Raw genomic sequence first — 56,110 nt, 5'->3', positions numbered from 1 at the left:
ACCTCAGCCGCTACAATCCGGCAGAATGGTGCGGGGCCTGTACACCTTCGATCGCAGACGAGCCGCTGGATATGCCGGCGCACTTCTGGTGGAGCGAGCACATGCTCGCTGCGCTTTCCAGCTGGCACATGGGCAGGGTCATCTACGCATATCGCACCCACCCGATCCATGGAGGACAACCGATCTCGCAGAAACGGGTGGCGTATTGGCTCGATCTCACCCAGGCGCAATTGTCTCGAATCGAAACAGGTCCCGCTCCCGAACTGCTGACCAAGCTGATCCGCTGGGCACAGGTGCTTCGTATCCCCGCTGAGCTGTTGTGGTTCAAAATGCCCGCCGGGTCTACGCTCGACGAAGTGAACCGCAACGATTTCCTGCGGGCCGCGGCAGCCGTGACGGCGACAGCTGCGGCATCGCCTCACAGCCTCCTCCAGATGCTCAACGACACCCGACTCACCGAAATACCTACCCGTGTAGGGACAGCCGAGATCGAGCAGTTGCGCGCCGCCTCCGATCTGTTCGCCGGCTGGGACGCCCTCTACGGCGGCGGGCTCGTACGCGAAGTAGTCGCCGCCCAGCTCCGCGTCGCCGTGTCCTACCTGCGGGCCGGTTGCGCTCCGAAGCATCGCAACGACCTGTATTCCGCGGTCGGCGCCCTCAGCCACACAGCAGGGTTCATGGCTTTCGACGCCTGCGCACACAGCGACGCCGCCGACATGTTCGACCTGGCGCTGAAATGCGCCGAAGAAGCCGACGCGTGGCAGCTGCGCGCGAAGATCCTCTCCTCGATGGCCCGCCACCGCATCTGGACCGGCAAACCGAAGGACGGACTACGCCTGACCCAGAAGGCATTCCTGTACTCCGACCGCCTCACCGCCACCGAGCGCGCGATGCTCTACACCACGCAGGCCCGTGCCTACGGCAAACTCGGAGACGTGCAAGCCGTCACCACCGCAGTAGGACGTGCCGACGACCAGTTCAGCCACTCGCGGCCGGCCGAGGACCCGACCTGGATGAACTACTACGACACCGCGCAACACGCAGGTGACACCGGACATGCACTGTTCGATATCGCCGTGCAGGGAAAATTCGGCAGCGAAGCCCGCCGCCGGCTCGGAACCGCCGTAGCCGACCACACCGCAGACGCCGAACGCTCCCGCACAATCTCGATGATCAAACTCGCCTCCCTCACAATGTCCACGGGCGACCCCGACGAAGCAGCCGAGATCGGATCCGTCGCGATCGCCCGCGCCGCGGGCCTGAAATCCATGCGCGCAGCCGAGGACGTCCACGAGCTGCGCGCATACGCTCGGCACGCGGGACTGGCCTTCGACCAGGTTCCCGCCGAGTGAACGGTCACCCCCTCGACGAGATCGCCCGCGCCGCCTGCGAGGCCGTAGAGCTGGATGCAACCGGACTCACCCCGATCAAAGTGGCGGAAAACGGCATCTACCGACTGCCGGCACACCAGATCGTCGCCCGCATCGCCAAGCCCGGTCAGCGATCACCCGCAGAACGCGAGCTGCGGATCGCCGAATGGCTGCGCGCCAGCAATGTGCCGGCAGTCGAACCAGCCGACATACCCACCACTTTCGTCATGGTCGACGACCATCCGGTGACCTTCTGGGCAGAACTACCCGAACACCGCGGCGGCACCGCGACGGAAATCGCCGGCGCCCTGCGCGCACTCCACAAACTCGAGGCACCACCAATCCTGGGGCAAGTGGACCCGTTCGTCCGACTCGACCAGCGTATCGATGCCGCGCACACCTTAAGCGCCGACGACCGTGAATGGATGCGTCACCACCTCACCGAACTCCGCGACCGCTGGGACCAACGCCCAGAAGGACTGGCGTGGACCCCGATCCACGGGGACGCCTGGGAAGGCAATGTCGTCACGACGAATGCCGGAACCACCCTGTTCATCGACCTGGAACGCGTATCCATCGGACCACCCGAATGGGACCTGACCTCAACCGCGATCAAGCACAGCTCATTCGGCTGGATCGACCGCGACCTGAACGATGAGTTCGCCCGGGCCTATGGTTACGACATCACCACCTGGGTGGGATTTACGCTGCTGCGAGACATTCGAGAGATGCGTATGACCTGTATGGCTGCCCAAGCTGCCGGTCAACAACCCGAACTCACCGAGCAGGCGCAACTCAGGCTGGATTGCCTCCGCGGACATCGTGGATCGCGGCCGTGGACAGGATGGGAAGCTATCCCGTAATGGCGTCGGCTATTCGCGTGTGCGTGGTAGTCCGGGAGTCCCGGTGACGGGAAGCCGTACCCCAGAAGAGCCGAATTTGTCCCGGTGTTCGTCGAGGTAGTCGACGATCACCGCAGTCGGCGGTCGACCTCCGCCGCCGCGAAAAACGCGCTCGCGGTCCGCAAAACTCGTTCGCCCTGCGTAATTCGACGACCTCACGCCGCAGCGCTTGGAGTTCGTCGGACTCGGTCGCAGCCGCTGCGGCCGGGCCGGTATCGCCTTGTTCGGCGCGGGTAACCCAGTTCCGCAGGGTCGCGGGGTTGATATCCAGCAGTGCTCCGACATGCCGGCGCGCGCTGGCCATCGAGTCCCCGTGCTCGCGGATCCGGTCCTGATACATCCGCACCGCCCGAGCACGGGTCTCCTCGTCGAACTTCCGTGGTGCCGCCATGACTGACAGTCTCCCTTGCTATATCGGGAGTCTCCAGCCAGTCCAGGACGGTTCAGCCTGCCGACAGCGCCGCAAGAACCTGCGCTTCACCGATGCTCAGCACTGCCCGCCTCGGTATCGACCACCGACAACGGAGCGATGTCCACTACCCGCGCCGAGCTGCCCCTGCGGCGGCCAGTCATCGCTGCGGGTACCGACCTCCATCAACCAGCCGTCCGGGCCGAGGACAGCCCAGCCCCCGTCACCGAACTCGACGTACCCGGCCGGCTCGTCACCAGTCACGACCTCACCACCCGCAACGCAGCCTGATACGGCCGGCAGGCGCCACCGTGCCCGGAATGCACCCCCAGCAGGAACCGGGCGTGGCGCGGGCCGGTGATGTGCTCATCGGCCGCGCAGTCACAGGCGCGCAGGTCCCACAGGTCGGCTTCCCGCCGCATCGCGGCCGCTGTCACCGGGCACCACCGGCAGCGATCATCTGCAACTGCGTGAACGCCGGCCCGCTACGGCCGCCGGCGTAGACAGGGTGGAACATGCCGTCGGCACCCCGATCCCACCGGATCGGATCCTCCCCGGCAGTCGTGTGGTCATCGGGCATGTCCCGCAGCGCGGCAGCCAGACGGGTCAAGTCGTGGATGCGGGCCTTGAGGTCATCGGCGACCCGACAGCCATCGAGCTGGGGCGAGTCGGCGGAATCCACTGCCCACTGGCCGCCGGGGTCGGTGATCGCCGCCCGCGTGATGCGGGCGTCGGGGCGGATCACCCCGGCGGCGACGAGTGTCCGGTAGGCGTGGCGCTTGCGGCGGCATGTCCCGGCCCCGCACGAGAGGTGCTGCTGCATCACATAATGCGCGGCCTCGGGCGAGGTCGGGGTGTCCGGTGCTTCGTGTGGCGATATGGTTTCGGGTGCAGGCATAGGTAACCCCCAGCAGTAAGAGGAGTTTTGATTACACCGACGCCGGAGATATCGGGCTCATCCGGCGTCGGCGTTGCTCTAAAGGCTTGCTGCTGGGGGTGTTTTGCGCACTGACAGTTTCGGACCGTGTTGGCCCGATCTAGTAGTTCCCGCTACAGCTCAAGGACTACCAAGTCGGCGAGTGCTCGCATTTCTTCTGTCAACGTGCGGCGACGCTCGACCATAGTGCCCACGATGTCGCGGGCGTAGCGTTGCTGTACGAGCCATTCCGGCGCAGTTGTTGAGAGTTTGCGCAGTTCGGTCATGGCGTCGCCCCAATTACCCATCTGGCTGTGCGCGTTGGCCAGATCGAGCCGGTGACGCAACCTCCCGGCGGCCGTTGGCAGCAAAGCGGCGGGCGGGGTGCGTTCGGCGAACGCCAGCGCGAGGCCGGGCTGCTCTGATATCGCCGCGGTTTCGATAGCGAGGTGTTCCACGGTGGTCGGCCCGAATGTCCTTGTTGTCGCGGTCTCGGCCAGCACCTCGGATCCGATGCGCGCGGCAGCGGCACGGGCGAGGCTGAGCGCGTCGTCGTGCTCGTGCATCCTGTTGTCGCGCATCGCGATCGTGGCTATATACATCCACAATCGGCCCCATACTGCGAGTTGCGTGACAGTCGCCCGCGAGAACCGCGGCTCGATCCGGTCTGTCCACTCCAGCGCGAGGGTGCGAGCCTCGCCGAGGTGGCCCTGCCTGATCTCCGACCAAACCCGGGTGTTGATCGCGCCTGCGGCAAGTACCTCGTCATCGGCGGCAGCAACCGCGTCGTCGAGTACGAGGCGCGCATCCTCCCACTGCCGATTCTGGACGAGCAACCATCCGACCATCCCGAGTGCGGCAGACCGCAGGCTGCGGTCATCGACGGCTGCCGAGTCACGCAGCAGTCCGGGCATGGCGGCGGCCATCTGGGTGTATCGGTGTGCGGCCATCTCGCCCTGTAAACGGCGCAGTTCGCCACGCACCTCACCAGCGGTGGGCGTGTCACCCTCATCGAGCGTCGGCGGCGCAGCGAGCGCGTGCCGTACCGGCTCCCACAGGTCAAGGGTGGCCTGATCCGCATCCTCGGCGTCGCTATGGCCGTTGCCTTGCAACACGCTGGTGGGGACGCCGAGCGCCCCGGCCAGCTTGCGCAGGGTCGCCACACGTGGCGCGCAGTTCTCGCGTTGCTCGATCTTGCAAACCGTCGAGAGTGAGACGCCGGACGCCTCGGCGAGTTCGGGCTGTGTCAAGCTTCGCCGTTTGCGAATTGAGGCGAGGCGCTCGCCAAGGTCACGACCGGTATGATCGAGCATCGATTCCTCCCCGTCAGGAGTCCGAACCCCCGGACGGGGTTGCAGCCGTCGCGGGGTCTATTTCTGCTCAGGGTACGCCCCGACGTGCCTGCGGGCGGTGTGGACGCGGTCCACAAATGGGGCTACTGTGGCCCCGACAGATCCCGATGATTCCCGGTGAACCCCAGCGTATCCCGTGGTTGGCGGTGTTGTCGCAGGTGGTACAGCAGTTCAAGTCCCCTCCGGACACCGTAAAACGGCAGGTCAGGGGCGTAGTCGCGAGATTGTGCCCCGTTCCCGTCCACACCGGCAAGATCGGCGAAGCGCTTCCGGGCCTGGTCGACCAACTGCTCATCGCGGGACGCGAGCACGGCGAACCCGCCTACGCACTGCTCACCGACGCCTACCGGGCCGCGAACCCGCTGGCGCACAAGTTCGGGTATTCCGATCTCAGCATGACCGCGACCGAACGAATGTTCTGGGCAGCAACAAAATCCGGTGATCCCCTCCGAGTGGCGTCGGTGCACTACCTGAAGGCGGCGACCCTCGCTCGGATCGGCGCCGGACGCCAGGCGATGAAACTCATCGACCGGACAGTCGCCGACCTCGGCCCGCTCGCCGAGGCGGATCAGACCGCCGCCGCAGTCCTGTCAACGCTCCATATGCGTGCCGGCACGATATCCGCCACACTCGGCCGATCCGATGTTTCCCGCGATCACCTGGCCGAGGCCGGACGGATCGCGGCGAACATCCCGGACATGGTGGTACTCGACACCGTGGTCGGACCGGCAAACGTGAAGCTGCACCGAATCGCCGCCGAAGTCGAACTCGGCGAGACAGGCACCGCGCTGGAAATCTCCCGGAACACTCAGCCTCCCGCTGATCTCGCGGCCGAACGTCTCACCTACTTCTGGGTGGATACCGCACGCGCGCACCTCCTGGCCGGAGACCCGGACTCGGCCATCGAGGCACTACTGGAATCACGGCAGGCCGCTCCGCAGCACTTCCGGGCGTCGGGCACGGTCAAGGCAACCGTACGTGCCACAGCCGACCAGCAGCGCCGAGCGTCGCAGTCACTGCGATCCCTGGCCAACTCCGCAGGCGTCACCGACTGATCGCGACCATGCATCAATGCCACTCAGCCGAACCCGCCGCGCAGACGGCTTGCGGAAGGACTGGCTCGGCGCTCTCGGCGCGCTGCGCACAGGTGCTCGCTCGAGACGATCCGCGCGATCCCGAAGATAATGACTGCTCCTATAGGCGTTTTCGCACGTAGATCCTGGTCGCCTACCTAGAGCCCCACATGGAGGCCACCGACGACAGCGGCAATGGCAACCGATGTCCGCTCGATAGCTCGATTGCGCCGACATGCCGGTTGCGGGATCGGGGGGCTGTTCCTATTCCAGCCACAGGCGATTGTCGAACCTGCCACGCGCGACAGCTTTATCCTCGGCCGCCCGCTGTACGTCGTCGAGGGTGAATCCATAGAGTTCGCCCATGGCGATGAGCACTTCGAGTACGTCTGCCGCCTCCTCCATCCGACTGTCGCGATCAGCGGCGGCGTGGAGTTCGGCGGCTTCTTCCAGAAGCTTGTCGTGCAGCGCCTGTTCGTAGGCAACGGCATCGAGCACAGCGGTCTTCGGTGTGCGTCCGGCGGCACGAATGATCTCGGGGATCTTGTCCCTGACGAGCTTGCCCATATGTCTGCTCCTCTCGGCATACTCCGATCATGCAGTTCTACCTGGACGAACCAACAGCGCGAACATCATGGCGCCTGGCGATCCTCACTGGCGTCAACACGCGAACCTACAAGTTCGCCTTAGGCTCAGCACTTCTTGAAGTCGGACAGACTGGTCGCGAAGTTGTTCCCCTGCGTGAACTTGCGAGCCGATATGCGGCGCATCTGGTGAACCGTGCGGAGCCCACGCATCAGGCACCTCCCGGAACAGTCGGCGAAAGGGACTTTCTCGCTATCCTCGGGCAGGAGCGCAACGCCTCGATCGCGTCGGGTGAGCCCACCGACCGCCTCGTCGATGCCGCTGTGCGATCGATCCCTACCATGGTCATGCAGAAGTTCCACAACCTACGCGTCACCGGGGCGGTCGCGCATACGTTTTACGCACTCTCAGGAGACGGTACCAATAGGTCCGTGCGGCTCAGTCCCGAATTGCGGAACATCGCGACCGATCCGGGAGTCCTGGCCGATGAACTCGCCGCGCGCTGGGCGATCGTCGAGGCCTCGTTCGCCGCCAGCATCGGGCGCGGACTCGTTCAAGGCGGGGTCGACATCGACGGGGAACTTTCGACCCTCGTAACACCGGTGCGCCGGGTGGCGGTGACCTCGATTCGGGGGGCAATTGCGGGCTTCCAGCATGGTCGGTGCTTCTACTGCGGGCAACCGATGGAAGATCTCTCCACCGAAGTGCAGGTCGACCACGTCTTTCCCTTCATCTGGATGAACACCGGCAGCTGGCGTGGACCGAACCTGAATCACGTGTGGAACCTTGTCCTCGCCTGCGCCCCATGTAATCTGGCCAAGAGTGACAGGCGGCCGACTACCGCCGAAGTCGAACGACTGGTCCGCCGCAACGACGTCATCGCCTCATCGCCACACCCGCTGCGCCGGACAATCGAGATAACGATGGACGCTACCGGCGCCCGTGCAGCACAACACCGACGTCGGTTCATGCTGGATGTCGTCAACCATGTCTCCGACCGTCGGTGAAGGTGGAGAGGCTCAGCCGGGACTATTTCTCCAAGTGAATCTCTGTGGATAGCCGCTGTATCCCCTGCGGTCCACACACAGGGAGTCTGAGGGGATTCGGCCTGACGCAAAGACCCGAGCCAGGGTGACAACCGTCGCCCAGTTCGCTTCAGCGCCCGCGTTGGCTGGGTGCAACCAGAACCGGCCTGCTCCGGTAGTCTACGATCCAGAGTCGTAGACGACGGTCACGAGGGGGACTCATGCCGGTCGACACCACATTGGCGCAGTACAGCGACTACGCCTTCGCGTCGGGCTTTGCGATCTATGTACTTGCGCTGGTTCTTTCGGTCGTCGACTTCGCGACCGCGTCCGTCCGCAACACTGTCGCTGCAGACCCCAGGACCCGGGCGGTGGTCACTGTCGGAGCATCGACGCAGGATATACCCGGCAGGATCGAGGACCGGGGCAGCACCCGATCGCTCGGCGAACGAGCGGGACGGGCCGCCATTGCGGTCACCATCGTGGCACTGGCACTGAATGTGACCGCGATCGTACTGCGCGGACTGGCTACCGATCGCTGGCCGCTGGGCAACCTGTACGAGTACGCGCTGTTCTTGTGCGCGGCTACCGTAGCGTGTTGGTTGATCGCCGTGCGGCAGTACCCGATCCGGAAGCTGACGGTATTCGTGTTGGCTCCGGTCGTTGTCCTGTTGTTCATCGCCGCCGCGGTGATGTACAACGACGCGGCGCCGGTCGTGCCCGCGCTGCGGTCCTACTGGATCGCCATCCACGTCACGATCATTGTCACTGCCTCGGGAATCCTCACTTTCGCCAGCACCGCAAGCCTGCTCCACGTCATCGCCGTCAAGGCACGCCACAATACCCGCGGCCCGCTGGCGTGGATCGCCGGCCGACTACCGTCCGCGGAACTGCTCGATCGGGTCGCATACCGCACGACCATCATCGGTTTCCCGCTCTACACGATCGGCATCATCTGCGGCGCGATCTGGGCGGAGGCCGCGTGGGGACGGTTCTGGGGATGGGACCCCAAGGAAACGGTCTCCTTCATCGCCTGGGTCCTCTACGCTGCCTACCTGCACGCCCGAGCCACCAACGGCTGGAAGGACCTTCGTACATCCTGGATCAACGTCGCTGCTCTCACCACAACACTCTTCAACATGTTCGCCGTCAACTTCGTCGTCTCGGGCCTACATTCCTACGCCGGCCTGAACTAGCACGACAGTTGTATTTCGTTGTGTTACAAAGAATGTCTTCGATGTCGGAGTTGTCGGGCGTAGTTCTGGTGGCGGCGGCGCCATCGGCAGCTGGCCAGGGCGTGGGTGAGGGTGCGGGCGGGGTGGAGGACTATCGCCAGGAGACGGCGGATGTCGGTGTTCACGACGCTGTTCAGGAATGCCTGCCTCGGTGCAGCGGTCCGCGTCACCGGTCCACGATTCCGGCAGGTACAGCTCTCGGTCGATCAATGCGCGCCCTGCACCGGCAGCGTAGGCGAGGAACACTCCGAGCTGGGGAGTTCTCCACACGGCCGGCGGTGCCGGAGTATTGCCGCTGCACACCGGCGGACTTGACACCCTTCTTCAGGAACCCGGTCTCGTCGACCACCAGCACACCATCCGGGCAAGCCAGCGCGGTCGCCACATAGGAGCGCAGCCTGTCCCGCAGTTCATCGGACTTCCACCGCGACCGGTTCAGGAAATGCTGCAGCCCGCCGGCGCAGCGGGTGTGGCGATGAGGCGATGACGGCCACTCTTGGCCAGATTACATGGGGCGCAGGCGAGGACAAGGTTCCACACGTGATTCAGGTTCGGTCCACGCCAGCTGCCGGTGTTCATCCAGATGAAGGGAAAGACGTGGTCGACCTGCACTCGTACGTCTGCCGCCTCCTCCATCCGACTGTCGCGGTCAGTGGTATCGGTTTCGCATCCGAGCGGTGACGATGTCGAAAGTGTTGTTGGGGAATGATGTTCGTGCCGCATCGGCGTGAACCGCCTCCACGCCGTGATCGGTCACCGAGAACGGCAGGTAGTGGCAGTAACCGGCCACTACCGCATCCGACCCGGCCTCCAGCAGCGCGGCCCGCACCGCGGGCGCGGTCTCGGTATGGTTGACCACCAACACATCCGGGCGCGCTCGCCGCACCATCGCAACCAGCTTGTCGAGCTCCGGGCCGAACCGGGTCCGATACTTCGTGACCGGCGGCGTGGTGCGTTCGAAGAACACCCGCTCGTCGGTGACCCGGGCCGGCGCGGCGAAGGTGATCTCGACACCGCGATCGGCCAGGGCGGGCAGTAGTAGTTCGGCGACGGTGAAACCGGAATCGGCCGACAGGCGGCCGGGGTTGGAGATATTGAGCAGATACAGCAGCCGCATCATGTCCTCCGATGGTGTTGACCTGGCCAATTCAGGAAGACGCTGGTCGCGGCCGTGAAGGAATGATGAACTGGACTCATTCGCGGTTCACTCAACTCACGGTCCACATCTGGCGCGGGGGAACACCTTTGAACACACCACCACAGACCGACGGCATCACCACCGCTGCCGAAGCGTTCGCCGCCGAGATCACCTGCTGGCGCGACGTCGCCGGCCTCGCCAAACGCGCGCTGGCTCAGAAGATGGGGTTCGACAACACCGGCGCCGACCCGATCACCCGCTACCTGGCCCGTATCAGCGTCGACCGCTACCCCGGCGAACCCGAACAATCCAGAGCCCACTACCGCGAAAACCCGTTGACCTGGGACGAACTCGGGCTCACCGCCACCTGCAAGGGCGAGACGATGGCGTGGGAGGTCAAGCACGACCACGACGCCTTCAAAGAGCTCTGGCTGCTGTTCGACAACGACCACGGCCGCTTCCCGCTCTGCCCCGGCAAATCGGTGTGGATCGAATACAGTTACACCGTCGGCGAAGACAAATGGGGCCGCTGGTTCCAACGCGCCGTCCGGCTACCCACCGCCCGCCTGGAAGTGCAGCTCAGTTTCCCTGCCGGGCTGGATCCGGTCGTGTGGGGCATCGAAACCTTACCCACCGCCGACGCCCGCCCGATCGGCACCCCACCAGCACGCCACCACACGGCCGGCACCACGATGTTCACCTGGAACACCGTCAACCCACCGCTGCACACCCGCTACCGCATGGAATGGCGGTTCCGCTCCCAGACCGTGCCGGGTCAACGGCACCCCGATGTTCTTGAAATCACAACCTGGGCAACGGCATCGGCTCAGGTCCGGATACATCGCGTGCTCGACTTGGGTCTTCCAGTGTGAATGTGCTGCCGGTCGCGGCGGCGTCCAAGGAGCGCTGTCTCCGGTGGCCGCAACCATGAGTTCTTGATATATTGACCACATTTTCCGCAATTCGCTGTATGAGAGGGGATGGCAGTGGCAGTGGCTCGATTGGCTGCAATTACGCTCGACAGTGACGACACCGTGCAACTCGGCCGTTTCTATCGGGAGCTGCTCGACCTCACGGTGATTCACGAATCAGAAGAACTGGTAATCCTGCGTGCCGACGGCGTGATGGTCATTGTCGAGCGGGTACTGAATCATCAGTCTCCGGACTGGCCCGGCGATTCCATTCCGAAGCAGATGCACCTCGATTTGTTCGTCGACGATCTGGACGACGCGGAAGCGGCGGCCCTGGCGATCGGGGCCCGAAAACCCGATACTCAACCAGCACCAGAGAAGTGGCGCGTGCTGCTCGATCCTGCGGGGCATCCCTTCTGCGTCACCCTTCCACCGACCGGAATATGACAGCGGTCGACGTTCGACAGGTAGGAGTTCCGAAGACATGACGATCGCCGAAGCTGATGACGAATACGTTCTCTCTGCGGAAGATATTCGCCGCGCTCGGCGGCGTCGGCGCGCAGGCGCCGCATGATCCGGCGCAGGTCGGCGCGGAGCATCGCATGGGTGTAGTGGTTCGGACGTGCGTGGGGCACCCCTCCCAGAAGGCGACTTCCGCGCCTGGAAAGTCTTCCTGCACCCCACCCAGGAAAGCACCGTCCACCGCCACGACAACGGTCCCGCCCGGGTCTCCGGCGGTCCCGGCACGGGCAAAACCATCGTTGCCCTGCATCGCGTCAAGCACCTCGCTGAACAGCTGCCATCCGGCGATGACAAGCCGATCCTGCTGACCACATTCACCAAGAACCTGACCACCGACCTGCGTAACCGGCTGGCCTCCCTCCTCGAACCACGCTGGCTGAGCCGGGTCGATATCGTGCATATCGACCCGGCTCGCCGCCCGCGTCATCGGCGAGAACACCGCATCCAGCCACGGCAAACAACGCGTCTTCGACACCATCGCTCGCACCGAACTACGCCAGCTGCTGACCGAACTCGACGACCACCGCTTCACACCCGAATTCGTCTTCGACGAGTGGGGGCAGATCATCCTCGGCCAGTCCATCCCCACCCGCAGCCAGTACTTCCAGGCCCGCCGCGGACAGGCACTCACCCGCCCTGAACGCGCCCATATCTGGAAACTGGTCGAGCAGTTCACCACACGCCTGGACAAACTCGGTATCGAAACCTGGGGCCAGGCTGCCGAACGCGAGGCTCGCTTCGAGATCGAACGCGCCGCGAAAATAGCCGAACGCCGCGACCGGGACAACGATCCGGGCAGCCTGGACAGCAGCTCGGGTATGCGCTACCGCAACTACCGCTACCGGCACATCGTGGTCGACGAGGCCCAAGACCTCCGACCGGCACACTGGAAAATGCTGCGCGCCATGACCGACCCGGACAACCCAACGACATGTTCATCGCCGGCGACACCCACCAGCGCATCTACGACCACCAGATCGCTCTCGGCGCACTCGGCATCAACATCCGCGGTCGCGCCGCACGACTGACCCTCAGCTACCGCACCACCAAAGAAATCCTCGCCCATGCTCTCCGCATCGTCGACCCCGTGAACCCGAACGAACCGATCATCTATGACGACCTCGACGACGGCACGGCCACCCTCGCCGGCTACCGGTCCGTCCTCCACGGCTGCCCACCTGATTTCATTGGATACGACACCTGGAACGACGAACTCTCTGCCCTGACCGAGATAGTGAAACGATGGCGGGCGGACGAATCGCGGTCTGCGTCGCTGACCGCGAACTGGTCGGCCGCACCGCCCATCACCGGCATCACCTGCGCCGAACTCACCAAAGACGGCCTTGACGGCGATGGTGAGGTCCATATCGGCACCATGCACCGATTCAAAGGTCTGGAATATCAACGTCTTGCCATTGTCGGCGCCGACGACGGCAGCATTCCGCGCAGCACCATCGAACGGTACCGGACCGGCGACCCACCGCGCTATGCTCGCGAACACCGTAAAGCTCGGTCACTGCTATTCGTCGCCGCGACTCGGGCCAGGGATGTTCTGCGGGTGAGTTGGCACGGCAAACCCAGTCCCTATCTACCCGATGGGAGCCGCGCCTGATCCGCTATCGCACCGCTCGCCGAGTATCACACATCCCCGTGCCGCATCCGCGACAGCGAACCGGGTTCGTAGCGCAACTGGTAAGCATGGACGCCCGCACCGTTCATGCGGTACAGCGTGATATCTGACAGGAACTGCTTCTTGAACTTCACTGCACGGAAAACTTCCTCGTCGGCGACTTCGCCGATCCAGTTCTCGATATGCTCGGGAAGTTTGAACGTCAGCTCATAGGCATCCGGTGCCTCGGCAGGCGACAACTTCCATTCAGCTCGGCACCCCGAACCGTGACGCCGGATCCGCACCGTGTGGCTCGGCTGCACTGCCCCGAAGTCGACGAATTCCTCGAAGTTCTCGGTGGCCAACGGCAGGATGAAAGGTGCAGCCGGAAATCCCAGAAGTGTCGTGATCGGCTTTTTCGCCTCGAACCGAGACGGTTGCGGGCGACTTGCTGGGAACCCTGGGTCTGGGGCTGCGGTGCATGGCGGCGGGGCTGTGTTGTGTGTGCCGTGGCCGTAGCGGATGACAGCCGTCCAGCACGAGTGCATTCTGCCGAAAGGTCGTACATCTCGGGTGTTCCCTGTGATGTTGACGTGCAGAGTGTTTGTTTTGAATGCTTCTTCTGCGTGGCGTGGATCGGGTGGGTGCCACCGGTATCCATCGGGGCTGATGCGGCATATTGTTGGAGATCGTGCCGCAATCACTGTGCGCCGGCCGATTCGTTCCCTTCCGGAGGTAGGTGTCGCAGTCAGGTCGGAGGAGACATGGGCGAGCGGGGCCGGGCCGCGGAATAGCGGCAGAGATGCGGTCGTGACGATCGCGGATGCGGTGGGGAGGAATCCATATGGAGACGAGCAGCATTTCGAGCTGGTGGCGTAGTGTCGTGCCCGGCGATTGGGCGGCGTTCGCGACGTCCGTTGACATTCATCGTGAGCGGTATTCGGCGCTGCTCGCGGCGCTCGAGGAATTGAGCACTCGCGGTCCGCAGTCGACCTTCGCCGAGATCACCCAGTGGTTGCGGGTCGTCGGCTTTCATGATCCGATCACCGACACCGAGTTGCGGGAGTTGCTGGATAGGCTGTCCCATTGGGGTCTGGCTGAGCCGTTCCGTGACTTCGCGGCTCCGGTACGCAACTATCAGGGTGTTCTGGGCCGGCAGGAGACATGGGCGCTGACCCGTCGCGGGCGAGCTGTCGTCGCCGCGGTGAGGTCCGCCGTGACGTCGGCAGACCGGGCGCTACAGTTGCCCGCACGTCTGCTCGACAGCGTCGAGCAGACGGTGCGGACCCTCGCGGAGCATGTCCGTGATCGGTCCGCTCATGGATTGCTCGACGCCGACCTGGGTAATGTCGGGACGCGGATCACCGAACTCCAGAGAGTCACCGCCGACTTCTATGAGGCGCTCGGCCAATTGGTGCAATCCGACGTCACCAAAGACGAAGTCTTCGACGGCAGCCGGGACCGGGTGGTCGAAGCGCTGCGTCAATTCGCGCGTGAATACGACCGGGGGCTCATGCGGGTAGAGGCGGCATTGAGCGATCTGCGGCTGATCGGTCACCAGCATGTCGTGGAATGTGCTGTCGTGCATGCGGGATTGCTGGAGCCGCACGCTCAGCAGCGCTGGGTGACGGATCGGGTTTCGCTGCTGTCGGCGCTGGAGGCCTGGTTCGCGCCGGCGGGCAGTGTGCCCAGGCTGATCGAGTCCGCATACGGTGCGGTGAACACCTTGCTCAACGCTGTCGACCGCCGGTACAACGCACGGCTGCGTGGCTCGGATCTGGCGCTCGATTTCCGGACCATCGCCCGATCACTGCACCAGCAGGCTGACGACGACAGCGCCCAGCGGGTATATGCCGCCGCGTTCGGGGACTGGCCCGCCTGGCATGTCGTGGCGGGCTGGGGACAGGAGGATGTCGACCACGCCACGACCGCAGCGGCGGGGGCCGCACCGTTCACGGTGGAGCTGACGCTGCGGGAGCACGAGCGGCACGGTCCGGTGGGTGGCCGGCCGAGGAAGGTCGCCGACGCCACCGCGCACCGGGCGCGAGCGCTCGCCGGGGCGAAGGCGCAGGCCCGCCACCGGCAGCGTTGCGCCGAAGCATTGGTGACCCCGGGTGAGGTGGGTGTCGGCTACTTCGCAGGACTGGAGGGGGAAGCTGCCGCAGTCCTGTTCGACGCGATTCAATTGGCGCTGGACATGATCGATCCCTCGACCGGAACCGGGCAATGCGAAGCCTACGAAGCCGGTGTGCTGATCGCTGTGCGGATGGTGGATCGTCATCGGAAAGTACTGGTGAAGCTGGAAGAAGGGGATCTGATCGCCCCGGACATCCGGGTCACCGTCGTTCCCGCCGGAGCGACGCTGCCGCCGCCCGCGGTGGTGCCGACCGTGATTTCCGGTGTCGCATGAGGCAGGACAGCCTGCTCGATCCCGATCTTGCCGAAGCCGCGCGCCGGTTGATCGGGCAAGCCCGGTTGCTGGCCGAACGCGAACCCGAGTTCCACAGGGCCGCTGTCCGCGGGCGGACCGAACTGGCCCGGTTCTTCGCCACCGAACTCGGGTGGACGCTCGATGTGCTGGAACCGGGCGACATGGTCCGGTTGCACAAGCGCAGGCACGATATGCCCGGCGAACGCGCACCACGATTGCGCCGGTCGGGACGGGAACGGACGGTGGCTCCCCGCATGGTCCTGATCATGACGGCCTTGGTCTGCGAACAACTGTGGCGCCGGCCACGGATGACGCTCAACGACCTGCTGCAAGCCGTGGCGCAAGTGTGTGCGGCCGACAGCGAGCAGGGCCTGCTGCCGCGGTTCGCAGTGGTACCGGGCGAGGGCATCACCAAGAGAGAGGCACACGCGAATCGGCAGGGTCTCGTCGACGCCTTGCGGTTGCTGCGAGCCGACGGCACGATCGCCGTGGAAGGAGACCTGGACCAGGCCGCCGAGGGTGCCGGCGACGGAATCGTCGCGGCATCGAGGGATCGTCTCACAGCGAAGTTCTCCTCGCTTTCGCCTTCGTTGCTGAAGCTGGCGCAGCTACCGCCACACCGGCATGCCGAGGCGCTGACGGCCGATCTTCTGGCCGGTGACATCGAGACGGCGGACCCGGGCACCGATGATGGTGCCGGCCCCGGTTTCCCGCCCGGAACGCAGGCACAGGCGGCACCGGACCGCCGAGGCGATCGGGCTGCCACAACCCGCCGGCGTCAGCAGGCGATCCGCCGGCTGGTCGACGACCCCGGAACCGATCCACGCTCGGACGATTACCTGCAGACGTCCACCGGACGCAATCGCGCGCTCGATGTGCTGCACGCACTGGGCCTGGTGGCCACGGTCCGCCGGGACTGGTGGCAGGTCACCGACCCCTCCGGGCTCGGTAGCGCGCTCGGCTTCCCGCAAGGCCGGCGCAGCGAACGACAGGCGGCGCTGGCTCTGCTCGAGCATCTGGCGAAACGCCCGCCGACCGGTGACGGCCGTGAACGACCCGTGGCGCTCGAGGAGATGACGCAGTTGCTGGAACAGGTGCGCGCTCGATTGCCACGCTGGGCCGCGGCGTACGACCAGCGGCTGCCGATGCTGGCCGAGGCTGCTGCCGGTGAACTGGCCGAAGCGGGCTTCCTAATCGGAATCGCGCCGGACCACGAGGCATGCGACGCCGGCGCCCGCCGGTGGCTACCCACCCCGGCGGTCCGGATGTGGCGGATCACAGTGACGACCCGCGCTACCGGCACGAACGCCGGAGAAGACTCGCTGTCACTGTTCGATGGCCCCGAAGGAGAACTCTGAATGTCCACGGATACCTCTCGCGCCCAGGGCATTCCCGGTGTCATCGGCCGCTGGCAGCCCACCCGCGCCGGAGTACTCAACAGCTGGAAGTGGACCGATGAGGAGTTCCTGTTCGCCGATGGCTGGCTCGCGTTCGTCGGCCGCAACGGCTCCGGTAAGTCCTTGACGGCATCCCAGCTGGTCACCGTGCTGCTGGATGGTGACACATCGCAAACGGCCCTCAGCGTCTCGGGCCGCGCGGGGGGAACACTGATGAGCCGGCACACCGACAACCGCGACAAGGACGACAGGACCGGTGTGTGGTGGCTGGAGTACGGCCGCACCGATTCCGTCACCGGCGCGACCGAGTATGTGACCACCGGTTTGTGGCTGCGATCGTCCACTCGATCGCTGCTGCGCGCGTTCTTCGTGCTCCCGGGCAGAGTCGGCGCGCATCTCACGCTGCGAACCGACCGCAATGCGGTGAGTATCGAGAGCCTCGCCCAACAGCTCGCCGCCCGCGATGGGGAGCTGTTCACCGACGCGCAACGTCTCGAGTCGAAGGCCGCCGCCCATCTGAGGTCGATCGGCCCCGAATCCGGTTACCGCACGGCTGTGCGCACCAGGCTCTTCGCGCCGCTCGACGAACTCCAGTACGACGCCCTGCTCAGTGTCCTGCGGACATTGCGCAGCGTCCGGACGGCGGAGAAGATCTCGGCCCGGGACATGCTCGAGGTACTCACCAGCGCGATGCCCGCGCTCGATCAGGCGAAACTGAACGAAATCGCCGGCGCGATGCAGCGCATCGCGACCCTGGAGCGTGAGCTCGCGAACACGAAGGAGCAATCCAGGAAGCTCGCTGCCACCGACCGCGGGTACGAGCTCTACCGCAAGGCGGTGGCGATGAGCACCGCGGCGGCACTGCGGTCGGCGAACACCGATTTCGACAACCTCACTCGCTCCCAGCGAGCCGCGGAAAAAGACTTCGGCGACGCCGAGTCGAGCGCTGCAAAACACCGGGAAGCGTGGCGGAATGCAGGCTTGGAGGTTTCCCGGCTCGATGGGGAAGTTCGCGCCGCCGAGACGGCACTACGTGACCACGCAGGTGCCGAGCTTCCCCATCACGAAGATCGCGCCGAGGCCCTCGAGGCGACGGCGAAGTCGGCCGAAGAACGCGCCGAGGAAAGTCGGAACGACGCAGCGAGGGCACACGCGGCCGCCACCCAAGCCGGCCAGGACGCGCGCGCGGCGCAGCAGAGCCTGACTGCGGCGGTGCAGGACCTCTCCCGCACAGGCAACAGGGTGGATGCCGGGGGCGCGCTCACCACACTGATATCCGCCACCGCAGAGCTGACCCGGCCCGATCGCCTCGACCCCGATGCGCCACCGGCAGACATCGCAGTCGATGAGCTCGCCGCTACTCCGCGGGCATGGGTCGACATGCGCCGAGCCGGCCTCGATCGGGTCACCGCCGCTCTGGGCGAAATGAACGCCGCCGATCGGTCGGCCAGGGAAGCCACGGACCAGCACCGTGCCGCCGAGGACGAAGCCGGCCGCCGCAACGCCACGCTCACCGCATGCGCGAACGCCCGTGGCGTGGCCGGACAGCGGCTCGAGGCCGCGATCATCGCCTGGCAGCAGTCCGCCGAATTCTTCCCGCCGGTACCCGGCGCGATTCTGCAACCGGATGCGGTCCAGGGCCGGATCGAGCCGGCCCGGATCACACAGTGGGTCGGCCGGCAGGCCGATGCGATCCGGGTCCAGCTCGATGTACCCGGTCATCGCATCCGGAAAGAGGCCGCCGACCGATCGAAGGACCAGGCCGGGGTATTCGCCGCAGATCGGCGGGCAGCCGCTGCCGAAGCGGACGCCGTCGTCGCGGAGGTGCAGGTCCGGCACGATGAGCACCGCCGGCGGAGCCTGGCCGCGGTGGAGACCGAAGCGGATGCCGAACGCGCCGCCGAGACCGAACACCATCGCCTCGTCGACGCCGCGGGAGAGCACCTGCACATCGCCCTCCTCGCCCAGCTCGACCGCACCGGGGACCTCCTCCGGACGCTCATCGGATGGCACGACGAGGTCCGGAAGTGGCGATCGGGCCTGCGGCATCTGCACAGCGACGGGCTCGTTCCGCCCGCATTGCCCGCCGGCACGGCACAACAGCTGCATTCCGAGCTGGCGGCTGCCAGAGCGGAAGCGGGCGACAGACTCGATCGTGCGGTACCGGCGGTAGGTGTCGCGGAACGATCGCTGGACACACTCACCGGCTACGATGACTGGCCCCTGCGCACGGCGCTGACCGAGGCGGCCCAGCTCACCTTCGCCCGTTTGAACCGCCGGATCGCCGAAGCCGGCGCCGTCGTAGCCCGATGCCGGGAACGCGCCGAGGAGACGACCGCGGATCTCATCGAGGCCAGGAAAGCGCCGTCGCCGCCGCCGGCCCCGAGCTGGCGGACCCGCTCGGAGGGCAGTCCGCTGTGGTCCCTGCTCGATTTCCGGGACGACCTCCCGGCCGGCACCCGCAATCAGTGTGAAGGGGCTCTTCTGGTCTCCGGGATTCTGGACGCTGTGGTCACAGCCGACGGCCGGGCACGGGCCGGCGACACCGTGTTGACCGGTGAGCTGCCGGCTCAGGGACCGAATCTCGCCGACCTGCTCACCGTCGAACCGGACAGCCCGATCGACGCCACGCGGACATTGTCACTGTTGCGCAGCATCTCCGTCGAGGATTCCGCGTCGGGCACCACCATCCGCACCGGTGTGCTGGCCGCGACCTCCCCGGCGAACTACATCTGCAGCTATATCGGCACCACCGCACGAGAACGAGCGCGCGCGGAGCGGGTCGCGGCGCTGGAATCCCGGCTCCGGCAATGCGACGCCGACCTGAAATCGGCCGAACTCGAACGGCGGCTCCGTCAGGAAGCGCTGGACGAAGCGAAATCAGAGGTGGAGGCACTGCCCTCATCGGCCGCCTGGCAGGCTGCCCGCAGAAAGGCGCACGCGGCGCAGCTGGCCGCACGCGAAGCCGATCACGAGGCTGCGCGGCGCCGGTCGCGAGCGGAGGCCGACCTGCGGTCGGTCCGCGAAACCCTGGCCGGGGCCCGGCGCGACCGCGCTGCGGCACTCGCGACCATCAACAGTGACCTCGACAAGGCGGGCGCACTGGCACAGCAGGCCGCCGCGGCAGCCTCCGATGCCGCGGAGAAGGCCGAACAGGCAGCGGGAGAGGCGATCCTGGCCGGTGAGCGGCTCGACACCGCGATAGCAGGGCAATCCCGCGCCGACGACGAGCGGCAGAGGTTCCCGTCGGTGGAAGCGCTGTTGTCGGCCATAGCAGATGAGGACGATGCGACCCGGCAATCGATCACCGCGGAAACGGAGATGGTGAAGGCCACCGAACGGATGCGCAAGGCGCAGAAGCGATCGAGACAAGCCTCCCTGGCGGTCGACCGAGCTGTGGATGTGGGTAGCGGCAGGCCGCTGCCCGCGGATGCCACCGCCTTGCGGGGCTTCGCGGGCGCGCTCACCCAGTTTGCCGAGCAAGTGCACACGTGGCAGCGGAGCGTGGACCGGACGCTGAGCCTGTGCGCCGGCGCCCGGGCCGAGACGGCCGCCTCGATCGCGCTGCGCGAACGCGCGGAGCGGCAGGCGCGGGAGGCAACCGGTGCCCGGACCGCGGCCGTATCCGCTGCGGCGCAAGTCCGCAAGCTGCGCGCGCTCCACGGCGCCGAATACGAGTCGCTGCGTGAGGCACACGAACAGTCGAGGAAAGCCCGCGACATGGCGAAAGACGAAGCCGAGCGAGCGCGCGACGAGATCGGGAAAGCGCAAGTGGCGGCGGCCGGTGCCCGCAGCACGCTCGACAACATCACCCCACAGCGTGAAACCGCCGAGCGGGTGCGTGAACGGTGGCTGCAACAGATGAATCGTCTCGCCGACGAGTCGATCGCGACGGTCGGGGACGGCATTCCCGTCGACGGGGCCGGCCGGCCGGCCAATCTCACGGCTGCTCTCGCGTGGGGGTCGCGCATGCTCACGGCCGAGGGGCGGAACTACTCCCGCGACGATATCGCCAAGCTGCTCGAGGCGCGGCGCCTCCGCCTGGAAGCCGAGGCGAAGAGGACCAGCGCGGAATTGGTTCGATTCGACCGCCAGATCACGTTGCACACGATCCCGGGAACAGACTGGCGGCGGGCGATTGTCGCCACTGCGGACTCCGCCGTGGGGGAAGACCTGCACGAGACGGTACTGGCATTGCGGCAGACCGCGGAGCAGCTCGAAGCCGACCTCCGTGATGATGTGAAGGACACACTCAAAACGAGCATGTTCACCGCGCTGCGCCGGGAAATCGCCACCCGGCGAGCCGCCGCGCAGGAACTCGTCCGGCAGATCCGCGTGACGCTCGGCGGCGTGCGAACCGGTGTGGCCCGCGTCGGTGTCGAGGTGGACTGGAAGGTCAAGCGTGACCCGGATGCGCAGAAGATGATCGAACTGGTCGGCGCGTTGCCCTCGGACGAGACGTTCCAGCAGATGTACGAAGTGCTGCACCAGCGGCTCGAAGACGCAACCGGGGACAGCTGGGAGGCCCGGGTGGCGCATACCTTCGACTACCGTGCCTGGCACGAGTGGGATATCAGGATCACCCATGCCTCATTCGGCGACGGTACGACCGAAGTGTTCCGGCCGTTGACGGCCCGGTCGAACCCGCTCGCCTCCTTCAGCACCGGCGAAATGCGGCTGGCGACGATGCTGCCGTTGCTGGCAGCGGCGTGGTCGATGTACGAGACGCCCGGCTATCACGGTCCGCGTCTGTTGTTCGTCGACGAGATGAACGCCGCGTTCGACCCGCAGAACGTCCGTAAACTGCTGGCCCTGCTGCGCACATGGGACTTCGACGTGCTGTCCACCGCACCGGAGATGAGCGCGCTTCTCCGGGCCGAGGCAGAACAGGTCATGATCGTCCAGGTCACACATGCCGGTGAAGTGGGGGTCGCAGTGCCATGGCTGTGGACCGGATCGGGTCAGCCGATGCTCGTCGGGAACGCGGAGACCGCATCGTGACGGAATCCTCCGTGCCGGACATTGTCCGGGCGCTCGCCACGGACCCCGATCTGCTCCCACTGTGGGAAGCTGTACACGAAAGACTTTGTGCGGGAGCGGAACCAGCGCGGCTCGCGACCGTCACGGTCGCCGGCATGCCGCCTGGTGGCGTCGCCGTGCTGCGCACCTGGCTCGACACCAGCACCCGTCGCCGTCGGGGCAACTCGGCGATTGCGAGTACGGGCAGCCGGACGCGGGTACCGCTGCGGGAGCTGCTCGTGCACCTCGGGCTCGCCTCAGAGCAGTTGCCGGTGATCGCGGCGCTGGCCGTTGGCCGGCCACTGGTGAACCGGGCGCTGGCGCGTATGGAGAGTACGGCTGTGCGAGGGGAGCTTTGGAGTCGGATCGAGACCGATCTAGCTGTCGTTCCCCGGCTGGCTCGCCGGATCCGCGCGAGCGGAGTTTCCGGAAACGACATCGAGGCGATCGCCCGCCAATCCCGGCAGCTCAGATCCGCACTCGACGAGATCCGGACCGTGTGCCACGCCGAAGCGGCGCCATTGACCTTGGCGAAGCTGGCACACGACTGCGCGGGTGATCCGCACGCATTCGACCTGAACACCCTCACCGGACGCCGCCTCGTAGAAGCAGTCGCGGAACTGTACGGCGAGCCGCATCCGGTCCGGCCCGACACGGTGCGTGCCCTGCTGGCGAAAGCCGGCATCCTGGCCGACAGGCTGTCCACGGCAGTACTCGTACTCAATGTGCAGGCAACCGGGACCGGCATTGTGGACCAGCGCCTTCGGCTCGGCGGAGGTCCGATGTCACTGACGCTCTACGACCTCACGGTCCATCCCCCGAATTTCCAGCCCTCTCCCCTGCTCGTCGTGGAAAACCCCTCGGTTCTCGAAGCCGCGATCGCCGGCGGATTCAGCAACCCGATGGCCTGCACCAGCGGGCACCTGCGAGCTGTCGATCACGCTTTCCTGCAACGTGCCGTCGACTGCGGAGTTCCCTTGCGTTATGCGGGTGATCTCGACCGGGACGGGCTGATCATCGCCGAACAGGTTCGGGACCTGTATGGGGCTCGGCTCGCCGCGATGACCACAGCGGTCGTCCAGCGGGCCGGGGACCGCCCGTCGGCGGTGCCGCTGGGCGAGCTACCGGGCACCCTCCCACCGGGGCTGGCGGCCGCGTTGGCCCAAACCGGCCGGGTTGTCTTCCAGGAGAACGATGTGGTTCTGGATACCCTGCTCGCCACCTGAAGAGGCGCCCTGTCCAGGTAGGTGATCAGACCAGGAGGCGCAACGCCAGCGTGTTAGTGGCGAGGCCGCACAGTTAGCGGTTTGGGGTGTTTGTCAACTGTGATGGGGTGGTGAACGGGGACAGCGGAACTGCTGGTAGAGAGGTGTTGTCAGCTTCGGTCCTCGCAGCGGGCGCGGCGGCGGTGCCGTAGCTCCAGATCCGGCAGTTGGCCGCGGCGGGTGTTGGTGACGAACGCGGTCAACCGCAGGCCGTCGACGTCGGTGAACCGTAGCTGCGCTCCGGGGTGCGGACGTTCTTTCCGCACGATGAGCCGCATCCGTCCGGCCAGCCCGACAACTCGGCCAGATCGGCGACCCACGCGCCCTCGCGCACCTGGCCCTCGGCGTCGTAGGCGGGGGTCCACACCTTCTTCGGAACCAGGTTCACGGCATCGACGAGCGCGTCGGTGAGGGTGAAACCCAGCGAGTACCCCACCCTCCGGTTCGTGCAATAGGTGAGGAATTCGTGGGTGCCGCCGCCGGTATCGTTGCGTACCAGCACTTTTCGGCCGACCCGGTACCCAGGCCGGAACGGCAACTGCTCGAGCGCGGCGGCGAGGACTTCCTTGTGGTCGGCAGCGGTATTGCCTGCGGCGTTGCCGGGCCGCAACAGCATCGCCGCCGGCTCGCCGGTGCCGCCGGAGCCGTGGTCGATGAACGCCAGCAGCGGGCGGAACCCGAATCCCTTCGTCCAGGTCGGGGCCGCGTGTTCCTTGTCCGAATGCGCATCGACCAGACTCGCGTCCACGTCGATGATCAGCGGATTCTCCGCATCGATGCCGTGATCGGGAGCGTGCTCACCGGCAGCGGCCCACGCCGCCGACCGCGCTACCACGCGAGCAGAAGCGATCACCGCCAACGCCTTCGGCGCGTCAGCGGCCAACGCCGCGATCGTCCGCGATACCGTCGGATCCCAGGCCACCGACCCGAACACCGCCGGCTCGCACCGCAGCAGGGCAAGAATCGTCATCGGTGTGGGGTGTGTTCGCGGCTCTGAGGGGATTCGGCCTGACGCGGGGACCCGTGCCCCAAGGCGACCACTCCCCGCGTACGCGTGCGCAAAGACGGCTCGACCTACTCGCAGGTGCGCTACCGCATCGCCCGCGCCGGCAAGTCCGTGGAATCCGTGTGCTGAGACCAAGCTGCCCAAGCGGATTGCTCGCGAGGTTGACCACCTCAACGAAGATGAGTTCGAGCCCGTCGACGAGCTGCTCGCGCCGCGCTGGCGCGCATGGTGGGAGTTCGGTGTGATGTCGATGGCGAGGCCCGGTGAACAAGCGCGCTCACTGTCGGCGATATCGATCGTCGCCATTTACGACGGCGAGATGCGGCCGCAAGGCTGGCTCAACGCGGCTTGCCTAGGCGATTTCGAGTCCAGCGGGACGAGAAACGCGTCGTCGTGATCGTTGTCGAGTGCCGAAACGGTGCCCCGTACGTCTTCGTTCATCGCGTCACCGTTGGCGCGATGAACCCTGAGCGGATCGCGAATTCGGGGTGTGGATCGAGGCTGAGCCGATACATGACCCGGTCTCCAGTAAAAGCGGTCCGACCGTGCAGCCACCGGTGATTGTGCAGAACGTAACCGTCACCTGGTTCGAGAGTGAACCGGATGGCGTGCCGGTCGATTGCCTCGGCGAGTTGGGGCAACCAGTGCTTCACCTCGGGCGAGAACTGGGCGAGGCCATCACGTCGATATCGGACTGGGACCCGACCGCCCTGGGTGTGCTCGAACACCGACCCGAGATACCCGGCGGCGCCACCGAACAAGGCTGTGCGTGGCCGCGACAGCGCCAACCGTCTGCGGGTCGCAGGCCGCGAGATCGGAATAGACGCGTTGGCCGTCGATTGCAATGCACTCCCCACCCGACACAGCGCGGCGTCCGCACACGACCAGCAGGAGCGCGGGCGGGTCAATAACTCCGGAGCGGTCGGTGTGCGGCGCCAACGCGCCGGCACCGAACCCACCGAAGCCCATGCGACGGGCGACGCTGCCGCGGTTCTGCAACATGGTTATCCCGTCACCGTCGCTGTCACGATGTGGGACGACAGTGCCGAGAGACGAGCTGAGCGTGACGAACTGAACCCGGGAACGGATGCGGTCGAATCTGGCGATTCCGTCGGACGCGACCCCGGCCGCCACACCCGCCGCCCAATCCTGCTGCAAGTCAACCAACATGCGATAACAGTCCCCTGACCGCTGGTCAGCGGTCCACTGACAAATTGTCACCGGCAATCATCCGGCCGTACGCGGCCAGCGCTGCTAGCGTTCGGGCATGACCGGCTACATTCCGCACATGTACTCGATCTCGATCAAGGGCGTGGTTGTTCGCGACGGCCGAGTACTGCTCTTGAAGAACGAACGCAAGGAATGGGAGCTGCCCGGCGGCCGAATCGAACCCGACGAGACTCCCGAGGAGTGCGTCGCCCGCGAGATCACCGAGGAAACACAATGGCCTGTCACCACGGGTCCGATCCTCGACTCGTGGATCTACTACATCAACGCCGCGGAACGGCACGTGTTCATCGTGACCTATGGCTGCTACCCGGATACTGACGCCGAACCGGTGCTCTCCCATGAACACAAGGAAGTCGGGCTGTTCGCCGAGAACGAGATAGCCGGCCTGACCATGCCCGAGAACTACAAACGGTCGATCATGACCTGGTTCGCACAGTTGAGGGCAGCCGAGAGCGTGTAAGGAGATCGTCGTGGACGGGCTCAGATGCCAGGCATGCGGCGTCACGATCAGCCGGCTCGCCGCCGACGCCGTATGCCCGACCTGCGCCGCCAACACGACCCCAGCGCAACCCGCAGTGCGCGCCGCTCCGATCGTCACCGCAGTGTGGCTGTGGGCCAGCTCGGAGGCTGCCACGGCGATAGCTACCCGGGACCTGCCGACCATCCTGCGCGCGTATCGGCGCCTCAACGGGCTGAACCAGATCGCCCTCGCCGAGCACCTGGGCTACGACAAGTCGTATGTTTCGATGATCGAAACTGGCCGGCGCGCGATATCCGATGTCACCTCCCGTCGACATATTGCGTCCCGGCTCGGGCTCCCCGCACACGTCCTCGGTGTTACGGGAACCGACGACGCCGAGTTTCGGGCGATGCTCCAGTTCGGCGACAGCACGGTGCGGCTCGCCGAAATTGCGCCAGGCAGGGCATGCAGTCGAAGCAGTCAACGAACTATGGCCATGGGTGGCACGGCTCGAGGCCCGCGCCGCCGAAGGCCATATGGAACGTGACAGCCTGATCCTGCTGGCGCAGGCCAGAGCAGCACTCGGAGTCTCTCTCGGCACTGTGCTCCCCGAGGAGCGACTCGCCTCCGCCGCCCGGTGGACCGGGCAAGCCGTCGAAATCGCCGAGCACCTCGGCGACGACGCGTTCCACGCCCATACTCTCCGCATGCAGGGCAATGAGCTGCGCAAGGCTGGCCACCTCGCCACCGCGGTCGAGCAGTTGCAACGGTCACTCGACTTATCTCGCGATCCAGCCGACCAGGGCGGAACACTCGCGTTCCTGTGCCGGGCGCTCGGCGAACTCGGCGACGCTCAACGATTCGACGACACACTCGACACCTACCGGCGGCTACTCGACATCCGGGAAGCGGCTTACTGTTCCAGCCTTTCACGTTGCGCGAGATCCGGCTGCGTGGACTCCTCGGTACTGGCCGCGCCGTCGAGGCAAGCCGTCACCTTCAGGACACAGCAGGCGCCCCGGCCGCGCCTCAATGGCACATCATCGAGCGTGTCACAACGGGTGAAGTGCTGATCGCCATCGGCGACGCCGATACCGCCGTCTCTGCGTTTGCCGAGGCGATTGCCGCAGCTGAGCGCCACCGCCTGCCAACACCAGATACAACGCACCATCCGGGCGGCGGCGCGGAGCGGCATGCATGATCTTGCGACGGAAGGAAACGCATCCTGTCCACCACGTCCCCGGGGGCCTTGGCCAGAAACCCTTCGTTGCCGAGTTTCTGTGCCGCCGTGTCGAGTTCCTTCTGTGCTGCGGCGAGGGCTTTCTGTAGTCGTCGGCGTTCGGCGCCCACGTCGATCGCTTTTGAGAGGTCGAGGCGGATCCGCGCGTCACCGATGGGCAGTGTGGCGGTGGCGGTGATGCCTTCGGCCGGGGTTTCGAGCCGGAGCAGTTGCCGGATCGCCGGCTCGTGTGGCTGCAATACAGGTGTGAGTTCGAGTTCGGCCGGCATTCGCTGAGTGGTGCGCACGCCCTGCTCGGACCGGAACCGCCGGACTTCGGTGATGAACCTCGGCATACAAGCCTTCACTGCATCCGACGATCGGCCGATCCGGTCGGTGTGGCAGCGCGGACACGAGCTCGGAGCCGATCTGAAGCTTGTGCCGTCCCAGGCATCGAAAACCTACCTGGACTTTCTCTAGGAATGGTCACGGGCGGCCAAACCGCTCACCGCACCCGAGGATCCGGTGCCAGCGCGACAACCGCATGATCACGCCAGCAGTACCTTCCCTCTTCCGGCCACAGTTCGACGAGTTTCACACATCCCACGCTCACGGTCACCGGAGGCAGGGCGCGGAGTTCCCGGACCCGGTCGATGACCGTGGAGGCGGGGCGGTCGGTATTGCAGTATCCGATTCCCAGATGGGGCCGAAAGTCGATAGTCGGTCGCAATGCCCGGTCAGCAGTGACTTCTCGAGCGCTGTCCCGCAGGATTCGATGCAGGGCGATCAACCGATCCCACGGCGTTACCGAGAACCGGATCGCGCTGCGTGACCCCCCCAGCGGCCCGATCACGATCTCGAACGCCCCGAAATCACGCAACGCGGCACGCGAACGCTCCACGATCTCCTCCACATGTACCGTGGGTAGTCGGTCGGTGTCACCTATGCCGAGCATCGTGAGGTGCAGCCCATCGAGCGGGACCGGATCCAGCCCTTCGGCACCGAGATGGTCCTGGCAGTGCTTCACTGAGGTAGCCAGGTCCGCGTCGTCGAAGGTCAGATACCAGTAGAACCCGGAACGACGACCCGGTGGCCATGCCTCGAGCGTCCAATGGTTCATGAGCTGGGACAACTCCCGAAATGCTGCCCAGTCGTTGGCGCGGATACTCGCGGCATCGGTCTCGGACATCGGGGGTTGCGGGGGAAACACGGTCCGTCGAGAACTACCCATACTGGTGGATCATTCCTTATCGGAGCGGATCGGTGCCGTTGAGCGACAAATACAGAGCCGTTCACCGGGCCACCGCGCTCGCAACGACTTCGGCAGCGAAACGACTTCGGCAGCGAGAGGAACTCCTGCCCCACATCACGGGGACTTGTCGGGCTCACTGCCCGCTGTTGCGCCGCCTCTCGGCTGCGGTCAGAAACGCGGTGAGCACACCGTTGAACACGGGCGCCCGTTGCACCGCATGGCCGGCTCCAGGTAGACACGCTCGTCCGCCGCACAGTCGATGGGCGACGGCATCGCACACCACCTCCATCGCCGGGTTGTGGTCGCCCGATACCACCAAAACCGGTATGCCCGCCTCGACGATCCGATCGAACCGCGGGTTCGCCTCCCACGGCGACCGGAATTTGCGGGCCAGCGCCATCGCCTGATGGATCTCCGCGTCTGTCGAGCCGAGAATTGTGCTATCGATGCCGGCCATGGTGTAGAACTCCTGCTCGGTTCGCGCGTCGTGCACCCCCCTGGCGAAATGTTCGGCCACTGCCGCCAGTTGCTGCACCGATTCGTCGCCGCCCGACGCGGTCCACAGCGGTACCTCGATCAGCGTCAGTGACCGCACCTGGGGCGGAAGCCGGGTGGCCGCGATGCACATTCCCAAGCCGCCGTAGGAAAATCCGACGAGGTGAGCGCCACCGGACACCTGCGCCAGCAACTCCTCCAGGTCGTCGGCATCGACGAGTAGATCCTGGCTCGGCGCAACGGGACTGGGGAAGAACCCACGCCGGCTCGGGATCATCAGCTGCCAGTCGGTTTCGAGTTCCAGCTGGTGTGCCCAGGTCCACCGGGGCGGTAGTCCACCGTGGACGAGCATCAGCGGCGGCCCCGTCCCCAACGTACGGACATGCAGCGCCGAGGTGAGCAGGGCGTCCGCGGGTTCGTCCTGCCAGGCCGGGGTCATAGTGAGTTGCTCCTCGAGCCGGCGGTCACGGCCGTCCTGCCTCCGACCGACTTCGGTTCGCGCAGTGTGCCCGACGGGAGCAACAACAGCGCGATGACTGCCACGAGCGTCGAGACCACCGCGCTTACCACCACCTGCATCGTGGTGAGGAACGAACTCTGTGCGTTGGTGACCAATTCCTCGGTCGTGTCGGGTCGGGTCACCGGGTGACTCCTCGAATCTGGTTGCGGCTGTGGGCAACACGGCCCACCTGTGCAGGCAAGTACCTTTGCGGTCCAAGGTAAGCGGTTTTACCGCGACACGTCAAGGTAAAGTGGCGTAGTGCCCCCACGCGTGCGACGCAAACCCGACGAGGCCAAGCGGCTGATCCTCGATGCGGCGAGCAAACTGCTCGCCGCAGGTGGCCCGGCCGCTGTCCAGGTTCGCGCGGTCGCCGTCGAGATCGGCGTCTCCGATGCCGCGATCAACCATCACTTCGGTACTCGCGACCAGCTGCTGGAAGCACTGCTGCGGTTCGGTGGCGCTTCGTTGCGCAACGGGCTGCACGCCGTGCTGGACCGATGGAACGACTGCCCGGTCGACCTCGCCGACTTGGTAAGAGCCCTACACCGGCTCTACGCAGACGGATTCGCCGAGCTGGCGCTCGCGCTACACCGGTCCGGTTGGCGTGACACCAGCACCGGCATGCTCGACGAAGTCGTGGACCGGCTGTTCGACGACGCACAACAGCAGTGCGCGGCCACCGGACACCGAGCGCCGACGCGCGAGGAGATCCGCCTCACGGTGGCCGCGCTGCATCAGGCCATGGCTACCCAGCCGCTGTTCGGCAACGAGTTCCGCCGCAGTGCCGGGCTGGACGCGGCCACACCCGAGCCGATGATCGAGTGGTGGATTCGGATCCTGCAAACCACCCTCGCCGGAGTGCCGCCCGCTGCCTGACCGGACCCGCACCACCGCGGCGGTTCCTCACACCGATGCCGCGTCCACCCGCTCCACCAGGGCTCGTGTCAACGGCGCTGGCACGGAATGTTCCGCACCTGCTCGCAGTAGCGCGCCGCCGATGGCATCCAACTCCAGCGGCCGCCCGGCTGCGGCGTCGCGCAGCATGGAGGACATCGCCCCTTCCGGGAACCCGTCGTAGAAGCGCAGCGCCGCACCGACATCTGCCTCGACGCCACCAGCCCGGCAGATCTCGGCGACTTCCCCGAGCAGCGCGATCAGCTCCGCACGGTGTGCGGTACGCACCATACCGATGGGTTCCCGGTAGCAGGTCGTCATCAGAGCGAATGGAGCCAGCGCAAACAGTTTTCGCCAGAGCATTGCGGTCTCGTCGGTCTGCACGCGGACGCGCAGGCCCGCGTTGTCGAGCACCCAAGCCCACGCAGTGAGCCGTTCCCGCACCAGGATAGACCCGGCGAGGTCGATCTCTGCGAACGCGCTGCCGTGGCCGATCCGCCCTGGCGCGGTCCGGGTCGATTCGACCCGTATCACCCCTGGCGCGACCAGCTCCGGCCGGTACCGCCGGCGCAGTACTCCCGGATGTTCGATGCCGTTGAGCAGCGGCACCAGCAATGCATCGCCGGTCACCTGCGGTGCGAGGCGCTCCACTGCCGCGGTCAGGGCCGTCTGTTTCACCGTGATGAGGCAGAGGTCGACCCGCTCTCGCAGTTCGGTGTCCGCCTCGACCTGGACTCCGAACTCACCGAACTGTGTGCTGTGCAACCGAATCCCGTCGGTACGCAGCGCGCGTACCGTGTCCGGCCGTCCCAGGCAGATCACGCGATGACCGGCTCGGGCCAGCAGCGCAGCGACCAGTCCCCCGATTCCGCCGGGACCGAGTACGCACACTGCGTACCTCGGCGAATTCACCATCGCCACCATCCTTTTCGGTTGCCGGTACTGCCAGTCCCCGTCGACTGCCGACGCACCGTGTCACCCTACGGAACTCAGACGTCGTCGGTACCGAGTTCATCCATCTGGTAGCAGCCCGGAGCGCTGATCACGAGCCGTATCTCGAGTGCTGGTCAGTCGAGCACCATCGACAGTGTGAACGACATTCTGTGTTCTGCGAGTGCATATTTCGCCTCGGAGCTCGGATAGACCCGGAGGTGATCGCGGGTTCGTCAGCGATGCGACGCCGCACGGGTCGAGCCCAGTACAGTCGAGTTCAGTGGCGCGGCATCAGTGCGTCGGTCATCGGTCATGGCCAGCATCTCTTATCGTGACAGCGGACAGGATCGATGGTTATGGAAGGTGGAACTTGTGATCACTCATGTCAGCCACGCGGTGATGTATGTCGGCGATCAAGTGTCGTCGCGCAGATTCTACGTCGACCAACTCGGGTTCCAGGTGGTACGGGACGAAGAAATCTTCCCTGGTGCGCGGTGGCTGGAGGTCCGACCACCGGGCGGCCAGACCACGATCGTGTTATCGGCAGCGGCAGCATTCGATAAGCGCCCGGGCGAGGGTGCCTACTTGCACTTCGCCACCGCCGACATCCACGAGACCCGAGAGCGTCTACGTGCAGCCGGTGTCGAGGTCACCGAGGTGACGACCGCCCCCTGGGGCACCTACATCAACGCCACCGACCCCGACGGTCACCACGTGATGATCGCGCAGGATTAGCAGACCTCGAACTGGGATCCTGTGGGCGCCCTGCGCACAATGGGGGCGGCGAGCGCATATGTCCTCCAACGAGCGTTTTCACCAACTCGACTTGCTGACGCCGGGCAGTTCGCCGCGGTGCGCTTTTTCGCGCACGCGAACTCGCGACAGCCCGAACTTGCGCAAGTGTCCGCGCGGGCGGCCGTCGATGGCGTCACGGTTACGCAGGCGGGTCGGGCTGGCGTCACGGGGCAGTCGCTGCAGGGCCAGCTGGGCCTGCGCCCGGGTCTCAGGGGTGGCATTGACATTCCGTGCGAGCGCGCGCAATTCGGCGCGCCGCTGCGCATAGCGGGCTACGACCAGTCGACGTTGCTCGTTCTTGGCGATCTTCGACTTCTTCGCCATCAGCGTTCCTCCCGGAAATCGACGTGACGACGCACGATCGGATCGTATTTACGCAATACCAGCCGGTCCGGATCGTTGCGCCGGTTCTTGCGGGTGACGTAGGTGTAGCCGGTATCGGCGGTCGAGCGAAGTTTGACCACAGGTCGCAGTTCGGTGTTCTTGGATGCCATCAGATCCGCTCCCCCCGCGCCTGTAACCGAGCGATGACGGCGTCGATGCCGTCACGGTCGATCACCTTGATGCCTTTGGCCGACACGGTCAGCGTGACCCGTCGGCCGAGGCTGGGTGCGAAGTAGGTCTTGCGCTGGATATTGGGGTTCCAGCGCCGACTGGTGCGGCGATGCGAGTGCGAGACCATCTTGCCGAATCCGGGCGTTCGCCCGGTCACCTGACAGTGCGCAGACATGACACTCCTTCTTGTTGAAAACTATTTTCGACAACTGCTCCTCGGGACTGTACGCTCGATCGACAGTTATTGAAAACGATTGCCGAAAGGAGTGGAGGTGGACACCAGGACCCCCGTCGTCATTGTGGCCGGCACTGCCAACGAGGTACGCCACCTCGGCGAGACGCTGCTCGAGCCCGGAACGGTGCTGATCGTGCACAATCTGAGCCTGCTGGGCGAGGGTGTGGTCACCCGGACGCTGACCACACTCGACGGTGAGCAACTGACCCTGGTGGAGTTGGCACACGGATGTGTGTCGTGCACGCTGCGCATGGATCTACTCCCGCTGCTGCGCACACTGTCCGATCGCACGTGGGTGACGCGGATCGTGCTGCTGCTGGATCCGGCACTCGAACCGGCCGAGATCTGCGAGGCCATCGACCACGTGGTGGTCACCGGCCAATCCGGTCGGGTCGACGCACCGGCCGGACACGATGTGGTGGTCACGGCGGTACTCGCGGCCGTGGATACCACCACCTGGCTCGCCGACGCGACCGGCGACGACACCCTGGCCGAACAACTCGGTGGCGACGACGACCGCACCGTGGCCCAGGTCGCGGTCGCGCGGGTGCATCACGCCGACGCCGTGGTGCTGTTCGGCAGGCCCGACCCGCTGGAGGCCGACGTACTGGCAGCGGTCCTGCAACGGCTGGCCCCAACCGCGGTGCGGCACTGGACAACCGATGGCCTCGATATGAGCGCCATCCTCGCGGCCCTGCCCGAGCGGCGTGCCGACCGGGGATTCGATCCACACGCCCCGCTGCTGGATGGTGCGCCTCCACTGAACGTCGACACCGGTGTCTGCCTGGTCGAGTTCACCGCACAACGGCCATTTCACCCCGAACGCCTGCACGAGGCGATCGACACATTGCTGGACGGCGTCGTCACCACCCGCGGTCGCGTGTGGCTGGCGACTCGACCGCGCCACGTGTTGTGGCTGGAATCGGCCGGCGGCGGGCTGCGTATCGGTCCCGCGGGATGCTGGTTGGCCGCGATGACCCCGGACGAGCAGGAAGTCGAGGATCCACAGCGGCGCGCGCTGGCCGCAGTGAACTGGCACCCGCGCTTCGGTGACCGGCACTCCTCGCTGGTCGTGCTGGTCCATCGCGCCGATCCCAGCGAGATCGAGCGCGCCTTGCGCTGGGCACTGGTCACCGATCACGAACTACGGCAACCGGATTCGTGGCAGGGCTTCGCCGACCCGTTCGGCGAGTGGCACGACGATCCGTGCGGCGCCACCGAATCGACCCCCTCATCACCCACGCGAGATGGAGAACAACTGTCGTGAAACCCGGCATCCACCCCGACTACCACCCGATAGTCGTCGAAGATTCCAGTACCGGAAAGCGTTTCCTCACCCGATCCACCGCGACCAGCGATCGCACCGTGGCTTGGACCGACGGCAACACCTATCCATTGATCGTGGTCGACGTGACCGCAGATTCGCACCCATTCTGGACCGGCGCTCACCGAGTGCTCGACAAAGCGGGCCGCGTGGAGAAGTTCGAACAGCGCTACGGCCGCCGCACCCGCCCCGGCACAGGAGCCTGATCACCATGGCTGTACCCAAACGCCGCATGTCACGATCCAACACCCGCCACCGACGGTCACAATGGAAAGCGACTGCGCCCCAACTGATCCCCGTCAGCGTCGACGGCGTCGAACGCAAGGTGCCGCCGCGTCTGGTCGCCGCGATCAAGCGCGGCCTGATCGATCCGTCCCGGCTGTGACCGACACCCGGCTGCCGGTGACGGTACTGTCCGGCTTCCTCGGCGCCGGGAAAACCACCCTGCTCAACCACATTCTGGCCAACCGGGAAGGTCGTCGCGTCGCGGTTGTCGTCAACGACATGAGCGAGGTGAACATCGACGCGGCGTTGATCGCCGGTCGAGGTCGGCTCGACCGCACACAGGAGAAGCTGGTCGAACTCACCAACGGCTGCATCTGCTGCACACTGCGCGAAGATCTGATCGACGTGGTGGAAAAACTGGCCACCGCACAGCGGTTCGACAACCTGGTCATCGAATCCACTGGGATCTCCGAACCGATGCCGGTCGCGGCCACCTTCGACTGGGAGTTCGAGGACGGCTTCTCTCTTGCTCGACTGGCCAGGCTCGACACCATGGTCACCGTTGTCGACGCCTCCACTTTTCTCACCGAGGTCGTGCACAGCCAGTCACTGGCCGAGCGCGACCTGGCGGCGGGTGAAGGGGACGAGCGCCAGATCGCCGACCTGCTCGTCGACCAGGTGGAATTCGCCGATGTCCTCCTCCTCACGAAGACCGACCTCGTCACCCCGCAGGTGGCAGGCGCGGTCGAAGCCGCAGTGCGCCGAATGAATCCGACCGCGGACTTGCGCCGGATTCAGCATGGCAGGGTCGATTTGGCCGCCGTGCTCGACACCGGCCTCTACAACCCGGTCCTGGCCGCCGAAGTACCTGGATGGGACGAGGAATCGGCCACTGGTCACACTCCCGAGACCGAGGAATACGGCATCCGGAGCTGTACCTACCGCTCCGACCGGCCATTTCACCCGGCCCGGCTCGCGCAGCTCCTCGATGACCTGCGCGCAGTGCTACGCAGCAAGGGATTCTGCTGGATAGCCAGCCGCCCCGAACTCGCGGCAATCTGGTCACACGCCGGCCCGAACCTGACCTTCGAACCCGCCCAGTATTGGAGTGCCGCCACCGAGCAACCTGGCCAGGAACTGGTGTTCATCGGCATTCGCCTCGACATCGACAGCCTCCGAAGTGCACTCGACACCGCAGTGCTCACCGACGCCGAACTCGCGATGGGACCGAATACCTGGCGCGACTATCCCGATCCCTTCCCCGCGTGGTCGAGCCTGCACGAACACACGCCTACTCGATTCCATTGAGCCAGCCGCTCGCCGCGAAGAGCGACCGCCACACCAATGCGGCACACCGCAGCCGTAACCACCAACTCCCGGATCAGGGCTCGCGCAGGGATCAGGGCTCGCGCAGTTCGACCAGTGGAACCTTCCAGGGCAGTTTCTCGATCATGGGCTGCCAGCGAGCGGTGTCGAGGGTCAGAACCGGCCAGTCGAGACGTTTGGACACGGCGGCGGCGTGGGCGGCGGCCACATCGTGCGGCTCACCGAGCCAGCTCAGAGTACGCGCCATCGCGGTGATGTGATCGAGGTCGGCGAGGTCGTCGAGCATCACGTGCTCGACGTGGGAGACAACAGCATTGAGCGTCTCGCATTGATCGTCGGAAAGTCCGGCCTGTGCAGCGACGAGGACGTTGGCGGGCGCTGCCATTCGCAATTGCCGTGCCTCCAGGCTGGCGATCAGATGGGTGACGTGGGCATTGCCTTGCGCGAACGCGGTGATCAGGGTGTCGTCGAGAACGTATCCGCTCAATGGGCGCCGTCACGCTCCTGCGCCAGCTGAGCCAGCCGCTCGGCCTCCTGCGTCGCCCACGCGACCGCGACCGGATCGCGGCGCGCTGCGGCGAATTGCTCATCGAGCAGCATCTGCTGGCGGGCGTGACGCGCCTCGTCCCGGTTGAGCAGAGTGCGGATGGTGTCCTCCAGGGTCGATCCCTTTCGTGTGAGGGCTGCTAGTCGGTCTCGGGTCTCGGTGCTGGTCTGGATCGTCGTCTTCTCGGCCACGCAGGGAAGTATAGAATATCCATAGTCGATATGGTGCAAATATAGCTGCTCGCTGCGTCAGTGCGTGGAAGTGGGGGCGGCCGGTTCGTCGGCATCGATCGCCTCCGTGGCGGTGGCACGGGTGCTGCGCAGGCTCCATGCGATCGACACCGTGATCGTGGCGACGACGACACCGAGGGTGACCGGGATCGGGAGTTTGCCGACCGGGGTCTCCGACAGGATCAGCTTGAAGCCGGCGAAGACGAGCAGGACCGCAAGTCCGTAGTGCAGGTGCGCGAAGCGGCGCAGTAGCCCGGCGAGGCAGAAGTACAGGCTGCGCAGGCCGAGAATGGCGAACGCGTTGGCGGTCCAGACGATGAACGTGCTGGTCGTGATGGCCAAGATCGTCGCCACGGAGTCGATGGCGAAGATCAGGTCGGTGGTCTCGACCGCGACGAGCACCACGAGAAGCAGTGTGGCGCTTCGCGTGCCGTTGATGCGGGTGAAGAACCTGGCCCCGTGATATGCCGGGTCGGTGGGGATCACCTTGCGGACCAGGCGCACGACCGGGTTGCGGTCCGGCGGAGTCTGTTCACTGGGTCGAAACGCCATCGTGTAGCCGGTGTAGATGAGAAACACACCGAGTATGTAGGCGGTCCAGAAGAACGTCTCCAGCAGCTCCGCGCCGACGAAGATGAACACCAGCCGAAACACCAAGGCGCCGAGGACCCCCCAGAACAGCACCTTGTGTTGGAGGGAGGCCGGTACGGCGAAGTAGCTGAAAATCAGCGCGAAGACGAACACGTTGTCGATCGACAGCGCCTTCTCGATCAGGTAGCCGGCGTAATAGGTGCCGGCCACCTCACCGCCCTGCCACACCCACAGGATGACGCCGAACAGCAGACCTGCGCTGATCCAGATGCCAGACCAGATCGCCGCCTCGCGGAATCCGATGACGTGGTTGTCGCGGTGCAGGAACAGGTCGATGGCCAGCATCGCGGCAACCGCGAGCATGAGTACGGCCCAGACCCACCAGGACACGGACATACTGAGGGAGACCTCTCGTCTTGGCCGGACCTACGCTGAGGCCGGCCGCTGCTGGACGAAGGTCTCCCCGAGCCACTGAATCAGTGGCTGCACCACCGGAACCCGGGTCTGCCGGACTCGTACTGACGGCGGTGCGTGGAGCGCCGGGTACTCCCCTTCGAACTACGACAAATTATTCACGAAGTATGCTTCGTGTGTCAAAAGTTGCGATGCTGATTCCGTGTCTCGAAGTACGTATATTGAACGACAGGCGCAGGCCGAGAACGGAGGTGCAGATGACTGTGGCAGCTCAGCCGAACGGCGGACCCGCGACGAAGGGGTGGACCTTCCTCACCAACCACGCTCACGTTCTACTGGCCATCGTCCGCGAGCCGACCGCCCGCCTGCGTGACGTCGCCGCCTCGGTCGGGATCACCGAACGCGCTGCGCAAGCCATCGTCGCCGACCTCGAAGCCGCCGGATACCTGCATCGCGAACGCGTCGGACGCCGCAATGCATACACCATCAACGCGGCCGGCCGATTCCGGCACCCTGCCGAAGCCGATCACGCCATCGGCGACCTCATCCAGCTCTTCACCGACCCGCCGCGGCACTGAGCATGCCGCAGCCCGATGTGAGGCGTTCCGAGATCCGGCGAATCGGATGCACCCCGTGCGCGGCGCGTAGCTCGTCGCCGGTCACTTCGGACAGGCCGAGGTGCCGGACCTTTCCCGCGGCGACCAGATCGGCCATCGCCCCGACCGATTCTTCGATCGGGATCCGTGGATCGCGGCGGTGCAGGTAGTAGAGGTCGATGACGTCGATGCCGAGGCGGTCCAGACTCGAATCGCACGATTGCCTCACGAACGCGGCGTCACCGCGCGCGGTCCAGGTGCCATCGGGATGAACGATCACGCCGAACTTCGTGCACAGTTGCACTTCGTTCGTGCGGTCGCGAATGGCCGTGCCGACAAGCACCTCGTTGTAGCCATTGCCGTACATCTGCGCGGTGTCGAGGAACGTGACACCGCGATCGAGCGCGTGGCCGATCACCCGGGCAGCATCGGTGAAATCGGTTGGATTGCGCGCCAACCCCATTCGCATGCATCCGAGACCCTGTGCGGACACCTTCCACTGCGCGGGGCCCCTGTCTTTTCAGAATCCAGTATTCAGAGGTGGGGTTGGTGGAAAGCTGACCGGCAGGGCAGTGAGCGCGCGGTGAAAGGGGCCTGGCCGCCACTGCAGCTCGTCGGCTGCACACGCTGGTGTCATATCCGGGAGGGCATCGAGGAGCTGGTCGAGAGCACCCTGAACTGTCTGGTAGGCGATGGATGTGGCCGGACAACCGTGCGGGCCGGTACTGAAGGCGAGGTGAGAGCGATTGCCGGTACGGTCGGCGCCGGTGACGGCCGGGTCGTCGTGGCAGCCAGCGATGCTGATGACGACCGGTTGGTCGGCCGGCAGCCAGGTGTCGTCGATCAGGACCGGTTGGCGGGGATAGGTAGTGCAGAAGTTGGCCATGGGCGGGTCGTTGAACAGGACTTCGTCGAGGGCGTCGCGAGTGGAAAGGTTGCCGCCGACAAGGCTGGTGCCGAAGCGCGTGTCGGTGAGCATCAACAGCAACGTGTTGGCGATCAGGTTGCGTTGGGGTTCGATTCCGGCGGAGTACAAGCCCATCAAGGCGGCGAGGAGTTCGTCTTCGTCGAGAGCACTGGGGTGGGCGATCAGCCGAGAGGCGATGTCGTCATCGGGTTGAACGCGTTTGAGGGCGATCAGCTCCCGCAGCGCGTCGACGACCATGGCGATACCCTCGGCCGCCCGAACGGTGTTGAAGCGGGCGGCAGTGCCGGTCGCGAGGCGTTGCCCGATCTCGACGGGACAACCGATCAGGCGATTGAGGACCGAAAACACCAGCGGGAAAGCGTAATCGGTGAGGATGTCTGCGGATCCTGCTTCGCAGAAACTGTTGATCAACGGTACGGCGATGTCCTCGATGATGGCATGTAGCGCGGGCAGATCGACCTCACTGAGCGCGGCGACATTCGCCGCGCGATACCGGGCGTGCGCTGCGCCGGTGTTGTAGCGAGCTGCGGGCTGCCATTTCATCATCGGCAGGATCGGCGAGTCGGCGGGCACACTGCCCTGCCAACCTCTGGGGTCGGTGGGGAAATGCGCGGGGTCGTTGAGTATCCGACGGGCGGTGTCGTATCCGATGACCAAGGTCGCAGGAACATCGGGCGCCAACTCGACCGGAACCAGCGACCCGAACTTTCGGCGCATGTACTGGTAGGCGTCGTGCGGGTCTGCGGCGAATTCCGGGGTGTGCAAGGCCACGCGGGGACCAGGTGTATCCACCGGCGAGCCATGGCGAACCGGGTGGGTCTCACCGCGCGACACGTACTCGGGAAACGATGCTGTCATGGGGCGCGACTTCCAATCCGGGAGGTGTAGCGTCGAATGTGACAGGGCGGGATCGGTGACAATTCGGCCTTGAATCGAGATCCGGGTGGGTGATGAGGTCCGTGGCAGGGTTCGCCGGTCAGGTGAGGGTGGTGTCGAGGTAGCCGGTCAGGGCCTTCTCGTCGGTGATCGCGCAACGTAGGGCGATATAGCCGTCGGGGCGGATCAGGGCGAGCCCGTCGCCGGTTGCGGTGCCGTACAGGTCGTGCGCCGTGGTGTCGGTGGCGGTGAAAGTGCCGGGTGACGGGGTGGTCAAGTCCTTGGTAGCGATGACGGCGGTGCGGACCCGGTCACCGTAGCGGCGTCGGAGGTGGGTGGGGAGGGTGTCGACGCGGTGGTCGACGAGCGGCTCGCGCCGGCGTTGCAGGACCAGCAGCGTGTGGTCGGGGTGGCGCAGCAGGTCGTGAACGCGCAGGCTCGGGGTGACGGTGGCATCGGGGGCGCGGTCCCCGGAGGCGAGTTCATCGACCGGGCTCGGTTCGGATTCGACGTCGATAGTGTCGCGGTAGGTGTAGGCCAGGCCCGAGATCTGTCGAATAGCACGAGTATTGAACCCGGGTTCGCGCGTGATCGCCAGGCGGTCGGTGAGCGAGGTGCCGTGGGCCATGATCACCCGATGCAGTAAGTGGGTGCCTGCGATCACCTGTTCGGCGATGGGGCGTCGTTCGCGTTCGTAGCTGTCGAGCAACTCGAGCGAAGCCCCGTGACGAGCGACGAGCGCCAGCTTCCAACCCAGGTTCACCGCGTCCTGGATACAGGCGTTCATGCCTTGTCCCCCAGCGGGGCTGTGGATGTGCGCAGCGTCTCCACACAGGTAGATTCCGTGGTGGCCGTAGCCGGCGCTGAGTCGCCGCCACACCCGGAATGTGGATATCCATTCCGGATTGCCCAGGGTGACCGCACCGGCGAAATGGTCATCGATCACGGTTTGGAACGACTCCCGGGTCGCCATCGCGTTGTCGTTGGCGCCAGGGTCGCTGATCAGTATCCGCCACGTGTCTTCGGGGAGTTTGGTGACCAGAACCATACGGTCCTGGTCGATCATGTAGTGCACGCGGTCGGTGGCCGGTGTCTTCCCAGATAGCGGAACGTCCATCATCCGCATCTCCACCCCGTCGTAGTCGTCGCCGGTGAAGTCGAGACCCAAGTGAGTGCGCACCGTACTGCGGAGCCCATCACAGCCCACCACCCACCCAGCGCGGATCCGCTTCTGGTTCCCATTGGGTGTTGTGACGGTGGCGGTGACCGGCGTGCCACTTCCTCCGGTGAGCGCCTGCAATTCCGTATCCCATTCGATGTCGCCGCCCAGTTCTGTGAATCGGTCGCGCAGGATCCGTTCGGTGACGTTCTGGCTGATCACGAGGATATAGGCGTGGCGACTGTCGAGTTCGGTGAAATCCAGTCGTGCGACCTCGGCGACGCCGCGGAAGCTGTAGTCCATCGACACCGATCGGATCCCACGTTCGAGGAATCGGTCAGCGAACCCGGCCATCTCGAACAACTCGAGAGTCCGAGCATGCAGGGTGAACGACCGTGAGGTGGCAGCCGGACCAGCCGCCTTGTCGATGATCCGGCACGGGACTCCACGCCGAAGCAGTTCGATGCCCAATGTCAGCCCGGTCGGACCCGCTCCCACGATCAGAATCGAATTGCTCACTTCAGCACTATCGAACACAACGACGCCCCTTCGAGATCACTCCAGTACCGCGATTCCCAGACCAACACCCCGCTGAGCACCGTTCGGCGCTCAGCCGGGACAGCGGTCCCCGACATGAAAAGCATGTGTCCGCAGTGTGTTTCGCAGGCTACCCGGTTGGGCTACCACTCGCATGGCGTGTTACCGGCGCTGCGGCCTGTTGATCGGCCTCCATGACTGTCACGATCCGACTCTGTAGATAGATCGGCCAGGTTGCCCATCGAGGTGATTGGCATCGATACCTTCACGTCGGCATCGCATTCCCGACCGGCGCCCGTGGCCGCTCTGTTGGATCGTGCGCCATGCCCTAGTCGGTCGGCTCGAGCACGATCTTGCACGCCACCTGCACGATCCGGTCCCGCACCGCGGGAAGTCGGACGCTGCGGGAAGTGGGACGCTGTGGAAACGGCCCTGGCAACTAACTCCAGCGCGTGAGAACCGCTGTATCGGGCGCGATTCGGCGACAGCGCAGATTCGATCGCTCTGCTTCGTCAGGACGTCGGTCGGCGCTCTGGGGATTCGTCCTTGGAGGATCGCGATGATCGAGGTGAACGCGGTACTCGAGCGCGAACGCGATTTCCTCCTCGACATCGGCTTCCTGCCGACCATCTCCGAGTACGTCATACGGCTGTGCCCGATGTGCGACGACGATCTCTACAGGGTGGTGCGCACAGTGAACGAGCGACTCGACAGCCTTCCCCCGTGGTTCGCCGATCCTACTGAGTACGTTTTGAATCGTACCTAAGGCATGGGTGCATCGAGTCGAATTTCTTTGGGGAATCAATCTATCTACATCTTCGGAGACCACGCTCTCGTATGCCCACACGGTAACCCGGTCACTGGTCCATCGCGCCGCGATATGCGAGGTGTTGCTGACTGACGTTGCCCAACTTTCAGAGCAGGAGTATGTGATTGCTGCTCAGCTCCCGCGGGTTCATAGCTACTACAACGACCACATTTCATCGTCCACTTCCTACGACCCGCTGCTGCTGGTGGAGGCGTTCCGGCAGACCTCCATCCTTGTTGCGCACGAATTCCTCGGTGTACCTATCGATGACAAGTTCGTCTTCAACAGCGGGGAACTTCTGGTTACCGATCCGTCCGCGCCATGGATCGGTGGGTTGCCCGGACGTGCGGAGATTGTCGCCGTCCACGCTGGTCTGAAGCACCGTGAGTCCGTGGTGATCGGATCCACCCTGGATATGGTGCTGACCGTAGACGGCAAGGAAGCCGCCACCATGCGTACCACCACGCAGTGGATGCCGTCGTCTGCCTGGGCGCGGCTGCGCGAGAAGGGCCGGGCCGCGCTCGAGCTCACTCCAGTACGCCCGCACCACACTGGGCGCCGGATCGTGCCGGTACATCTTGGGGTTGTCCGTGGGACGGCGTGAAAGGCCCGGTACCCGCAAAGGGACGGGTACCGGGCCGGATATGTGGGGCCTCGAGTTATGAGGCTGCGGTTCGATCGCTGCCGCTGCGCAGCAGGACAGCGACGAGGACACATAGAGCCAAGCAGGCAGCGGCAAGGCCCCACAGCACCGAATGGAAGGCCGCGTCGTAGGACCGGGCGAGAAAGCTGTGGAAGGCTGCGGGGTCGGCGGCTCCCGATGCGCTGACGGCTCCGTCGATGTCACCGCCTGCCGTGAGGTCGGCAACCCTGTCGGTGTCCCCCGCATTCTCGTGCGCGGCGATGCCGTCGGAGATGCGGGTGCCGAGGACGGTGGCGAGAGCGGAACCGTAGACGGCCACAGCCACGGCTTCGCTGCCCAGGCGCAGAGTGTTGAGGAAGCCTGCGGCCATACCGGCTTTGGCGGGGTCGACGAGTTCGAGTGCCTTGCCGTCCACCAGTCCGGCGGACAGGCCCATACCCGCACCGGTCACGATCATGGGCAGGGCGACGACCGCGACGGCGACGTCCGGGTCGAACAGGGTCAGGGCGATGTCGCCGACGAGCAGACAGGCCAGGCTTGCGTAGATGAGCGAAAGGGCGGGGACGCCGCCGTTGACGAGCTTGGCGGCGAGCATCGGGCAGATCAGCACGGGGGCGGTGAGCAGCACCATCATGAGCCCGGCGGCTCCGGCGTCCCGCCCGGTCACGGCCGTCAGATAGCTCGGCAGATAGGTCAGCATGGTGACGAAGCCGAAGGAGGCCGCGACCGGGACAAGGCACAGGCCGACGAAGCGGCGGTTGCGGAGCACACTGAGGTCGAGCATGGGATGAGTGCGCCGGTTCTCCACGACGGTGAAGATCGTAAGGACGATAGCGGCGCCTGCGAAGAGGCCGAGCACGCCTACACTGCCCCAGCTCCACTGGGAGCCCTGGACGATGGCAGTGGTCAACAGCACCATGGCGATGACGAACAGCGCACTGCCCGCGACATCGAACCGGGCGTCGCTGCGTCCGCCGGCGGGCATGGCCTTCGCCATGGCCGGAACGGCCAGCAGTACCAGGAACAGGGCGATCGCGTGCAGCGCGAACACCGAGCGCCAGCCCACCGACTGGACCAGAACACCGGCCAGTGAGGGGCCGATGGCGACACCGATACCGGCGCAGGTGCCGAAGAGGGCGAACGCCTTGGCGCGGGCAGGACCGTCGTACACCGTGGAGATGATCGCGGCGCCGCACGAGAAGATCGCAGCGCCGCCGATGCCTGCGAGGGCGCGGGCCACGTCCAGCCAGATCACCTCGGAGACGGTCGCGCTGGCGAGCGAGGCGAGTGCGTAGATGACGGCCCCGGCGGCGAAGGCCTTGACCCGACCGATGATGTCGGCGACAGAGCCCCAGACGAGCGTGAAGCAGGCGAAGGCGACGTTGAAGGCGTTGACCACCCACTGGAGAGGGACGAGCTCGGCCTGGGTGGCCGCTCCGATGTCGGGAAGTGCGACGGCGGTGCCCGAGATCGACATGGGCACGACGAAGACGGCGAGAAGGACGGCGGCCAGGGTGAGGGTCCGCCCCGGCCGTTCCGCTATCGGTACGGATGGTGTGGCGGGCGGTGTGGTCTGCGTACTCATGGGTGACAACTCCAGGCTCGGTCGGCCGATCTCGACCAGGTACGGTTTTCATCGAACCTTAAGTTCGCACACCAGGAAGGTACGATGCAACCCGTACCTCAAAGGGGAAGGAGATCAGCGGTGCCCGACGAGCAAGGCCATCCGGCACTCGATGAGATGGAGCTGCGGACGGTCCTGGGCGCCCTCGCCGACCCGCTGCGCTACGGAATCGTGGCTGCCCTGCTCCGGGAGCCCGCAGGCGTCGCCCGAACCTGCGCATCCTTCGGCCTCCCTGTGTCCAAGTCGACCACCACCCACCACTTCCGTGTGCTGCGCGAGTCCGGCCTGGTACGGCAGGTCGACCGAGGTAACAGCCGCGCGGCGATGTTGCGCAGGGACGATCTGGAACAGCGCTTTCCTGGCCTGCTGGACCTCGTCCGCGCCAACTCCTGACACCGGTACAGCCGAGCCCGGCACAGCCCGGGGCGACGCTACGCAATGTCGATATCCCCAGCAGGGGACATACAGGTCAACTCGATACGCGGATCTAGACAAACGAACTACCCTCCCCGGAGTTCGAGACCTTGGCTCCGCACGCTCTTGGATGCATTCCAGTTCACTGCGCCAGGACACGAGGGTTTGCGCGGTCAACACAACATGCTCGGTACCAAGTGCCCCGGCGGTGTCGAGCTGGGCCAGCCGGTGCACAGCGGCCTGCCGCAGTGCCCGTTCGCTCGCCTCGACCACCGGCACAGCCCTCCAGAATCGCGGCCCGCGTGCGGAACGTCAGGTCCGTAACGTATTCGACCACGGACCCACTGAGTAGGCCACCGATATCGTCACGGATATCGCGACCCGCCGAGAACCCCTTGCCCATAGGCCGGAACCCAACCGCTGGCTCAACGCGCCGCCAACACACAGTTCCTTTACCGCGTCGAGGAGCCGGATTCGCTGGTTGAGGGGTTGGTTTTCGGCATTCTGGCAGAAATTTCGAGGACAGCGCGCGCGAGAAGTTCTGGCTCGTAGCCTGTATTGAGCAACCACCGACAGGTAGCCCACTGTAATGCGTGTGCTGCAGCGCCGATGAGGTCGGTGACGAAGGCGGGATCGGGGATGGAGACCGCTCAATAGTGGCCGGGCTCGTATTCGCTGCGGTGGAGCAGGTCGAATCCTTCTATGCTGAAGCAGTTCTGGCCGTGCCCGGCTCCGCTGGCGGCCTGCCACAGGTAGGACCACTGGTTCGCGTCGCGTCCGGTGACCTCGGCGGCGTGGCGCACCAGCCGCTCGTATCCGGGTGGCTGGTTTCGCGGGGCAGTGCCCTTTAATAGAAACAGTTATTATTTCCAATACTAGGCGGATTCGGGTCCGCATAGCGAGCTTTGTATCGAGTTGTCGACACGACCGACAAGTACGCAGCCACGCCGACCTCCTGCGCAACTCGATCCGTATCCCGTTGTTGAGCAGCTCTTTCAGAGTCGTGACAACGGTGTCGTCTGGAATCGAACGGCTTTGATTCGGACCCTCACGTCATGCTGATCCGGGCGAGTTGTCGGCCGAACTTCAGGTAGCGCTCTCCATTGTCGGGGCTCAGCTTGTCCGCCATCAGGACAGCCAGAGTTTCACGTGCGTCGTCGTAACTCAGTGTCACCTGGTCTTGTTCCCCCTCGGCTTCAGCGACCAGGCGCAATCCGTTCTGCCGGGCGACGCGGCGGACATCGCCATTGCTGCTGGCGAATCCCAGCGCTTTGATCACCTCGAGCAGTGGTTGATCGACATCGGTGGCCAACGGGAGGTCTTCGACCTCGCCGAAAGCTCGTTTGGAGAAGCGGGCGACGAACTCCTCCCGCGCCTTCATCGCGGCATCGACGCCGTGGATGGCAGCAGTGACTTCGCCGGCCAGCAGCTTCTTCATATCCATGGGATGCAAGGTCCCCGCGGAGATCCGCTGGGCCGCTACCGCGAGTTCGGAGTCCTGCCACTCCGACAGCGCCTTGAAGTAGGGCTCCACCAGCCGGTCTGGCACCGACATGATCTTGCCGAAGATCTCAGCTGCATCAGCAGTCAATGGCACATAATTGCCCTTCGATTTGCTCATCTTGGCCCCGGTTCCATCGGTGCCTTCGACCAGAGATGTAGCCACGACCAACTCGGGTGTCTGTCCACAGATATCCATGACCTTGCGGCACATCTGCATGTTGAGGAATTGATCGATGCCGCCGATCTCGACATCGCAGCCGGTTTCGACCGAGTCCAGGGCCATGACCACCGAATACAACATTTCCGCAAGCGAGAGCCCTTGGCCCGCGTCGAGACGCTTGCGGAAGTCCTCTCGTTGCAGCGGCATGGACACCGGGATCTTCGCGGCGATCTCGATGATCTTCGGCAGGGAGACCTCGCGCAGCCAGTCGCCGTTGTAGCGGAACCGAGCACGATCGAAATCGAAGAACGGGGCGACCTGCTGGCGGTAGGTGGCCAGGTTACGGGCGATGTCCTCGTCGGTCAGCGGGGGACGCTCATCCGAGCGGCCCGACGGGTCACCGATCTTTGCGGTGATATCGCCGACGATGAACACCACATGGTGACCCATCCGCTGGAAACGGCTGAGCACGAGCATGGGCGCCGCGTGACCGAGGTGAACCTGGGCACCGGTCGGGTCGATGCCGAACTTGGCAACGAACGGGCGCCCGTCCTTCCGAGCTGCCCCAATCCGCTCCGCCATGGCGTCCGAAGAGGGCTGCATTTCCTGAGATCGGGCGGAGATCAGGGCCGCCTGCTCGGACGATTCCAGGTCTGACAGATCCAGCGTCCGGCGTTGGGCGGTCTCGATCAGCAGCCCGCGGACGGACTCCTCGCTCGCGAAGTCTGCGGCATCCAGCAGACGGGTTACTCGATCGACGGACTCGCTCAGACGGGTCATCAATTCTCCTGGAATCTCGAAGTTCGCACCTGCCGTCGGGGCGTCGACCAGATATCTTCCTTGTCGCCGTGAGCACATGCAATCGAGTTGATGACACGGTCGGAGTGGTCGTGCAGCGCTTGGTGCCACAGCTGCGGGGCGAAGGACCATCCCGCTCACGAACTTTCTTGCGCCCGATCGGTAACCCTGACCATGCGCGTCGGTGAACCGTAGTACCTCCAACGGTGGCCCCCTTCTCCACCGCAGCAGGCCACCGTCGAAGGGAGCACCGATTTCCAGGGCGGTGCAGTTGTGATCACGTTCACCAGACGACGGTGATCATCCCAGGCGTTCGTGCTCACCGAAGGCGTTGGGGTCGTGTTTTCGGTCGAAGCGTCATCAGCGAAATTCATCTGGGCAGCATCGACCCTCCGACCCCAAGCGTCCGGTGGCGCGGCGGGCGCGGTCCTTCGCTGGTGGCGTGACCGCCGATGACAACGAAAGGGGAAGCGGCCGTTCGTTCTTCACCGGATGAGCCGGGGCCACGTCACCCCCAGCGTCGGCGCTGGCGAATGGCGTTCAGTGCAGAGGAACGCCTGCAATCGCGACGCGTTCCATCACACGGCGCTGGGGGTAGTAGTCGTTGACCGCGTAGTGCTGGGTGGCGATGTTGTCCCAGACCGCGACGGAGTTGGGTTCCCAGCGGAACCGGACCTGGTATTCCGGGATACGTGCTTGCAGCACCAGGTATTCCACCAGTGCGGCGTTTTCTTCGGTGGGTATCCCAATGATTTCGGTGGTGAACGGCTCGTTGACGTAGAGCAGCTTGCGTCCGGTCTCCGGGTGCCGGGCGATGACCGGGTGTTGGACCTGCGGCATGGTCTTGCGGAGTTCGGCCTTGCGCTCCGGTGTCATCAGCGCACCCCAACTCTGGATCCAATCGTGGATGGCGATGCGGCCTTCGATACGTTCCTTGATGTCCCCGCGGAGGTTGTCGTAGACAGCCGACATATCTGTCCATATCGTGTCCCCGCCGGCGGGCGGGATCTCGATGGCGCGAAGCACCGAGCACTTGGCCGGCGCGGCCAAGAAGGAGTGGTCACTGTGCCACAAGTTCTCTGTTCCGATGGCTTGTGCGTCCTTGGCCAGCCGCGAGACCGTGACACTGTCCCCCGTCGGGAAGAAGGGGTTGGTTTCTGGTTCACCCCACAGTTTCGCGAACTCCAGTTGGCGCTCGGGGGTCAGCGTGTGCTGGTCGCGGAAGAAGATCACCTTCCATTCGCGTAGCGCCCGGCGCAATTCGGTGGCCAGCTCGTCGTCGATGGTGCTGGCCAACTCGACCCCGGTGATCTCGGCACCGATATGTGGGGTGACCGGGTGGACGTCGAATCGCTCGTAGGGTTTGGCGTCGACATCGGCGGGCAGGCGGTTGAGGGTTCGAGGACCGGGCTGCATCAGCCGGGGCATCGCGGTCATGGCTCCTCCTTCAATTACGATACTGATTAGTATTGTAATTGGGTTTTGCCGTATTCGCGGCTTTCTGATCGAACTCTTAATTTCAGCTGGGTGCAAACCCTCGAACGATGGCGTCTACGACGCCCGCCACCAGGGTTTCGTCGGGCTCTTCCAGCTCCGCGATCAGCCGGAAGAGCAGCGGCGCGCCGATCATGGTGACCACGGTGCGCACGTCGGTGTCGGCCGCCAACTCGCCACGATCGATGCCCCGGCGTACAACCTGTGTGGTCTGTTTCAACAGCACGGCACTCTCACGTCGGGTGGCCTGACGCAGCGCGTCGTCTTCGCTGGCTGCGCCGAGGATGCCGGCGATGATCCGATAGGTCCCAGGTTTGCAATATTCGGCTGCGCGGCGGGTGAGCAGCCAATCCAGTTCCGCGCGAAAGCTGCCCAGATCGGGAACCGTCAGCTCCGTGATGTGGGTGCGCAGCGCCGCATCGATCATTTCCTGCTTGGTCGTCCATCGACGGTAGATCGTCGGCTTGCTCACCCCGGAGCGGGCAGCGACCGCGTCCATCGTCACCGAGCCGAATCCCTCCTCGGCGATGGTCTCGAGGGTCGCGGACAAGATTGCCCCGGTAATACCGTCGGTGCGGGGCCGTCCCCGTGCTGCTGCCATAGCGATCATTGTCGCTCGTCCAGTCCACACGTCGAATCGCGCCCGCAACCATCGCGCACACTCCCTGGCGGGGTCGCCGCGGTCATCACCTCCCGAGATACCTGGAACCCTCCGAGCCGACCAACGCATGGCGCACCGACTCCCGATACCGTCCAGCGTCGGCCGCTTGCACGTTTCAGGTTCGCCGGTCGAGGAATCTACGGACCTGGGCGGCTTCGCCACTCCCGGTGGTCGGCAGTCGCAGGATCCCGAAGTTGTAGCGACGGCAGATTTCGTCCTTCAACTCGTCACGCGCACGCTGCTCCGGATTTGCTTCATGGGTGCTGTGTCCGTCCACTTCGATGGCGCACATGTTCTCGTTGGTGATCCGGTTGTAGATGACGAAGTCGAACGACGACCGGTTCTGGATGAACTCGCGGTGTCGTGCGTCGAGTCGGTTCCTATTGTGCAGGAACATATTTCGCAGGTATACCTGTCGATGTATCCCCAAGTGGCCGCGACCGGGTTCAGCGAGTATCGCTTCCAGCATCGCGAGGGCGATGTCTTCGGACTCCCACTCGGTACGCCCCCACCCGATTCGTGGGTGCGTGCGTCGGCGGTGGGTGTAGTCGGTGTAGAGCAGGTCGAAGATCGACACCACGTCGCTGTCGACAACCGGGTGGTTCGGGTTCCGATACCTGATTTAGCCGATCAGATCGCGGAGGTACCGGCTTGCCGGCAGCTCGGATGGATGTGTCACCAGAACGAACACGCGTTTCGCCCGAGATACGGCCACATTGATCAATTGCGGATCGTCGGCGAATTTCAGTGCTTTCTGGCCGCTGCGGGTGTCGTCGAGCACGGTGGTCATGACGACCGCGTCCTTTTCTCTGCCTTGGAATCGGTGCACGGTGTCGGACTCGACGGCCTCGATCAAGGCGTCGCTAGCTTTGTCGGCCTGACGGCGATATGGAGTGGTGATCCCGACCTCGTCCGGTGAGATATCGGCGGAAATCCACGGGAGGACCTCGTGCAGGATCACGTCGATCTCTCGCTGGTTGCTGCGCCCGCTCGACTTCGGGTTGTCGTCGCCGTAGGTACGGCGCATATGGTTGCCCGGGGCGGTTCGCACCACGGTCATCGGCGCGACCCCGGGGGTGCTGCGCGTATAGGGAACCAGCAGACCGTCGTAGAACGCGCGATTGCAGAACTCGATGATGTCCGGATCGCACCGGTAGTGTTCACGCAGCATCACCCGGGGCAATCGATCGCCGTACCGTTCGATGACCGAGGACAGGATGCTGCGCCGGTAGTCGAAGACCGGGTCGGGCGCCGGAGGAACACCGGTGAGGTCGTTCGCGACCGGAGGCAGCTGGCGCAGGTCGCCGACCACGATGACGTTGCGTGCACAGGCAAGTGCCGGGCTCACTGTCACCAGATCCACCTGTGACGCTTCATCGATGATCAGGTAGTCCAGTAGCGCCGAGGGGCCGATGCTGTTCTGGAGCGAGTGACACGTGCTCAGGATCAGCGGGTAGTCGTGGGTGAACTGCCCGAAGTCTTTCCGGTACCGCCAGGTGTAGAGCGTGCGACCTTACGCAGCGCCCGGTACTTGAAGTATCGGTTCATCGTGTCGACCATGCGGCCCCAGCCACGGTCGCGGATCCAGCGGGGATCGGTGTCGGCGATGAAGTCGAGTAGTTTGCCCGCACTGTAGCGGCGCAGCAGAGGCAACGCGTCGACATCCGGTACCTCATGGCGGTCGAAGAACGACGCGAAGTGTCGTTGTTCCAGCCGGTAGGCGTGCAGTTGGTTGCGCAGCTCGGCACGCTGGCGATCCTGTTCCAGCAGTGCCGCCAGTCGCCGGCTCACCGCGCCGAGTGCATCCGCGGTATCCGCGGCGGGCGCTGAACCGGCACCCAGCATCGCGTCGATTGCCGCATTGCGTGCCCCCTGACCGTCGAAGAACTCCTGCCGCTTTTCGGCGCGCCCCAGATTGGCCGCCACCATCCCGAAGCCCTCCTTGGTGAGCTTCTCGACAACGTTGTCGACCGCGGAGTTGTTGAACGAGACCACCCCCACCGTCATGTCACGACGACAGATGATCGAGGCGATGATATTGAGGATCGCCTGCGTCTTCCCAGTTCCGGGTGGGTCGTCGATCACCGAGACCGGATACCGCAACGCATTGTCCACCGCCTCGCTCTGGCTGATGTTGGTGCGGAACGGGTACACCGGCAGCGGTACGTCGGCATCCGGCCGGGGTTCGATCGGCGCCTGCTCGAGAATGCGGGACAAAGCGCTCGCCGGATGGATGAACTCGAGTTGCCACCACGATCCCGCCTCCGGCGGGCCGGTGAACAGATAGGCTTCGGTCGCGTCCCGTGACGATCCGTCGACGAACAACCGTGCTCGCGGAGCCAGGGGCACCGCTGCAGGTCGGTCGAGTATCGTCACTCGCTTCCGCCCGAACATGTAGTCCTTGGACCCGCCGAACCGCACCCGGACCCGCTCGGATCCCGGTTCGTATTCGGTAATCGCCAAGGTCTTGTCCTCAGCACCCCCGCCTTCTCGCCGACGGATAACGATCGCGACAACCCGTGGATCGAGCATCGACGCCCCTCATGTCCGCACCGCGGCGCGCGGCGCTCTATTTCCCTGTCGCTCCAGCCACCGCCGGCGGCTCGAAATCAACGCAGCGCACAGACTACGTGTTCCTGCTGAAATACTCTGCCCAACAACAATATTCATGACTCAGGGTAGGTTCAGAACGATGGTTTGGGAAGCTGCGGAACTACCCGAACCTCGCGTCTTCGTCGGTGAAGCCATCCTCCACGGCGTGCGTAGCGCACCCAGGCCGTTAGCGGCCCCTGCCGTGGGGGCTCGGCGCCCCAAGTCGCCGAATGGCAGAGCGCGCCTACACCGGTACCGCGATACGTTTGGAGCCGCTATTGGCCAGTAGGCCAGGTGTAGCCGCTGATGGAACATATGCCATGGCAGCAGGAGCCGGGTCTTTCGTCTCAACCCCACGCGCTCAGCGCAGTGGCTCGGGTACGATAAGTCGATCTCCAAAATCGACGTCACGACATATGTGCGAATGGTGACGGAAATTGGATCCTGGGCGGCATATAGAACGAGACCGCAAAGCAGGTGGCGTCGACGGAAGACGATTTGGTGACATCCAACTCGATCTGAATTCCTGATTCGGCGACCCGGCAACGGCGACCGAGCTGTGCGCGATGTCGAACTCTTCGCCGAAACGCTGATGGCCAACCAATCACAAGTGGGGTACCAGCCAATGACGACCGAGAGTCTCGAACGAGGTGCTTCCAGCGAAGCGATCCAGCATCACTACGACGTAGACACCAGCTTCTACCGACTCTGGCTCGACCCGACGATGACCTATTCCTGTGCCCTGTGGGAGTCACAGGAACACGACGATCTCGAATCGGCTCAGCTTCGCAAGCTCGACTATTTACTCTCTGCATGTTTGCCTCGGACGGGCGGTCGACTGCTCGACATCGGCTGCGGCTGGGGCTCGGCGATGACCCGCGCGCTGACAACACACGATGCGTCCAGCGCGATGGGCCTGACATTGAGCCCTTCTCAGGCGAACTACGTCAAATCTCTAGGAGAACAAAGAATTCAGGTCGCAGTCCAGGACTGGGCCGACTACGCACCGACGGAACCCGTCGACGGCATCATCTCGATCGGCGCGTTGGAACACTTCGTGAAGTTCGGTTGGAAACGCGAGGACAAAATCGCAGCCTATCGGCGATTCTTCGAATCCTGCCACCAGTGGCTCGCCCCGGGTGGAGCGCTGTCGTTGCAGACGATCGGCAAAGGCAACAGCCCCCTCGACCAGCAGGGCGCCGAGGACATGCTGTTCATTGCCCAACACATCTTCCCCGAATCAGACCTGCCGAAGCTGTCGGAACTCGCTCGTGCATGCGAGCGGTACTTCGAAATCCAACGAATCCGTAACGACCGCAACGATTATGCTCGAACCTGCACCGCATGGCTTCAACGGCTGCACGAAAACCGGGAACAAGCGATTGCGCTCGTCGGCCAGGAGCGGTGCGACCAATTCGAGCGGTATCTCGCCGCATCGGTACGCCAGTTCGAGCACGGCCACGCCAATCTGTACCGGCTGACCCTGAATCGCGTCGGATAATCGGGCGACAATACGATGGTAGGCATGGAGTCCGGAGTGCCGTAGCGCTGAAGGCGAGATCACTACACGGGACGAATCGCGTAGTGGGCGGATTGTCCGGGGTGAGCCGAAGGACCGTTCCGCTCCCCTGACGCATCCACCGCAATGGCCGCGCAATATCTCTGAGCAAAACTGGATTCCGTGCTCTACCTGCTGTTGAAATCGCAGATTCGGACTATCGCTGCCGACCTGGACACGTAGGTCGGCAGCGTTCCGCATTTACCGGGATCGGGACCGGTCGCAGCTCGATGATGGGCAGCGGTAGACCATTGCCCCATGCTCCGTTACGGCGCCGGCCACAATGAGCGCGGACGCCAGCGGCCCGGTATCGAGGCACACCGTCCACGCCAGTCGGTCGGCGTGATGTTCCGCCACCTTGTGCACGTCCACGTCGTCACTGTGCGTCCTTACGAACGAGCGCGATTGCCCGCAGCAATTCCCCGACCACTGCACACCCCTGCACCCCCGACCTCAGCAGAATGGCTGGCGCTTCCACCAGGGGGTCGGGGTCGACCCGATAGTAGGGCTATGAGAAGTCTTTTCGCCCAGCATGAGTCACGGAGCGGTCATACTGTTTACCCATGTTTTCCAATGCAGAGATATCCGGCGGGCTGTTGCGCGACCTGCGCATCACAGCCGGGATCGGGCTGCGCACCATGGCCACGAGGATTCACTTCACAGCGGGATACCTCTCACTGGTAGAGACCGGCCGCAGACCTGTCACCGCAGCGGTCCTGGACGCCTACCGCGGCGTACTCGACGACCCGGGGCTTGGACTGCCGGGCGAAGATCCGCAGCGGCTCCAGACCACGATGTACGACCCGCACGGGGCCGGGGCATCCAGCCTCGACGACATCACCGCGATCCTGGAACGTGCCCGGCACCTAGAAGACACGACCGGCCCTGACACAGTGGCACCGATGGTGCGCGGCTTGGACAAGATCGCCCGCGCCCTGGCCGCCGAACGCACCGGAGGAAACGCAGCAGCGACAGTGGCTGCGGAGGTCGCTATCTACCGGGGGTGGCTCGAGCACGACACCGGACAGTCGCACATGGCGGACCGGTCATTCCAGGACGCCACCGACTTGGCCGGCACAGCAGGTGACCGATCGCATCAGGCGCACGCACTGAGTTTCCGCGCGTTCACTGCCCAACGTCGCGGTGATACCTCACGGGCGCTCGACCTCACCGCCGCGGCGATCGGCGTTGACGGCGCGCATCCTATTCTCGCGGCCTACGCCCTGCATCAACGCGCCGAAATCCTGGCCATGCGAGGAGAATCCCGGAAGGCCGGTAAAGCACTGGCCGCCGCGGCAACCGCGGCCGACGTGACCGACGGGATCGATCTGCCGTCCTTCGGGTACTGGTACACCGCCGGATTCTGGGCGGTGCACCGCGGTGTCGTCCTCACGTTGCTCGGCCGCACCACCGACGCGGTAGCCGAAGCAGAACAAGGGGCAGCCGCTATGCCCGTCGAACACCGCACCGCAGGGTGGTTTGCCACATTCCTACGGGAAGTGCACCCGGAGATGACCTGACCTGTCTCCCCCCGACCCGACCGAACCGACGCCGTACCGCAGGCCGAGTATGTTGACTCCGAATGTCGAGTATGTCGACTCCGAATGCGGACATCGACAACGTCGAGTAGCCAGGGTTCCAGCCAGCGAGCTATGTGCGCGGAGGCCGCTGCGGCGAGCCGGTAGCTCTCGGTGCGGTATGTCCCCTTCCGGGATCGGGCGCCAGTGTTTTCCGGGGTTGTGGGGGTTCGAAATTCGGCTACATCACAGCGCATTCCGTGGTATCGCCGTGCGATGCGTCACCTGCCTGTAGGATTTCCGCCGGAGGTGCGCGCGGCGATCGCCAGGTTGCGGTTCGGAACGGGTCACGAACCAATCGAGGGTCTCGCCGGGGAGTTCGGCGATGGTGTTCACCGAGTATGCGGCCACGCTCGAGTGGATCGCCGGGGTGCTGCGCCAACAAGGCTACAAGGTGCACCCCCACGCGTGTGGGGAAGACCCCGCCGCGCGGGATGCCGGCACCTCGATGTCCGGTGCACCCCCACGCGTGTGGGGAAGACACTTCGTGAACTGCAGGTTTACACGAGACAGCACCGATTCTGGATCGACGTGATGTCCAGGCGACCTCCAATCGTGACTCTTTTTGCGATGGCCTTGGAAGGCTATCGAAGGCTGGTGACGGCCTTCCGTGAGCTGGGCTTTCCAGTCTTGATGTTGCTGTACTACGCCGTTCCGACGAATGTGTCGGTGGCGGGGTTTACGGTTGCGCGCGGTTGTCAATGTCGGTCGAATGTTGACCCAGCCAGTTCGCTGGAATCTTGACCCACCCTGGGTTTTCAGTCGTTGTTTTCAGTCGTTGGTCTTGGCC

59 protein-coding genes and 4 pseudogenes (1 of these 63 cut by a window edge) are annotated in these 56,110 nt (G+C 65.0%); 28 read left to right on the top strand and 35 right to left on the bottom strand.

Features of this window, described 5'->3' with window-relative positions; all coding sequences use genetic code 11:
* Together K940_RS28580 and K940_RS0115725 are read left to right on the top strand one after the other, a co-directional pair.
* A protein-coding gene (locus K940_RS28580; RefSeq protein WP_196812224.1) for a helix-turn-helix transcriptional regulator crosses the window boundary here: on the top strand, positions 1–1,352 show its 3' portion. It extends 49 nt beyond the left edge of the window; only the last 1,352 of its 1,401 coding nucleotides appear in the window; its start codon lies beyond the left edge, outside the window; its stop codon occupies positions 1,350–1,352.
* Positions 1,349–2,233, top strand: a complete 885-nt coding sequence (locus tag K940_RS0115725) for a phosphotransferase enzyme family protein (protein WP_051407240.1) — start codon at positions 1,349–1,351, stop codon at positions 2,231–2,233. The genes K940_RS28580 and K940_RS0115725 overlap by 4 nt, the downstream gene beginning before the upstream one ends.
* 69 nt (positions 2,234–2,302) lie before the next feature.
* Here K940_RS0115725 and K940_RS28575 read toward each other — a convergent pair.
* From K940_RS28575 to K940_RS0115700, 5 genes and pseudogenes are all read right to left on the bottom strand, one after another.
* A pseudogene (locus K940_RS28575) lies at positions 2,303–2,663 on the bottom strand (transposase); the annotation flags it as partial.
* 96 nt (positions 2,664–2,759) lie between these two features.
* Positions 2,760–2,945 carry a hypothetical protein gene (locus K940_RS32380; RefSeq protein ID WP_155980903.1) on the bottom strand — a complete coding sequence of 62 codons (186 nt, stop codon included), beginning with the start codon at positions 2,943–2,945 and terminating at the stop codon, positions 2,760–2,762.
* Positions 2,942–3,118: a hypothetical protein gene (locus K940_RS32375; RefSeq protein WP_155980902.1), complete on the bottom strand. Its 177-nt coding sequence runs from the start codon at positions 3,116–3,118 to the stop codon at positions 2,942–2,944. The genes K940_RS32380 and K940_RS32375 overlap by 4 nt, the downstream gene beginning before the upstream one ends.
* Positions 3,115–3,579 (bottom strand): hypothetical protein, encoded by a 465-nt coding sequence (locus K940_RS0115705; protein WP_028478324.1) that lies wholly within the window; start codon positions 3,577–3,579, stop codon positions 3,115–3,117. The genes K940_RS32375 and K940_RS0115705 overlap by 4 nt, the downstream gene beginning before the upstream one ends.
* Before the next feature lie 152 nt (positions 3,580–3,731).
* Positions 3,732–4,910, bottom strand: a complete 1,179-nt coding sequence (locus tag K940_RS0115700) for a helix-turn-helix domain-containing protein (protein WP_028478323.1) — start codon at positions 4,908–4,910, stop codon at positions 3,732–3,734.
* 116 nt (positions 4,911–5,026) lie between these two features.
* Here K940_RS0115700 and K940_RS0115695 point away from each other — a divergent pair, with 116 nt between their 5' ends.
* Positions 5,027–6,004: a hypothetical protein gene (locus K940_RS0115695; RefSeq protein WP_028478322.1), complete on the top strand. Its 978-nt coding sequence runs from the start codon at positions 5,027–5,029 to the stop codon at positions 6,002–6,004.
* Positions 6,005–6,286: 282 nt separating this feature from the next.
* Here the strand turns inward: K940_RS0115695 and K940_RS0115690 are convergent, their stop codons facing one another.
* A complete protein-coding gene (locus tag K940_RS0115690; RefSeq protein ID WP_028478321.1) occupies positions 6,287–6,589 on the bottom strand; it encodes a nucleoside triphosphate pyrophosphohydrolase in 303 nt (100 codons plus the stop codon).
* 29 nt (positions 6,590–6,618) lie between these two features.
* On the opposite strand from K940_RS0115690, the gene K940_RS0115685 reads away from it, so the two are divergent.
* Both K940_RS0115685 and ccsB read left to right on the top strand, forming a co-directional pair.
* A complete protein-coding gene (locus tag K940_RS0115685; protein ID WP_028478320.1) occupies positions 6,619–7,614 on the top strand; it encodes an HNH endonuclease in 996 nt (331 codons plus the stop codon).
* A 239-nt stretch (positions 7,615–7,853) separates the two neighbouring features.
* Complete coding sequence (gene ccsB, locus K940_RS0115680) at positions 7,854–8,828, top strand: c-type cytochrome biogenesis protein CcsB (RefSeq protein ID WP_028478319.1); 975 nt, start codon at positions 7,854–7,856, stop codon at positions 8,826–8,828.
* Positions 8,829–8,996: 168 nt separating this feature from the next.
* Here the strand turns inward: ccsB and K940_RS28565 are convergent.
* Both K940_RS28565 and K940_RS0115665 read right to left on the bottom strand, forming a co-directional pair.
* Positions 8,997–9,321, bottom strand: a pseudogene (locus K940_RS28565) (transposase); the annotation flags it as partial.
* A gap of 195 nt (positions 9,322–9,516) precedes the next feature.
* Complete coding sequence (locus K940_RS0115665) at positions 9,517–9,987, bottom strand: hypothetical protein (protein ID WP_028478316.1); 471 nt, start codon at positions 9,985–9,987, stop codon at positions 9,517–9,519.
* Between the two features lie 8 nt (positions 9,988–9,995).
* Here K940_RS0115665 and K940_RS30845 point away from each other — a divergent pair, with 8 nt between their 5' ends.
* The 3 genes and pseudogenes from K940_RS30845 to K940_RS34125 form a co-directional block, all read left to right on the top strand.
* A complete protein-coding gene (locus tag K940_RS30845) occupies positions 9,996–10,877 on the top strand; it encodes a hypothetical protein (protein ID WP_196812223.1) in 882 nt (293 codons plus the stop codon).
* 108 nt (positions 10,878–10,985) lie between these two features.
* Positions 10,986–11,363, top strand: coding sequence for a VOC family protein (locus K940_RS0115655; RefSeq protein WP_036528776.1), 378 nt, complete (start codon positions 10,986–10,988; stop codon positions 11,361–11,363).
* A 175-nt stretch (positions 11,364–11,538) separates the two neighbouring features.
* Positions 11,539–11,772 (top strand): annotated as a pseudogene (locus K940_RS34125) (UvrD-helicase domain-containing protein); the annotation flags it as partial.
* A gap of 157 nt (positions 11,773–11,929) precedes the next feature.
* Here the strand turns inward: K940_RS34125 and K940_RS33635 are convergent.
* On the bottom strand, positions 11,930–12,325 hold the full coding sequence (locus K940_RS33635; RefSeq protein WP_028478313.1) for a hypothetical protein: 396 nt from the start codon (positions 12,323–12,325) through the stop codon (positions 11,930–11,932).
* 44 nt (positions 12,326–12,369) lie between these two features.
* Between K940_RS33635 and K940_RS33045 the strand changes: the two genes are divergently transcribed.
* Complete coding sequence (locus tag K940_RS33045) at positions 12,370–13,050, top strand: 3'-5' exonuclease (protein WP_028478312.1); 681 nt, start codon at positions 12,370–12,372, stop codon at positions 13,048–13,050.
* 26 nt (positions 13,051–13,076) lie between these two features.
* Here K940_RS33045 and K940_RS32370 read toward each other — a convergent pair whose 3' ends face one another.
* The gene (locus K940_RS32370; RefSeq protein WP_155980901.1) at positions 13,077–13,412 is read right to left on the bottom strand and encodes a hypothetical protein; all 336 of its coding nucleotides are present in this window, start codon (positions 13,410–13,412) and stop codon (positions 13,077–13,079) included.
* A 479-nt stretch (positions 13,413–13,891) separates the two neighbouring features.
* Here K940_RS32370 and K940_RS28545 point away from each other — a divergent pair, with 479 nt between their 5' ends.
* Genes K940_RS28545 through K940_RS0115615 form a run of 4 tightly spaced genes read left to right on the top strand, consistent with a single transcriptional unit; the run spans position 13,892 to position 23,120 of the window.
* Positions 13,892–15,457, top strand: coding sequence for a DUF2397 family protein (locus tag K940_RS28545; RefSeq protein WP_051407238.1), 1,566 nt, complete (start codon positions 13,892–13,894; stop codon positions 15,455–15,457).
* Positions 15,454–16,836, top strand: coding sequence for a DUF2398 family protein (locus tag K940_RS28540; protein ID WP_051407237.1), 1,383 nt, complete (start codon positions 15,454–15,456; stop codon positions 16,834–16,836). Before K940_RS28545 ends, K940_RS28540 begins: the two co-directional genes overlap by 4 nt.
* Complete coding sequence (locus tag K940_RS28535) at positions 16,837–21,876, top strand: SbcC/MukB-like Walker B domain-containing protein (RefSeq protein WP_051407236.1); 5,040 nt, start codon at positions 16,837–16,839, stop codon at positions 21,874–21,876.
* The gene (locus K940_RS0115615) at positions 21,873–23,120 is read left to right on the top strand and encodes a TIGR02679 domain-containing protein (RefSeq protein WP_196812221.1); all 1,248 of its coding nucleotides are present in this window, start codon (positions 21,873–21,875) and stop codon (positions 23,118–23,120) included. The genes K940_RS28535 and K940_RS0115615 overlap by 4 nt, the downstream gene beginning before the upstream one ends.
* A gap of 155 nt (positions 23,121–23,275) precedes the next feature.
* Here K940_RS0115615 and K940_RS28530 read toward each other — a convergent pair.
* From K940_RS28530 to K940_RS32365, 3 genes and pseudogenes are all read right to left on the bottom strand, one after another.
* Positions 23,276–24,120 (bottom strand): annotated as a pseudogene (locus K940_RS28530) (transposase); the annotation flags it as partial.
* A gap of 482 nt (positions 24,121–24,602) precedes the next feature.
* A complete protein-coding gene (locus tag K940_RS34120; protein ID WP_369797512.1) occupies positions 24,603–24,818 on the bottom strand; it encodes a TauD/TfdA family dioxygenase in 216 nt (71 codons plus the stop codon).
* Positions 24,819–24,843: 25 nt separating this feature from the next.
* A complete protein-coding gene (locus K940_RS32365) occupies positions 24,844–25,335 on the bottom strand; it encodes a TauD/TfdA family dioxygenase (RefSeq protein ID WP_155980898.1) in 492 nt (163 codons plus the stop codon).
* Between the two features lie 97 nt (positions 25,336–25,432).
* Between K940_RS32365 and K940_RS0115595 the strand changes: the two genes are divergently transcribed.
* The 3 genes from K940_RS0115595 to K940_RS31690 are packed head-to-tail and all read left to right on the top strand — an operon-like array spanning position 25,433 to position 26,928.
* The gene (locus K940_RS0115595) at positions 25,433–25,855 is read left to right on the top strand and encodes an NUDIX domain-containing protein (RefSeq protein ID WP_036528774.1); all 423 of its coding nucleotides are present in this window, start codon (positions 25,433–25,435) and stop codon (positions 25,853–25,855) included.
* Positions 25,856–25,865: 10 nt separating this feature from the next.
* Complete coding sequence (locus K940_RS33035; RefSeq protein ID WP_196812219.1) at positions 25,866–26,402, top strand: helix-turn-helix domain-containing protein; 537 nt, start codon at positions 25,866–25,868, stop codon at positions 26,400–26,402.
* Positions 26,356–26,928, top strand: coding sequence for a hypothetical protein (locus K940_RS31690; RefSeq protein WP_196812218.1), 573 nt, complete (start codon positions 26,356–26,358; stop codon positions 26,926–26,928). Before K940_RS33035 ends, K940_RS31690 begins: the two co-directional genes overlap by 47 nt.
* On the opposite strand, the gene K940_RS33030 is transcribed toward K940_RS31690, so the two are convergent.
* The 4 genes from K940_RS33030 to K940_RS0115565 form a co-directional block, all read right to left on the bottom strand.
* The gene (locus K940_RS33030; RefSeq protein WP_196812217.1) at positions 26,885–27,430 is read right to left on the bottom strand and encodes a hypothetical protein; all 546 of its coding nucleotides are present in this window, start codon (positions 27,428–27,430) and stop codon (positions 26,885–26,887) included. The genes K940_RS31690 and K940_RS33030 overlap by 44 nt on opposite strands.
* A gap of 149 nt (positions 27,431–27,579) precedes the next feature.
* Positions 27,580–28,305 carry a 2'-5' RNA ligase family protein gene (locus tag K940_RS28515; protein WP_081706395.1) on the bottom strand — a complete coding sequence of 242 codons (726 nt, stop codon included), beginning with the start codon at positions 28,303–28,305 and terminating at the stop codon, positions 27,580–27,582.
* 154 nt (positions 28,306–28,459) lie between these two features.
* Positions 28,460–29,260: an alpha/beta fold hydrolase gene (locus K940_RS28510; RefSeq protein WP_051407231.1), complete on the bottom strand. Its 801-nt coding sequence runs from the start codon at positions 29,258–29,260 to the stop codon at positions 28,460–28,462.
* A complete protein-coding gene (locus K940_RS0115565; protein WP_028478307.1) occupies positions 29,257–29,463 on the bottom strand; it encodes a hypothetical protein in 207 nt (68 codons plus the stop codon). Before K940_RS0115565 ends, K940_RS28510 begins: the two co-directional genes overlap by 4 nt.
* Positions 29,464–29,581: 118 nt before the next feature.
* On the opposite strand from K940_RS0115565, the gene K940_RS0115560 reads away from it, so the two are divergent.
* Positions 29,582–30,199, top strand: coding sequence for a TetR/AcrR family transcriptional regulator (locus tag K940_RS0115560; RefSeq protein ID WP_155980897.1), 618 nt, complete (start codon positions 29,582–29,584; stop codon positions 30,197–30,199).
* Positions 30,200–30,226: 27 nt separating this feature from the next.
* Here K940_RS0115560 and K940_RS0115555 read toward each other — a convergent pair whose 3' ends face one another.
* The gene (locus K940_RS0115555) at positions 30,227–31,132 is read right to left on the bottom strand and encodes a ketopantoate reductase family protein (RefSeq protein WP_028478305.1); all 906 of its coding nucleotides are present in this window, start codon (positions 31,130–31,132) and stop codon (positions 30,227–30,229) included.
* A gap of 390 nt (positions 31,133–31,522) precedes the next feature.
* Between K940_RS0115555 and K940_RS0115545 the strand changes: the two genes are divergently transcribed.
* Entirely contained in the window at positions 31,523–31,885 is a 363-nt protein-coding gene (locus K940_RS0115545; RefSeq protein ID WP_028478304.1) for a VOC family protein, read from the top strand.
* Between the two features lie 78 nt (positions 31,886–31,963).
* Here the strand turns inward: K940_RS0115545 and rpsN are convergent, their stop codons facing one another.
* Genes rpsN through rpmB form a run of 3 tightly spaced genes read right to left on the bottom strand, consistent with a single transcriptional unit; the run spans position 31,964 to position 32,675 of the window.
* Positions 31,964–32,269, bottom strand: coding sequence for a 30S ribosomal protein S14 (gene rpsN, locus K940_RS0115540; RefSeq protein WP_028478303.1), 306 nt, complete (start codon positions 32,267–32,269; stop codon positions 31,964–31,966).
* Positions 32,269–32,439 carry a 50S ribosomal protein L33 gene (gene rpmG, locus K940_RS0115535; RefSeq protein WP_028478302.1) on the bottom strand — a complete coding sequence of 57 codons (171 nt, stop codon included), beginning with the start codon at positions 32,437–32,439 and terminating at the stop codon, positions 32,269–32,271. Before rpmG ends, rpsN begins: the two co-directional genes overlap by 1 nt.
* The gene (gene rpmB, locus K940_RS0115530; RefSeq protein ID WP_028478301.1) at positions 32,439–32,675 is read right to left on the bottom strand and encodes a 50S ribosomal protein L28; all 237 of its coding nucleotides are present in this window, start codon (positions 32,673–32,675) and stop codon (positions 32,439–32,441) included. The genes rpmG and rpmB overlap by 1 nt, the downstream gene beginning before the upstream one ends.
* A gap of 97 nt (positions 32,676–32,772) precedes the next feature.
* On the opposite strand from rpmB, the gene mrf reads away from it, so the two are divergent.
* From mrf to K940_RS0115510, 4 genes are read left to right on the top strand one after another with little or no spacing between them, the layout of a single operon-like run.
* The gene (gene mrf, locus K940_RS0115525) at positions 32,773–34,002 is read left to right on the top strand and encodes a ribosome hibernation factor-recruiting GTPase MRF (RefSeq protein ID WP_036528791.1); all 1,230 of its coding nucleotides are present in this window, start codon (positions 32,773–32,775) and stop codon (positions 34,000–34,002) included.
* A complete protein-coding gene (locus tag K940_RS0115520; protein WP_028478299.1) occupies positions 33,999–34,265 on the top strand; it encodes a type B 50S ribosomal protein L31 in 267 nt (88 codons plus the stop codon). Before mrf ends, K940_RS0115520 begins: the two co-directional genes overlap by 4 nt.
* Before the next feature lie 5 nt (positions 34,266–34,270).
* The gene (gene rpmF, locus K940_RS0115515; RefSeq protein ID WP_028478298.1) at positions 34,271–34,444 is read left to right on the top strand and encodes a 50S ribosomal protein L32; all 174 of its coding nucleotides are present in this window, start codon (positions 34,271–34,273) and stop codon (positions 34,442–34,444) included.
* On the top strand, positions 34,441–35,592 hold the full coding sequence (locus tag K940_RS0115510) for a GTP-binding protein (RefSeq protein WP_028478297.1): 1,152 nt from the start codon (positions 34,441–34,443) through the stop codon (positions 35,590–35,592). The genes rpmF and K940_RS0115510 overlap by 4 nt, the downstream gene beginning before the upstream one ends.
* Before the next feature lie 91 nt (positions 35,593–35,683).
* On the opposite strand, the gene K940_RS0115505 is transcribed toward K940_RS0115510, so the two are convergent.
* Genes K940_RS0115505 through K940_RS0115495 form a run of 3 tightly spaced genes read right to left on the bottom strand, consistent with a single transcriptional unit; the run spans position 35,684 to position 37,374 of the window.
* Positions 35,684–36,097 carry a hypothetical protein gene (locus tag K940_RS0115505; protein WP_028478296.1) on the bottom strand — a complete coding sequence of 138 codons (414 nt, stop codon included), beginning with the start codon at positions 36,095–36,097 and terminating at the stop codon, positions 35,684–35,686.
* Entirely contained in the window at positions 36,094–36,348 is a 255-nt protein-coding gene (locus tag K940_RS0115500; RefSeq protein WP_028478295.1) for a hypothetical protein, read from the bottom strand. Before K940_RS0115500 ends, K940_RS0115505 begins: the two co-directional genes overlap by 4 nt.
* Positions 36,349–36,405: 57 nt before the next feature.
* Positions 36,406–37,374 (bottom strand): TerC family protein, encoded by a 969-nt coding sequence (locus K940_RS0115495; RefSeq protein ID WP_028478294.1) that lies wholly within the window; start codon positions 37,372–37,374, stop codon positions 36,406–36,408.
* A gap of 275 nt (positions 37,375–37,649) precedes the next feature.
* Between K940_RS0115495 and K940_RS0115490 the strand changes: the two genes are divergently transcribed.
* Complete coding sequence (locus tag K940_RS0115490) at positions 37,650–37,970, top strand: helix-turn-helix domain-containing protein (protein ID WP_036528789.1); 321 nt, start codon at positions 37,650–37,652, stop codon at positions 37,968–37,970.
* Here K940_RS0115490 and K940_RS28505 read toward each other — a convergent pair.
* The 3 genes from K940_RS28505 to K940_RS0115475 form a co-directional block, all read right to left on the bottom strand.
* Complete coding sequence (locus K940_RS28505) at positions 37,948–38,457, bottom strand: aldo/keto reductase (protein WP_081706394.1); 510 nt, start codon at positions 38,455–38,457, stop codon at positions 37,948–37,950. The genes K940_RS0115490 and K940_RS28505 overlap by 23 nt on opposite strands.
* A gap of 51 nt (positions 38,458–38,508) precedes the next feature.
* Complete coding sequence (locus K940_RS0115480) at positions 38,509–39,774, bottom strand: cytochrome P450 (RefSeq protein WP_028478292.1); 1,266 nt, start codon at positions 39,772–39,774, stop codon at positions 38,509–38,511.
* A 118-nt stretch (positions 39,775–39,892) separates the two neighbouring features.
* Complete coding sequence (locus tag K940_RS0115475; protein WP_036528785.1) at positions 39,893–41,470, bottom strand: FAD-dependent monooxygenase; 1,578 nt, start codon at positions 41,468–41,470, stop codon at positions 39,893–39,895.
* A gap of 577 nt (positions 41,471–42,047) precedes the next feature.
* On the opposite strand from K940_RS0115475, the gene K940_RS0115470 reads away from it, so the two are divergent.
* Positions 42,048–42,254 carry a hypothetical protein gene (locus K940_RS0115470; protein ID WP_028478290.1) on the top strand — a complete coding sequence of 69 codons (207 nt, stop codon included), beginning with the start codon at positions 42,048–42,050 and terminating at the stop codon, positions 42,252–42,254.
* 7 nt (positions 42,255–42,261) lie between these two features.
* On the top strand, positions 42,262–42,900 hold the full coding sequence (locus K940_RS28500; RefSeq protein ID WP_255342599.1) for an AfsA-related hotdog domain-containing protein: 639 nt from the start codon (positions 42,262–42,264) through the stop codon (positions 42,898–42,900).
* Between the two features lie 55 nt (positions 42,901–42,955).
* On the opposite strand, the gene K940_RS0115460 is transcribed toward K940_RS28500, so the two are convergent.
* Complete coding sequence (locus tag K940_RS0115460; RefSeq protein WP_081706392.1) at positions 42,956–44,524, bottom strand: MFS transporter; 1,569 nt, start codon at positions 44,522–44,524, stop codon at positions 42,956–42,958.
* Between the two features lie 120 nt (positions 44,525–44,644).
* Between K940_RS0115460 and K940_RS0115455 the strand changes: the two genes are divergently transcribed.
* A complete protein-coding gene (locus K940_RS0115455; protein ID WP_028478288.1) occupies positions 44,645–44,956 on the top strand; it encodes a helix-turn-helix transcriptional regulator in 312 nt (103 codons plus the stop codon).
* Between the two features lie 671 nt (positions 44,957–45,627).
* Here K940_RS0115455 and K940_RS32360 read toward each other — a convergent pair.
* The 7 genes from K940_RS32360 to K940_RS0115420 form a co-directional block, all read right to left on the bottom strand.
* Positions 45,628–45,780 carry a hypothetical protein gene (locus K940_RS32360; protein ID WP_155980895.1) on the bottom strand — a complete coding sequence of 51 codons (153 nt, stop codon included), beginning with the start codon at positions 45,778–45,780 and terminating at the stop codon, positions 45,628–45,630.
* A gap of 245 nt (positions 45,781–46,025) precedes the next feature.
* A complete protein-coding gene (tyrS, locus tag K940_RS0115445) occupies positions 46,026–47,420 on the bottom strand; it encodes a tyrosine--tRNA ligase (protein ID WP_028478286.1) in 1,395 nt (464 codons plus the stop codon).
* A 558-nt stretch (positions 47,421–47,978) separates the two neighbouring features.
* Positions 47,979–48,875, bottom strand: coding sequence for a TauD/TfdA family dioxygenase (locus K940_RS0115440; RefSeq protein ID WP_028478285.1), 897 nt, complete (start codon positions 48,873–48,875; stop codon positions 47,979–47,981).
* Between the two features lie 82 nt (positions 48,876–48,957).
* Positions 48,958–49,533, bottom strand: a complete 576-nt coding sequence (locus K940_RS0115435) for a TetR/AcrR family transcriptional regulator (protein WP_196812214.1) — start codon at positions 49,531–49,533, stop codon at positions 48,958–48,960.
* A 175-nt stretch (positions 49,534–49,708) separates the two neighbouring features.
* The gene (locus K940_RS30810) at positions 49,709–50,170 is read right to left on the bottom strand and encodes a DUF2726 domain-containing protein (RefSeq protein WP_155980894.1); all 462 of its coding nucleotides are present in this window, start codon (positions 50,168–50,170) and stop codon (positions 49,709–49,711) included.
* 45 nt (positions 50,171–50,215) lie between these two features.
* Positions 50,216–51,007, bottom strand: coding sequence for a DEAD/DEAH box helicase (locus K940_RS30805; protein ID WP_231390397.1), 792 nt, complete (start codon positions 51,005–51,007; stop codon positions 50,216–50,218).
* A 32-nt stretch (positions 51,008–51,039) separates the two neighbouring features.
* Complete coding sequence (locus tag K940_RS0115420) at positions 51,040–52,125, bottom strand: AAA domain-containing protein (RefSeq protein WP_028478281.1); 1,086 nt, start codon at positions 52,123–52,125, stop codon at positions 51,040–51,042.
* Between the two features lie 685 nt (positions 52,126–52,810).
* On the opposite strand from K940_RS0115420, the gene K940_RS0115415 reads away from it, so the two are divergent.
* Entirely contained in the window at positions 52,811–53,686 is an 876-nt protein-coding gene (locus K940_RS0115415; protein WP_036528781.1) for a cyclopropane-fatty-acyl-phospholipid synthase family protein, read from the top strand.
* Between the two features lie 620 nt (positions 53,687–54,306).
* A complete protein-coding gene (locus tag K940_RS0115410; protein WP_028478279.1) occupies positions 54,307–55,263 on the top strand; it encodes a helix-turn-helix domain-containing protein in 957 nt (318 codons plus the stop codon).
* Positions 55,264–56,110: the final 847 nt, after the last annotated feature.

This window comes from Nocardia sp. CNY236, assembly GCF_000482385.1.
Classification (GTDB): domain Bacteria; phylum Actinomycetota; class Actinomycetes; order Mycobacteriales; family Mycobacteriaceae; genus Nocardia.
This window is presented reverse-complemented; position numbering and strand designations above follow the sequence as displayed.

Bases quoted from the DNA above. Each gene is read 5' to 3' on its own strand.
- tyrS (WP_028478286.1), bottom strand. From the start codon at position 47,420: ATGACCCGTCTGAGCGAGTCCGTCGATCGAGTAACCCGTCTGCTGGAT.
- K940_RS0115490 (WP_036528789.1), top strand. From the start codon at position 37,650: ATGACTGTGGCAGCTCAGCCGAACGGCGGACCCGCGACGAAGGGGTGG.
- K940_RS0115655 (WP_036528776.1), top strand. From the start codon at position 10,986: ATGGCAGTGGCAGTGGCTCGATTGGCTGCAATTACGCTCGACAGTGAC.
- K940_RS28515 (WP_081706395.1), bottom strand. From the start codon at position 28,305: ATGGGTAGTTCTCGACGGACCGTGTTTCCCCCGCAACCCCCGATGTCC.
- K940_RS0115470 (WP_028478290.1), top strand. From the start codon at position 42,048: ATGATCGAGGTGAACGCGGTACTCGAGCGCGAACGCGATTTCCTCCTC.
- K940_RS0115415 (WP_036528781.1), top strand. From the start codon at position 52,811: ATGACGACCGAGAGTCTCGAACGAGGTGCTTCCAGCGAAGCGATCCAG.
- K940_RS0115555 (WP_028478305.1), bottom strand. From the start codon at position 31,132: ATGGTGAATTCGCCGAGGTACGCAGTGTGCGTACTCGGTCCCGGCGGA.
- K940_RS0115410 (WP_028478279.1), top strand. From the start codon at position 54,307: ATGTTTTCCAATGCAGAGATATCCGGCGGGCTGTTGCGCGACCTGCGC.
- rpmB (WP_028478301.1), bottom strand. From the start codon at position 32,675: ATGTCTGCGCACTGTCAGGTGACCGGGCGAACGCCCGGATTCGGCAAG.
- K940_RS0115420 (WP_028478281.1), bottom strand. From the start codon at position 52,125: ATGCTCGATCCACGGGTTGTCGCGATCGTTATCCGTCGGCGAGAAGGC.
- K940_RS0115690 (WP_028478321.1), bottom strand. From the start codon at position 6,589: ATGGGCAAGCTCGTCAGGGACAAGATCCCCGAGATCATTCGTGCCGCC.
- K940_RS30845 (WP_196812223.1), top strand. From the start codon at position 9,996: ATGGTGTTGACCTGGCCAATTCAGGAAGACGCTGGTCGCGGCCGTGAA.
- K940_RS28510 (WP_051407231.1), bottom strand. From the start codon at position 29,260: ATGACCCCGGCCTGGCAGGACGAACCCGCGGACGCCCTGCTCACCTCG.
- K940_RS0115705 (WP_028478324.1), bottom strand. From the start codon at position 3,579: ATGCCTGCACCCGAAACCATATCGCCACACGAAGCACCGGACACCCCG.
- K940_RS0115595 (WP_036528774.1), top strand. From the start codon at position 25,433: ATGACCGGCTACATTCCGCACATGTACTCGATCTCGATCAAGGGCGTG.
- rpmG (WP_028478302.1), bottom strand. From the start codon at position 32,439: ATGGCATCCAAGAACACCGAACTGCGACCTGTGGTCAAACTTCGCTCG.
- K940_RS32365 (WP_155980898.1), bottom strand. From the start codon at position 25,335: ATGTTGGTTGACTTGCAGCAGGATTGGGCGGCGGGTGTGGCGGCCGGG.
- K940_RS0115460 (WP_081706392.1), bottom strand. From the start codon at position 44,524: ATGAGTACGCAGACCACACCGCCCGCCACACCATCCGTACCGATAGCG.
- K940_RS33030 (WP_196812217.1), bottom strand. From the start codon at position 27,430: ATGCCGAGGTTCATCACCGAAGTCCGGCGGTTCCGGTCCGAGCAGGGC.
- K940_RS0115495 (WP_028478294.1), bottom strand. From the start codon at position 37,374: ATGTCCGTGTCCTGGTGGGTCTGGGCCGTACTCATGCTCGCGGTTGCC.
- K940_RS28505 (WP_081706394.1), bottom strand. From the start codon at position 38,457: ATGCGAATGGGGTTGGCGCGCAATCCAACCGATTTCACCGATGCTGCC.
- rpsN (WP_028478303.1), bottom strand. From the start codon at position 32,269: ATGGCGAAGAAGTCGAAGATCGCCAAGAACGAGCAACGTCGACTGGTC.
- K940_RS0115685 (WP_028478320.1), top strand. From the start codon at position 6,619: ATGCAGTTCTACCTGGACGAACCAACAGCGCGAACATCATGGCGCCTG.
- rpmF (WP_028478298.1), top strand. From the start codon at position 34,271: ATGGCTGTACCCAAACGCCGCATGTCACGATCCAACACCCGCCACCGA.
- K940_RS0115700 (WP_028478323.1), bottom strand. From the start codon at position 4,910: ATGCTCGATCATACCGGTCGTGACCTTGGCGAGCGCCTCGCCTCAATT.
- K940_RS33045 (WP_028478312.1), top strand. From the start codon at position 12,370: ATGTTCATCGCCGGCGACACCCACCAGCGCATCTACGACCACCAGATC.
- K940_RS0115435 (WP_196812214.1), bottom strand. From the start codon at position 49,533: ATGGCAGCAGCACGGGGACGGCCCCGCACCGACGGTATTACCGGGGCA.
- K940_RS28545 (WP_051407238.1), top strand. From the start codon at position 13,892: ATGGAGACGAGCAGCATTTCGAGCTGGTGGCGTAGTGTCGTGCCCGGC.
- K940_RS0115480 (WP_028478292.1), bottom strand. From the start codon at position 39,774: ATGACAGCATCGTTTCCCGAGTACGTGTCGCGCGGTGAGACCCACCCG.
- K940_RS0115440 (WP_028478285.1), bottom strand. From the start codon at position 48,875: ATGACCGCGATGCCCCGGCTGATGCAGCCCGGTCCTCGAACCCTCAAC.
- K940_RS28540 (WP_051407237.1), top strand. From the start codon at position 15,454: ATGAGGCAGGACAGCCTGCTCGATCCCGATCTTGCCGAAGCCGCGCGC.
- K940_RS0115665 (WP_028478316.1), bottom strand. From the start codon at position 9,987: ATGATGCGGCTGCTGTATCTGCTCAATATCTCCAACCCCGGCCGCCTG.
- K940_RS0115695 (WP_028478322.1), top strand. From the start codon at position 5,027: ATGGGGCTACTGTGGCCCCGACAGATCCCGATGATTCCCGGTGAACCC.
- ccsB (WP_028478319.1), top strand. From the start codon at position 7,854: ATGCCGGTCGACACCACATTGGCGCAGTACAGCGACTACGCCTTCGCG.
- K940_RS28535 (WP_051407236.1), top strand. From the start codon at position 16,837: ATGTCCACGGATACCTCTCGCGCCCAGGGCATTCCCGGTGTCATCGGC.